Here is a 56487-nt window from a genome sequence, read left to right as displayed (position 1 = left end):
AACTTCCTGGAGCAGATCGTCGAGCGCTCGAAAGAGAAGAAGGCTGCAAAGGGCGCGCTGCCGGCTTTCTGCCGCAAGGAATCTTCGTCGCAGAGCTGACGTCGATCAGTCACGCTCATCGCACCCGAGGCTCGCACGCGAATGAGGCCGTGGCGCGATACACCGCGGTGTATCGCGCCAAGAGCTTAGACAAGCGGTCTGACGCCAAACGCTGGACGCCCAATCTGGAAACCGAAGCAGATCGGTCGCACTGGGGCGCTGATACACGAGCAACGCCAAAGCCGACCCTCATCCCGGTTCCGCGAAAGAACTGTCTGGCAGCTGTTTGGAAGCGAGCGCCCGAGCCCCGTGCCTCATGTCGGCGCATCGGCGGCTACCGATGAGCCAAAAGGACAGGCAGCTTTGAGCCAATCTGACCGGTCCGCATTCAAAGTCCTGGACAGACCCGGCAAGTTGGTCGCAGTTGCGGCACATGGATGGCCGAAAGCGTGTTGCCTGGAGTCTCAGACGGATCCGCAGAGCGCGGGCTGTCGCAGGAGGGTGTTGCTCACGATGCCGGGGTTGTCCCGAGCTATGTCAGCCGGGTCGAAACCGAGAACTACAAGACGACGGTCGGTATTCTGGACAAGGTGGCGGCCGCGTTCAGCCTTGACGTCAGCGAACTGCTTGCGCTTTCCCCGCCGGGCGCCGAGCCACCGGCACCGATGCGCCGGTCAAGAAGCCCTCGGGGCACCGAACGGGATAAGTGGCCTACTCGATTGTGCCGGGCGAGATGCCGGCTGCTGGGGCACGCTGGCAACGTGACCATCAGTACTCTTCCGACAGCATGACCGTCAGGACCCGAAGGGTCGCCTTGGGGTCGGACGGGTCGGCGCTGCCGGCCGGCGGTCATGCTCGGTTCGTAGTAGTCGATCTTCCAAAACACCCGACCCGCGCCATCCTGATCGAAGGTGCCAAAGTCATGCTCGCCATAGGGATCGTCGTCGTCGGTGAAGCGGTCGTAGGTGCGGACCTTGGTCGGCAGCGCTTCGACCACTTCGCTGGGCAAGTTACGGATTCCTTCGGTGAACATCACTCGGCCGGTGAGGAAGGTCGTGCGCAATAGGTCGTTCAGTTCGGCGATGGTGGAGCGCTCGGTCATCGCGCCGCTCCTTCCTTCACCGCCGGGGTCGCTGTTCGGCCCAGCGTGCCGCTTAAGGTCGAGCGCGCGACACCAAAGCTGCGGCACACGCTGGCTTTCGATGCGCCGGCCTCGAGGGCCGCGATCATCTGCTGCAGTTTCTCGTCATCGATGGCCCGCGGACGTCCGCCCCGTCGGCCCCGGCGCTTGGCGGCGGCAAGGCCGGCTATTACCCGCTCCCGCGTCAGTGCCCGTTCGAACTGCGCCAAGGCGCCGAAGATCGAAAACAGCAGCTCGCCGTGCGGCGTGGTGGTGGTGTCCATCTGTTCGGTGAGCGAGCGAAAGGCAATGCCGCGCTGCTTGAGGTCCTCGATAATGGTGAGGAGGTGCACCAGCGAGCGACCAAGCCGATCGAGCTTCCAGACGACGAGGCAATCGCCCGGCCGCAGGAAGGCCAGGCAGTGCTGCAAGCCGACGCGATCATCCTTGGCGCCCGATGCCTTGTCATGGTGGAGGTGCCGTTCATCGACGCCGGCGGCGACGAGGGCATCGCGCTGGAGGTCCACGGACTGCCGGTCGTCAGCCGTCGACACGCGCATGTATCCGATCAACATGCTCGATCCTGAGTTTGATGATGTGAGGGTGATGGGCCGTCTGCCGCGCAATCGCCTGCGGCGTCGCTGGCAGCGGAACGGGCGTCGGGTGCAATCGACGCCCGCCTAGTGGGCCGCAGTGGCGTCAGCGGCGCCGCCAGCGGCTCGGTCGCAGTTACGCGGCTGCGGCGCTGTTGCCGGTCGGCAGCAAGGCGAGTTGGTGCGCACGGCGCAGGAAGGGCGGCTCCTCGGGCCAGTCGCGCCACTTCAGCACGAACAGGCCGTCGTCCTTCACCTCGGCGATGAGGGCTTCGTACCAGCCATCCATCGGGGCGATCGTCGCCAGGACCAAACTGCCCAGCTTGATGTTGCCCCAGCTGGGCGGGAGCTGATAGCCGCTGAAATCATACAGCTTTGGCGCCGCCGCCTCGTGGGCTGCATCGGGGTCTTCGCCCGAGTCAACGTCGTCAGCGATACCGAGTGCCGCCAACAACTCGGCGTAGAGGCTGGTCTTGACGAACGGCGCGAACGCCTTGCCGCTGGGAAAGAGCCTGCCGACCGGCAGTTTCACGGCGAGCTCTCGGACGGCATCGGTCGTGATGGCCGAGATCTTCATCGACATGGCTTCGGCCGCAGCTGTGGCGTCTTCGACATCGGCACTGAGGAACGAGGCTGCGTGCGGCTTGCCACCGCCATCGCGGCCGAACAGCACGAGAGCGATTGTGTCTGGCGCTGGCGGCGCGACAGTTTCGTTGGTTAGCACTTTGAACTTGGGTTTGGGCATTCGCGGCTCCTGATATGAAGACGGGCCCCGAAGGGCCCGAGCGATACAGGTAAAGCCGCAGTCGCAGGGTTCACGCGGGCCAAAAACCGGCACCCGCCACCGCAACTCTACGAACAAATGTACAACAATCTTGAGTTGAAGTCAAAGACACAGCTATTTCTGATCTGTACTTCTACTGCAAATCGAGTCGACGCAACGCGTTGCTCGCTGCGCGCCCGTTCGATGAAACCTTGCTCCGACCGACGCCAGCAGCCGCGTCAGGCTCAGTTCGACCGAGGCGGACAATCGAGGGAAGCGATTGCCTCTGATACTGGCATCTCCAGCACGATGTTGCCGGCACCATCGTCGACCACGATCACAATCGACAGGGCAACACCTGCACTCTCACCTTCCACCAAGTCGACCGCCACGGCCGTTGCTGCCCGCCACGCCTGATCGGCATCCCGAAGTTCGAAGCCCTCACGGTCCGGGATGAGGTCGCCATCGACGCGGGCGTGGAAGAAATATCGCGGCATGCATGCGCTCCTTAGATTGAGCCACAGAACTGGTGCGGGAGGGCGCAATGGCAAGGTCGAAAGCCAACGCGGAAGTCTGCCAAGCCTCCAAGTTGGAGAGGTGAGTGGCCCTTCGGGGAATGCGGCGCCCAGACGCCGCGCGATGAAGTTAGCCGCATCGAAAGAGGTGGGCTTGCACCGGCCCAGCAAAGTGAGTCTTTGGCATATTGCCGGGGCGGCGTCCGCCCCGGCTCACTTCTGACATCGCGAGTTCGGTAGTCTCTGTCTTCGCTTATTGGCTATTTCGAATACCAATCGAACGCGGTTTCCTGAGTCGAAAAGATGATATCGGCGGGGCTCACTTGACCGCTTCTGAACGGGCTAGCGAGGATTGCTTCAACACTGCCGTCGCAGCCGAATGCGTAGTCGGCGAACTGGCCGGCGATCTTGGGGCATTTGCGCAACAACTCGGCCTTGTGGTTGTTCATGAGGTCCATGAAGACCTCCGTCTTGAATGGCTTCCCGGGCTTGAACACCACCACGGTAGCGGTCGGCTGCGGGGTCACGGCATCGACGAGTGCCGGGTAGCGCATGAAACCGAACGCAAGCAGATCCAGATCAGACATGTCCAGCTTGTGGCCGTGGCGCTCGAAGAAAGGCGGGATCTGCTCGACCCACTTTGCGAATGCGCATCGAAGCTGCTTTCGTACGCAGCCTTTGAGCGGGTCAAAGGGGCGAAAGGTCAGAGTGACCGGGTGTTGGTCACACAGGATATAGATGTTGGCAAACTGCATGAATACAGCGCCAAGGGCTTCGTCATTCGTCATTGTCATGTGCCTTGTTTTGAGGGCTGCACGCACAATTGGCCTGCGCGCAAGCGCGCTTCTTGGGCGCGCACAGCCGATACAGATCTACGTTTTGGAGTTTTAGTTTGTCCCTAAGCTTCTTCAGTCAGCAAAGGGAAGTCGCGCCTGTGCAAACGGGTTTGCACAAGGATATGGTTCACAGATTTCGATGATGGCACTCCCGGCTCGTGATGAAATCGAGCGAGGAGATGGCTCTCCTCGCTCGCCCCCGAGTGGTCGGAGGTAGCGGGAGAGCATTATGCTCAGCGACGGCTTGTAAAAGCCGCGCGTCCTCTTGCACCTCAGTGCGGCGCGGGACCTGTTGACTTAACGAAATCACGGAGATGCTTGCGCGTCAAGCCTAAATGTAGCGAATGTAAGTTTTCCATTTCCATGATTAAGCTGTTGGCGACTACAAGGCGTTTGCCATGTAATGAGGGCGCTACAGTATTGGTATTGTTGCAATTGCGCGGTGACTGAAAATCGCAGTGTCGGCGGTTCGACTCCGTCCCTGGCACCATTTTCTCGCTCGTGATCGCCCCGAGAAGCCCAAAACGCCAGAGAATCCAACGCCAAGTTCGCTTCGGAGCGGAGATCGGCGCTGTGGAGGTGCTGGCTGTTCTGGCAACCCGAATGGCTGATCCCGCCCGGTCGAACGAAAATGCGCCGCCCGCATCGGAAATCCCGGATAGTGAGACCTCCGGGAAACGGACCTGAGGAGCCGAGCGTAACGCGGCATCGTGTCTGGCGGATCGAAAGCCCTGCATAAATTGCAGGTTCGTTCCCATGTCCCAGGACACCGGGGCAATCGTATCGGGCCGGCACGCGGCTATACGGGAGAGGAAGCTCGATATGTGGCCGAACCGTCGCCTGCTTGACCTCCTCTCGATAGAACTGCCGATCATCCAGGCCCCCATGGCAGGCGCGACCACCCCGGCCATGGCGATTGCGGTCGCCAATGCCGGTGGGCTCGGCTCATTGCCCGCGGCAATGCTTGGTGCCGATCAGGCTCGTATCGAATTCGGCATTGTGCGGCAGCACACCTCGCGGCCGATCAATATGAACTTCTTCTGTCATGCGCCGCCGCTCGCCGACACGGACCGCTACGCCGCCTGGTCGTCGCGGCTGCGGCCGTATCAAGTCGAGTTCGGCCTTGATCCCGGGACGCCTGCCGCCACGTCGGCCGTAGCGCCGTTCGGCAACGAACAGTGCGATCTTGTGGTGGAACTCAAACCGGAGATCGTGAGCTTCCATTTCGGCCTGCCGCGCGAAGACCTGCTGGATCGGGTCAAGGCGACTGGCGCGAAGATACTGTCCTCGGCGACCACGGTGGACGAGGGCATCTGGCTGGAGGGCAAGGGTTGCGATGCGATCATCGCGCAGGGACTGGAGGCCGGCGGTCATCGCGGGATGTTCCTCACCGATGATATCGCGACGCAGATCGGGACGCTGGCTCTCGTGCCCCAACTGGTCGACGCGGTGCGCGTGCCGGTAATCGCCGCCGGTGGAATCGCCGATGGGCGCGGCATTGCCGCGGCGCTCGCGCTCGGTGCAGCAGCGGTGCAGATCGGAACGGCTTATCTGTTCTGTCCGGAGGCCAAGGTACTGCCGCTGCATCGGGAGGCACTGACGACGGCGGTGAACACTCCGACCGCGATCACCAATATCCTAACCGGCCGTCCCGCGCGCGCCATCGTCAACCGAGCCATCCGCGAACTCGGTCCGATGGCCGAGGGCGTGCCGGCATTCCCGCTCGCGGCGGGCGCACTCGCAGCGCTGCGATCTCGCGCGGAAGCGTCGGGATCGAGCGACTTCACGCCATTATGGTCGGGTCAGGGGGCTCCTCTCGGCCGAGCGCTCCCGGCCTCGGAATTGACCGCGCTGCTCGCGAGGGAAGCCCTGGAAAGGCTGGCGAGGATCCAGCACGACGGAGAATAGCGGCCAGCAGCCCCGCGCCGATGCGGCTTATGCGGACACGTCGCAACGCCCAGTCAGACGTAACGGAATTTCGATTTCCAGCCCATTCGATTGACGCGGCAATTTATCTGACTAAAGTCAGACATCATGTCGATCGATCCCATCTCCCGCGTCCGCCGCTTCAACCGCACCGTCACCTCGGAGGTTGGCGCCCTCGACACATCGTTTCTCGGGCGCGGTCGCCCGCTCGGCACCGCGCGCGTTCTCAACGCCATTGGGCACGGGCAGTCCGATGTCGCGGCGATCCGCGAGTATCTCGGTCTCGACTCCGGCCTGATGAGCCGCCTGCTGCGCGGTCTGGAAGACGAGGGCCTCATCGAGACCGTATCGCATCCCGAGGACGCACGTCGCCGCGTCGCTCGGCTGACCAGGGCCGGCCGCTTCGAATTCCAGGCGTATGAGGCGCTCTCCAACACTCAGGCCGAGGCTTTCCTGGCCCGCCATTCCCGTCCGGAAGAACTGCTGCGCGCCATGGATCTTGTCGCTTCCGCACTCGGACGCAGCCATATCGTGCTTGAGGAGACGGACCCGAGACGCGACGACGCCAGATACTGCCTCGGCGAATATTATGCCGAGCTCGCACGCCGCTTCGAGCAGGGCTTCGACGTATCGCTTTCCCGCGATCCGGAAGCCGTCGACATGATCCGTCCGCGCGGCGCGTTTCTCGTCGCCACGTCGGATGGCCTCCCGATCGGTTGCGTCGGGCTGAAGGGTACCGGGGGCGAGGTCGCGGAAATCAAGAGGCTTTGGGTCGCGCCGTCCGCGCGCGGCCTCGGGCTGGCCCGGCGTCTCATGAAAGCCGCCGAGGACATCGCCCGCGACTTGTCCATAACGCGCCTTCGCCTCGATACGAACAGTGCGCTGCCCGAGGCACAGCAGCTTTACCGCAGCACCGGCTGGAAGGAGATCGAGCGTTTCAACGACGATCCATATCCAGACACCTTCTTCGAGAAGCTCCTCTGAGCGACCGCCTCCAGCCCCGTCTCGCTTCTACGCGCTCGCAGTTGCGCGCGCGGGTCTGGCCGCGTCGAGATGATTGGAGTCTTCGCGCTCGGTCGAGCGCGCGTCGCCAGCTTCAAGTCCGGCAATGACGATGGCCCGGAAGAGCTGGCCGACCTGCTCTGCCGGCAGATTGGTCACGATGACGACCAGTTCCGAAACCCGATCGTCGCCCGGCCATTGGTCGATTTCGCTGACGCTCACGGTCGCGCCGACGCCATGAACGAGCACCGGCCTGCTTCGCCCGGCCACCCGCAGAATGCCCTTCAGCCGGAGCATGTCGGCCGGCCTGCTTGAATAGAGCAGGTCGAGCCATTGCCGGAACCGCGGCCACGACAGCGGCGCACCATGCCGGATCGACCACGATTGGACGTTCCGATGCACGCTACTGGCATCCGCCGGTCGGCGAAGCGAATGTTCGGTGCAGGGCACGCCGGGATCGTGGGTGCAGGCTTCGCCGCCATCGCAGCGGAAACTATCGGTGCGCCCGGCTCCCCGCAGTCGGGTTCCGCTGAAATCGAGGATAGCGGACGGATTGGCGGCTTCGTCATCGCCGGTCACGATCTCGGCGAGCGGATTGATCGCCCTTATGTCATCGACCAACTGATGGACCTGCCCCAGGTCGGCGACGTCGCATTTGGTGATGACGCAGAGGTCCGCCTGGGCAATCTGTGCCGTGACCTCGTCGGCTTCCGACAGCTGGGACGAGCCGAGGACGCCGTCGACGGTGACGATCACCTTGGCCAGATCGACGCGGCCGCGCAGGCCTCGCGCCGTCACCAGATCCTGGACGATCATGGTCGGATCGGCGAGCCCCGTCGTCTCGATCACGATGCGCGAGAATGGCGGAATCTCGCCATTGCGGACCCGCGTGAACAGGTCGCCGATCACGTCGATCAGGTCGCCCCGGACCGAGCAGCAAAGGCAGCCGTCTTCCATGAGCAGCACGTTCTCGATGGAAGACTGCACCAGCTTCTGATCGAGGCCGACCTCGCCGAACTCATTGATGATGAGGGCGGTGTCGCTCAGCCCAGGCGCGTTGATGATGCGCCTGAGCAAGGTCGTCTTGCCGCTGCCGAGGAAGCCGGTGAGCAGGTAGATCGGAATCGGCGCCGCGCCGCCGCCTGTCTCCTGCCGGCGCGTACCCATCCGCATGGTCAGGCGCTTTCCTCCGCGAGCTTATGCTTCTGCGTGCGCGCACCTGTCAGCACGGCGATCACCACGAACACGGCGAACAGGGCCAGCAGCCCCGCGCTGATCGGATGCTCGAGGAAGATCATCGGATCGCCCTTGGAGATGGTCAGCGAACGCCGGAAGTTCTCCTCGAAGATCGGGCCGAGAACCAGGCCCAGGACGAGGGGCGCCGGCGAGCAGTTGAACTGGCGCGCCACCATGCCGAACAGACCGAAGCCAGCCGCCATCAGCACGTCGAACGCGGAATTCCGCACGCTATAGACGCCGATGCAGCAGAACAGGATGATCCCCGGATACAGGAAGCGGTAAGGCGTGGTCAGCAGCTTGATCCACACGCCCACCATCGGCAGGTTGAAGATCAGCAGCATCAGATTTCCGATCCACATGCTGGCGACTACGCCCCAGAACAGGTCGGCGTGGTTGGCCATGAGCTGAGGGCCGGGCTGGATGCCCTGGATCATCAGCGCGCCCAGCATCATGGCCATTGCCGGCCCGGCGGGGATTCCCAGCCCGAGCATCGGAATAAAATGCGTCATGGCGGCCGCATTGTCGGCGGACTCGGGCGCGGCGACGCCTTCGATCGCCCCTTTGCCGAAGCGGGATTTGTCCTTTGCCACTTGCCGCTCGACGGCGTACGCGACGAAGGCGGAGACCAGCGGGCCGGTGCCCGGCAGAATCCCGAGCGCCGCCCCGATGCCGGTGCCCCGGAAGATCGCCGGGAAGGCCTGTTTCAGGTCCGACAGCCGTGGGAACAACTCCGAGAACTTGACCGACAGCGCTCCGCGCCGCTCCGGCGCATTGATGTGCTGGGTGACCTCAGCAAAGGCGAAGAGGCCGACAGCGACCACGACGAAGTCGACGCCTTCCGCGAGTTCCGGGAGGCCGAACGTGTAGCGCTCCAATCCCGTGCCGACGTCCGTTCCGACCGTGCCGAGCAGGAGCCCCAGCACCGCCATGCCGAAGGTGGACAGCGCCGATCCGTTCGACATCACCGACGCGGTCATCAAGGCGACGGCTACCAGCGCGGTGTATTCCGGCGCGCCAAACAGCAGGCCGGCTTCCGACAGCAGCGGCGAGAACAGCGTGATGACGATGATGCCCACGCATCCGGCGAAGAACGAGCCGATCGCCGACACGCAGAGCGCGATGCCGGCGCGTCCCTGCTTCGCCATCGGGTGGCCGTCCATGCACACCACTACCGAGCTCGGCTCGCCGGGCATGTTCAGCATGATCGCCGTGGTCGAGCCGGCGTGATGCGCGCCGTAATAGATGCCGGACAGCATGATGAGCGCGGAGACCGCCGGCACCTGGAATGTCAGCGGCAGCAGCATGGCGATGGTGGTGACCGGGCTGATGCCGGGCAACACGCCAACCATCGTGCCGATCGCCGAGCCGAGCAGGCAGTAGCCGAGGTTCTGCATGGTTAGCGCAATGCCGAAGCCGTGCGCGAGCTGTTGAAGAATGTCCATGAAACACTTCCCGAGCGAGGGTTAAATCTCGGGCCAGAGATTTAGGGGGAGACCCAGCATCTTCACGAAGATCAGGGCGGAGAAGATCACCAGAGCGACGGAAAGCAGCAGATATTCGATCGGCCGGGTGCGGATCTGCTTGTGACCGATGCAGGCGAGCAGCAACACGGAGGCGATGATCAGGCCGAGGCGCTCGACCGTCAGGCCGAAGACGAACACGCCGAGCGCGACCGAGAGCGCCGGGACAAGCGGCCACGACGCGACCTCGCGTCGCCCCGCCCGCATGATCGAGGTGACCACCGACAGCACGCCGATGATGCACAGCAGGGCGGAGAGCAGCACGGGGAAATAGCCCGGCCCCATATTGCCCACTGAACCCATGGGATAGCGCCGGGCGATGAGGACGCCGGCCACGCCTATGACAAGAAACACCAGGCCGGACAGGAAGAGCGGCTTGTCGTTGGCGCCCGTGACACCCCGGGACGAGCCCGTGGGACGTTCAAACCCTTCTTGCGGCATTGATGTCCTCCTTGGCGCGAGCGTGCGCCCGGAAACCAGTCCCGGGCGTCCGCCGGCGAGCGCTCACTGCGGCGCCACTTCGATGTTGTTGTCCTTGATGATCTTGGCCCACTTCGCCCGCTCGGAATCGACGAACTGGGAGAACTCCTCCGGCGACTTGCTCGGGGTCGCCTTGATGTACTGGTCGGCGAGCTTCTTCTGGGTGTCCGGATCCGCCATGATGGCAGCAACGGCGGTGTAGAGCTTGTTGACCCGGTCAGCCGGGGTCTTTTCCGGCACGAACATGCCGTGCCAGGCCGAGGTTCCGATGTCGCCGTAACCCAGTTCCTGCATCGTCGGCACGTCCGGCAACTCGGGCAGCCGTTCCGTCCAGGTCGTGGCGAGGCCTTTCAGCCGGCCGGACTTGATGAGCGGCAGTCCGCTCGCCTCATTGAGGAACTCGAGCTGTATCTCGTTGGCGAGCAACGCCGGCAGGATCTGGCCCGCGCCCTTGTAGGCAATATGGGTCGCCTCGAGGCCGTTCTTGGTCATGAAACGCAGCGCGTCGATCTGCGGATAGGTGCCGACGCCGCCCGAGCCGTACTTGACGTCCTTGAGCTCGCCCGACTTCATCTTGGCGATCAAGTCCTGGATCGAAGTGACCGGCAGGCCGCCATTCGCGGACAGGATGCCCGGCACCTGGATCAGGTTGCTGACACCCTTGAGCTTGATGTCCTTGGTCTTTTCCGGATCCGTTGCAAAGGTGATTGCATTGGTCGAGACGTTCCCGACCAGGATCGTGTAGCCGTCCGGATTGGCATTGTTGACGGTCTGGTTCGCCAGCGCGCCGGTGCCGCCCGGCTTGTTCTCCACGATCACCGGCTGGCCCCACGCGGTGTGGAGCCGGTCGGCCACTATTCTGGCGACCGTGTCCGTCGGCCCGCCGGGAGGCACAGGCACGATGATGCGAATGGTCTTCGACGGATAGTCTTCTGCATGGGCCATGCTCAGCGCCGGCGCGAGCGCGGCAAGGGTGAGCAAGGTCTTTGTAATATTGAACAGCTTCCGCCTCATCCTAGTCCTCCTGCGTCTGGCTTGCCGCCAGTCGTTTTTGAATAAGATACTGAAACCACGGTTTGATCGTCGCTTGCATCCAAGCGTTGATCCCTACCGCAGCGGTTCGATCCCCAATTCGCCGGCCAGCGCGTCGAGCCTCGCGATCAGCGGCACGGGCATCCTGATGCCGTCGCGTATGCGCTGTTCGCGGCGCTCGGTGCGCTGCTCGCCCGGCAGGCGGATGGCGTCGACGCCCGGCAGTCGCGCGCCGGACTTGAGGGCTTCCGCGTGCCTTTGCACTTCGCTCTCGAACTCGGCCCGCGGCCGGAATCGGGCAATGTCGAGGGCGAGAATGAACTGCCCGGTATTGGTCGGCTGGCTGCTCACGGCATTGAAGTCGACCACGTCCAGCCCCATCGCGGCGCCGTTCAGCGTGCCGCCGAGGAAGCCGAGCATGAGCGCAAGGCCGCTGCCCTTGTAGCCGCCGATCGGCAGCAGCAGGCCCTCGGCGCTCTGCGCCGGGTCGGTGAGCGATCCGCCGGTGCGGCGATCGATCATCCACCCTTCCGGCAAGGTCTTGCCATGCAGGGCGTACTTCTTGATCGTCCCGTAGGAGACGACCGTCGTCGCCATGTCCAGCATGAGCATGTTGTCGTCGCCCGCGGGCATGCCGATGGCGAGCGGATTGGTACCAAGGGCCGGCTCGGTGCCGCCCCAGATGGCCATGTGATTGGCGCTCGCAACGGCCGAGTAGATACCGACCATGCCATGCTCGACCGGGATGGCGGCCCAGATCGACGCCGATCCCGCATGATTGGAATTGCGGGTACCGACCCAGCCGATCCCCGACTCGCGCGCCAGCTCGACCGCGGTATCCGCGGCTTTCTTCATGACCAGATGGCCAAGGCCATTTCCGCCGTCGACGATCGCGGTCGAGGCTGCCGACCGGTGGACAGTCACCGTCGCGGCCGGGTCGATGCCGCCCTCGCGGATCATCTTCGCATATTGCGGCAGGCGGAAAATGCCGTGCGCATCGGCCCCCGTCAGGTCCGCTTCCACCAGCAGTTCGGCGACGATCCCTGCGTCCTCGCCGGGAACGCCGAGCGAGCGCAATGCGCGCTCGGAGAAGGTGATGAGCCGGGATACCGGGAGGACGGTATCCCCGGACACCGGGCGCGCGAGCTCGGCTGCGTTGCCAGCCATCACACCCTCTTCATATGTTCGGCCGCGATCGGGCACGTCTCGCCGCTCTCGACCAGCGTCCGCGTCGCGGCAATGTCCGCATAGATCCAGAAGATCTTCATTTCCTGGGTGTCGGATGCGTTGATGAACCGGTGCGGCAGGTTGGCCGGCAGCCAGGTCGTATCCATCGGCTTCAGGCGATGCTGCACGCCGTCGATCTCGGCAATCGCGTCGCCCTCCAGCACCATCACGCTTTCCTCGCAATTGTGGCTGTGCAGCGGGATCGCGGCCCCGGGGGCGATGATAGTGATCCCGTTGATCAGGCTTTTTGCCCCCAATGAGGGGACAACCAAGGGAATGGTCTTGGCGCCGCCGCCGCGATCGGCGGGGCGGATCTCATCCGGGCGCAGCACGACGCCGGTAATCTTGCTGTCAGCGCTCACGCTTCCTCCTGTCATCTCATGGTTGGCGGATCCGGCCTGCGACGCTCAGACCTGCGCCGGACCGACCCACACGGTCTTGATGTTGGTGAATTCCCGAATGCCGAAGACGCCCAGTTCGCGTCCGTAGCCGGACTTCTTGATGCCGCCGAACGGCAGACGGGCATCCGACGCGACGAGACCGTTGACGAACACCGCACCCGCTTCGATGTCCCGCGACAGTGCGTGGGCGCGCGAGATGTTCTGCGTCCACAGCGCGGCACCGAGGCCATATTCGGTATCGTTGGCCACCGCGACGGCTGCGTCAGCGTCGCGCACGCGGATGATCGGAGCGACCGGCCCGAAGATCTCCTCGCGGCAGGCGGTCATGTTGAGCTCGACATGATCGAGCACCGTCGGCGCATAGAAGGCGCCGGGGCCAGCGATGGCATCTCCGCCGATCGCGACCTTCGCGCCTTCCCGGATCGACTGCACGACCTGGCGATGCAGGTCATCGCGCAGATCGGCGCGCGCGATCGGGCCGACATTGGTGTCCCGGTCCATCGGGTCGCCGGTTCGCAACGCCCGCACGTGCTTGGAGAACAGCTCCGTGAAGGGATCGGCGACCGCTTCCTCCACGATGAAGCGCTTCGCCGCGATGCAGCTCTGGCCCGCATTCTGGAAGCGCGCGCGGGCGCCGAATTCCGCCGCCCGCGCGATGTCGGCATCGGCGAGCACGATGAACGGATCGGTGCCGCCCAGTTCCAGCACCTGCTTCTTGAGGTACTTTCCGGCTTGCGCCGCGACGAGCTGGCCGACCGGCGTCGAGCCGGTGAGGGTCACCGCGGCTATCCGGTCATCGGCGATGAGGCCGGCGACGGCGGATGACGGGATGAGCAGCGAACGCGACAGCCCCTGCGGGACGCCGGCCTTGGCGAGCACGTCCTCGATCGCCAGGGCGCAGCCCGGCACGTTGGCGGCATGCTTCAGGATGGCGCCATTGCCGGCAGCCATTGCCGGGGCGAGGAAGCGGAAGAACTGCCAGAACGGATAGTTCCACGGCATGATGGCGAGCACGACCCCCAAGGGATCGAACACCACGCGGCTCTCGGTGGCATTGCTGGCCACAATCTCGTCGGCGAGAAAGCGCGGGGCGTGCTCGGCATAGAAGTCGCAGGTCCAGGCGCTCTTCTCGATCTCCGCCTCGGCCTCGCGGATCGGCTTGCCCATCTCGCTGGTGATCAGGGTCGCATAGGCGTCCCGGTTCGCGCGCAGCGCCTGGGCGACCTTGCGAAGCTGGGCGCAGCGATCGGTGATGCTGCGCCGGCGCCACGCCTTCTGGGCGGCGACGGCCTCGCTCAGCGCCTGATCGATATCGGCCGCTGAGTGCGGCTCATATCGTGCGATCTCACTGCCGGTTGCAGGATTGATCGAGAAGAACATCGCTTTGCTCACTCATTATGGAATGTGCGTCGGCCAAATGGCTGCGGCCGGCGTGGACTAGGATTCGACCAGATCGAGATGCGGCCCGGCATCGCCGGCCTCGACCTCCAGGACCAGGCGGCGGGGATTGTCGAGGACGCGGTAGCGCCCGCCCATCACCAGCTCGAAGGTCCTTCGGTAGTGATTGACCAGCAGGTCGGCGGCACCATCCGCATCACGGGCGAGGCAGCGCTCCATGATGTCGCGGTGCGCCTTCACGAGATTGCGCTGTACCGGCACCGAGCCCTTGGCGGAAATGAGACGGCGGCGCGCACGATAGCGCGTGGTCTGCTCATAGAGCTTGTGACAGAAGCTCAGCAGCCACTCATTGTCGCAAGCCGCGATCAGGCTGAAATGGAATTCCTGGTGGGACGTCGACCATTCCGGGGTCAGCACGAACTTGCCGCCGACGGTCGCGACCTTCGCGAGCCGATGGAAGGCAAGCACGACGCTGTCTTCCCAGCGCTGATCGCCCTTGGCGATCGATAGCCGCAGCGCCGCCTCCTCGACCACGAGGCGCGCATCCGTGATCTTGAGGAACTCGGCCTCGTCGATATCGGCGACGAAGAAGCCCTTCTGCTCGCGCTTGACGGCGAGCCCGTTCGCGCAAAGCCGGTTGAGGGCATCCCGCAACGGACTAAGGCCAACAGAATATTTTTCGCTCAGCTCGGCCGGCAGCAGCTTCTGCCCCGGCGCCATTCGGCCATTGGTGATGTCGACATACAGCAGCCCATAAGCCAACTCGGCGATTGAGCCGGGCTTCTTGTCCTCGCTGCTGCTCCGTTGGCCCGATGCCATCGTGGAATCCCGTGTCGTCCGTCTCGAATGGCCTCGGCCGTGGATGTCGGGGAAACGTCGGACGCGTGCATCCGAGCACGCATCGTCGCCGCCCTCGTTCCGCGTGCGAGACGCCGTCCCCTCATTCCGGAGAAGGCCACAAGCCCCCGGGAGGGTCAAGAGATTTTATAAAATTCTTCCACGTGACCGATTTTTTGTATATTCGTCGCGACCACCGACACAACGAAATCATGCCTGGAGGCCAAGGATGGAAGGCGCGCTTTCCAAGAATATGAAGCTTCTTTCACATGACGTGCTTAGGGGCTTCGGCGGTATTGGCGAGGGCATGAGCATGCAGATCGCCGCCGACGGGCGGCGGATCATGTGGCTGGCCCATGAGGGCGCGCCGATGAACTTCAGCGGGGTGGATGTGAGCGATCCCCGCCGCCCCGCGGTGGTGGTCCAGACCACCCTTCCGCACAACAACATGCGGTCCAATTCGCTGGAGGTCTGCGGCAACATTCTCGCCGTGGCCTACCAGACCGCGAAGCACGGCATGCAGCCGGCGGGCGTCGAACTGTTCGACGTCTCGATCCCGGAGGAGCCGCGCTCGATCTCGTTCTTCGACATGTCGGGCCCGTATTCGCGCGGCGCCCACTGCCTCTGGTTTGTCGATGGGGAATTCATCCACTGCGCCGGCAGCGCCGCGGACTTCAAACCGCTCCATCCGCGTGACGACCAGTTCTACGTGATCATCGACGTGCGCGATCCCGCCCGTCCGCGCGAGGCCGGCCGCTGGTGGTATCCGGGCACGCGCGAGGGCGACGAGGCGCCGCCGCCGCCGCGCCTCAACCCGGTTCCGCTCGACGTGATCCGCGGCGGCGACGCGTTCCGCCTGCACAATGCGAACGTCTATCCGGAGCGGCCCGACCGGGCCTATATCGGCTACATCGACGGCGGTGCCTTCATCCTCGACATCTCGGACAAATCCTCGCCGAAGGTCGTCAGTGCGTGGAACCCGCACCCGCCCTATCCGGGCTTCACCCACACGGTGATGCCGCTGTTCGATCGCGGGCTGATCGTCGTCACCGACGAGTGCATCCAGGACGACGCCAAGGACTGGCCGAAGCTGACCTGGATGCTCGACGCCAGGCTCGAGACCAATCTCGTCCCGATCAGCACCTTTCCGATCCCTTCGGTGGAGGAATACGGCCATAAGGGCGGGCGCTTCGGCTCCCACAATATCCACGAGAACCGCCCCGGGCCGTCGTTCCGGAGTGAAGACGTCATCTTCGGGTGCTTCTTCAACGCGGGCATCCGCGTCTACGACATCAAGGACCCGTACCGCCCCGAGACGATCGCCTATTTCGTGCCGCCGGGCCCGGAGAACTCCCGTGTCCCGACCGCGCAGATGAACGACATCTATGTCGATGAGCGCGGCGTCATCTATGCCGGCGAGCGCTGGACCGGCGGGCTGTATTGCCTGGAAGCGGATATCTGAGAGCGTGAGGAGCGTGGCTTGACTGGATCGCGGAGGGGCGAGCGCCTCGCTCTTGTCTATGGGGCGATCCGCGACCCGGCGGCAGCAGCGCGCCATGCGCTCGCGGACCTTTACCGATCCGGCCTGACCCTTGGCCCGAGCGCCGCGAGCATCGAACCCGCTCAGCCAGCCTTGCGATTGAACTCGCAAGGCTGGCTGAGCCTGCAGCCGCAGCGCGCCGGCGAGCTTGCGACGCATGCGGATCGCATCCGGATGTGCAAGGCCGGCCTTGCCGGATCCGTCCCGCTGTTCGCCGGCCCGCTTCAGATCTTTCTCGATAGCTACTTCGATTTCCTGGAGCGGAGCATCGAATCCCGGCGCGAGGCGCTGGAGGCGAAGCTCACGACCGCAGGGCTGCCGGCGAGAGGCGGCATTCTCGATTATCGCGACTGGACGTACTCGGCTTTCCTGCCGCTTCCGAACGCCTACGTTCTCCTGGAGAGCGAGAAGACGGACGGCTCACAGTCCTTTGCTCGCGTCGACTGCGCGTTCTGGACCGGGAAAACCCTGCTGGCGGTCTTGTTCGAAACCCGCAGCATGCCGCTCCCGAGCGAGCAGCGGGCAATCGAGCAACTCGCGGCGATGGCACCGCTGGTCGAAATCCTCCACGTCCCCGCGGCGGCGCTGGACGATCCGAACGTGCTCGATGCACGGCTGGGACAGCAGCTATCCGCCTTCACGGATCAAGCCGCATTGCCGTATGGCGTCTTTCGCCTGCAGGAAGCCCGCATTTAAGGCGCGGGACTGGCCAAGATCCCCGGAGCTTTCGCTTTCGCGCCAGGGCGCCGCGCAAGTTGCGCTGCATGGCCGATCCTCCAGATGCGACCGCCGCGGGCAAGTGCTACTTTTTTATGACAGTCGCGGTCGCTATCGGTTCTCCTTGCAGTCATGGGGGCAAGCCCCGATTCCGGCTGAGCCCACAAAGTCGAGGTCAGGCAGTGCAAGGCAATGAGACTCGGGATCAAAGCGTGGCGGCCGCCACTGCTGGCGTGGACCGTGAAACCGAGCTGAAGCTCCTGACCGATCCTGCCACTCTGAAACAGCTGATGGCGAACCCTGTGATAGTGCGCAACGCGCGCTCGAAGCTCGTGGTTCGACGCCTTGAAGCCACCTACTACGACACCAGCGATTGTACGCTTGCCCGCCGCGGCGCATCGCTCCGGGTCCGCCGCTCGGGGAAGCGATTCATCCAGACGATGAAGCTGCCGGGTGAGCACAACCCCATGCAGCGCCGAGAAATAGAAGCGCCCGTGGCTGATATTCTCCCTCAACTCGGGAAGCTTCCATTGGGTGAGCTCGATCTTGGGGCTGAGAAACTGCAAAGCGTGTCGCCGGTCTTCTCCACCAAGATCCGTCGGCACCAACAGATGATCGGAATAGGTGACGCAGCGATCGAAGTCGCCTTTGACCAGGGAACCTTGATCGCCGGGGAGCTGGCCGATCCGGTCTGTGAACTTGAGCTGGAGCTCAAATCAGGAGACGCCGGGGCTCTTTATGAACTTGGGCTGTCTCTCCTGGAGCGCGCCCCGCTTCGTGTCGGATCGGAAAGCAAGGCCGAGCGCGGATACGGGCTGGCATCGGGAACGCGGCCAACGGCAAAGAAGGCCTCCGACAGCGGCATCGCCAGCGACGACATCGTGGACGAGGCCATCGCGAAGATCTTGACGGCTTGCCTGCAGCACCTGATGGCCAATCTGGCAGCCGCGGAAAAAGGCGATGGTCCGGACGGCATACATCAACTGCGCGTCGCGCTGCGGCGCCTCAGGTCAGCCGTCTCCGCCTTCAAGAGGGAGGTTCCGGCGTCTGCACTGGAGATGCTTGGCGCCGACGCCAAGAATCTCGCTGCGACGCTTGGGCCAGCTCGCAATTGGGATGTGTTCGCGACCAGCACGATTCCCGATATCGAAGCCGCCGGCCTCGAGAGCATCGATTTTACCGCGCTCAAGTCGGCGCTCGAACCTTCGCGCGCCAGCAGTTATGAGGCCGCCCGATCGCAGCTCGCCAATGTCGAGAGCACGCGATTTGTGCTTTCCCTTGGTCGGGCGATTGCGCGCCGCGCCTGGCGCAACGACGTAGATGTCGCTTCGCTGGCGGCCCTCACCCAGCCGTCACGAGACTTCGCCGATCGAGCTCTTACCCGCTTGCACAAGAAAGCCCTCAAGCAGGGACGCCATCTCCAGCACCTCGAGCCGGAGGCTCGGCACGAGCTGCGGATTACGTTGAAGAAGCTGCGTTACGATGCCGAGTTCTTCCGTCCGCTCTACTCCAACAAGAACGCTGACGACTTCCTCCGGCAATTGAGCAAGATGCAGGAGCTTCTCGGGGTCGACAATGATGTCAGCACCACTCAATCCCTGCTCAGGGAAATCGAAGGCAGGTCGTCGGAAATAGCTGTCCACAGAGCCATTGGTGCCATTACCGGTTGGCAGCGGCGCGATAGGGCGGAAGCGGCAAAACGTCTGAAGGGCACCTGGCGCAAGTTCCTCGGCGTGACGCCCTTCTGGCAGTGAAAGATCAAAGGCCGCGGCCCCTGGAATCCATCAGTTCGCAGGGACCGCAGGCTGCCGGCTCGAACGTCACGGTCCAAGCGTCAGAAGTGTGATGGCGGTCACAGCGTCGGTCCTGTGAATGAAGCAATCTTCACGGGTCAGGACACGCAACACGGGTCTCGGCAGGCGGCGCTCTCCGGTCAGCCGACCCCCGGAGGGCGCCGCCATTTCATAGCGGCGCAGATCGCATTCGAGGTCGGTAGCCAAGACCACATTGCGCGCGCTCAGCTGAAGCCGTAGAGGGCCGCCGGGTTGTCGGCGAGTACCTTCTTCACGGTGGCTTCGTCCGCCCATGTCGCCAGCAGCGAAAGCAGCGCCCCGTCGTCGAGCGGACGATATTCGATCACAGGGGTCTCATTGAGCCGCGCATTGGCGTGCTTGCCGGTATGCGGCCAGTCGGACCCCCACACGATGCGGTCGGGATTGGCGACGATCAGCGCCTTGGCAATCGGCGCGGCGTCCGGAAAGGACGGCTCGTCGGACGATACGCGATAGGCGCCGGACACCTTCACCCACGCACCATTCCCGACCAGCGACAGCAGGGCATTGAAGCCGGGCTGATCCGGCCCGAGCGGCCCTTTCGCCAGGCCCATGTGATCGATGACCAGCGGCAGCGCCATGGCGCGCAGCATGGGTGCGAGGTCGGCGATGGCGGCGAGCGACGCGAAGAGCTGGACATGCCAGCCGAGCGGCCCGACACGGTCGATCGTGGGCGCCAGCATCCGCTCGATCTCGGCCGCCGAGCTCACCCCGAACGTCTCCGCATTGACGCGCACGCCGCGCACGCCGGCTGCGTTCAGCGTCGCGAGTTCGGCGTCCGTGGTCGCATCATCGATGACGGCGACCCCGCGGGCCCGCGGTCCGGCAGCCTTCAGCGTGTCGAGCAGGCAGGAATTGTCGGTGCCGTAGGCGCTGGCCTGGACCAGCACCAGGCGCTGCAGGCCGACGACGGCTGTCATGCGGTCATAGTCGGCAAGGCTCGCCTCCCGCGGCGTGTAGCTGCGGGTGGGCGAGGGCGGATAGCGGTCGAGTGGGCCGAACACATGCATGTGGCAGTCGCAGGCGCCTGCCGGAACCTTGAACGTCGGAGCACTGTGCCTGCCGTCCATGCGTCTTCCTCCCAATATTTCTTGTTTCCGCGGCAGCTGTGCAGCCACGTTGCTCACAGCTTCGGTTTGATCTTCCTCACATTGCGCAGCACGCGCTCGATGTGCCGCCGCATCAGGTCGGCGGCCTCGACATTGCGGTTCTCGATCAGCAAATCGAGGATGCGGATGTGGTCGCGGACCTGGCCGTAATAGCGCTTGCGGTCTTCCATCGCCTGATAGGTGAACAGGCGGCGCATCCGGTTGATGCGGCGCAACACATCGAGAAAGAACGGGTTCTGCGAGGCCTCCGCGAGCGTCTCGTGAAAGCGCACGCCGCGCTCATAGAGCGCATCCGGGGAGATGGTCTCGATCTCGCCGGCAATCAGCTGGCGTTCGCGCTCGCGTTCCTTCTCGGCGAGGGCGCGGGGCAGATAGAAGGTCGGTTCGAGCAATGTCGCCGGCTCCAGCGCCAGGCGCACGCGATAGCTCTGTTCCAGGGCGAGCGGCGTCGTCAGTACGGGCGAAAAGCTCCAGCCATAGCCCGGGCGGCGCTCCACCCAGCCTTCCTGGGCCGCCCGGTCGAGCAGTTCGCTGACCTCGCCGCGGCTCAGATTGTAGCGCTGGCGCAGCGCCCGTTCGGAGACCTGGTCTTCCAGGTCACCGCGCAGCCGGTCCTTCGCCATCTGGAAATAGATGCCGCTGAGGCTGGCGGTTTCCGACAGGCCGACATCGGATGCTTGCGGCACCGCCGCCGCCGCGACGTAAAAGCCGCGGTTCGCCACGTGCGAGAGGATCTGCTTCTCCGTCAGCACCCGCAATGCCTGCGTGACCGGCGAGCGCGAGACATTGAAGCGATCGGCAAGCTCCTGCGCCGGCAGGTGGGCACCGTACTGCAGGCTGCTCTCGCGGATGTGCGCGAGGATCCGCGCCGCAAGCTCGTCCGTGATGTCCCGTCTCGGTCGGTCGATGGTCTTCTGCATCTTCGTCACGTCCGTCGAGAAACCCTGTTCCGCTTGCCTTTCGCGAAGGAAGCGCGCTGCCCCCTCATTGCCTCTCACTTCGCACGTCGTTTGGCAAACCGTTTGGTAACCCTCTTGCGCTCTCGGCCGAGATGCCATTTTATGCAGCAAAAGTGCAAAAGTGGAAAGGGCAGGATATGACGACACAAGGTGAAATCGTGATCGAGCCGATGATGCGCGAACTGAGCGAATACATCGCCGGCGCGCTGGCACGCCCCCTCCCGCCGGAGGTGGTGGAGAAGGCCGAGCACCACATTCTCGATACGCTCGCGGCGATCGCGGTCGGCACCCGGCTCAAGCCGGGCAAGGTCGGTCTGGAGGTCATGCGTTCGGAAGGCGGACGGCCGGACTGCACCGTGGGCTTCACCGATGCCCGCGCGCCAGTGGTCCATGCCTCGTTCGCCGTCGGCATGATCGCCGGCGCCGGCGAGACCGATGATTCGCACTATCTGGCGCGGATGCATCCGGGCTGCGCCATCGTGCCTCCGATCCTGGCCACCGCCGAACTGCTCGACCGCAGCGGCGAGGATTTCCTGCGGGCGGTCGTGCTCGGCTATGATATCGGCTGCCGGCTAACCATGGCGCTCGACGAGGCACTGCTCGATAACGCGTTCCACAGCCCGCACAGCATTGGCGGCCTGTTCGGCGGTACTGCCGGCTGCGCGGCGCTGCGCAGTTTCGATGCCCAGCATGTCCGCTATGCGCTGTCCTATGCGGTGCAGCAGACCGCGGGCGTCACCTGCTGGATGCGCGATCCCGAACATTGCGAGAAGGCGTTCGTGTTCGGCGGCAACCCGGCGCGCAATGCCGCCAATGCCGCGCTGCTGGTCGCCTGCGGCTTCACTGGCGGCAGCGATCCGTTCCATGGCCAGCACAATTTCTTCGACTGCATGTCGCCGAACCCGGATCGTGCCGAGATGGTACGCGGGCTCGGCCGCGACTACGAGATCATGCGGGCGATGATCAAGAAATGGACCGTCGGCTCGCCGATCCAGCCGGCGCTGGATTCGTCCCAGGCGCTGCTGAAGGAGTACCGCTTCGCCCCTGACGACATCGTCGCCATCGACGCGATCCTCCCCGACAAGGAGACCAAGATCATCAGCAACCGGCACATGCCGGAGATCTGTCTCCAGCACCTCGTCGCGCTGATGCTGGTGGATGGCGACGTCACGCTCGAATCCTCGCACGACTATGAGCGCATGAAGGATCCGCGCGTGCTCGCCGTCCGCGAGAAGATAACCCTCGTTCCCAATGCCGAGATGACCCGCACGCCGCCGCCGCGGCAGGCGCGGATCGAGATCCGGCTGAAGGACGGGCGGACGATCGCCCATCACACCCCGGCGACCCGCGGCACGCCGGACAATCCGATGGCGCGCGAGGAGGTGGAGACCAAGGCGATCCGCCTGATGACGCCGATCGTCGGCGAGGCCGTCACCGCGAAGGTGATCGACGCCATGCGCAATCTGCCGTCCATCCGCGTGCGGGATCTCACCGCGATCATGTCGGGATCCGACGCGCTGGTGAAGGCGGCCTGAGCCGCACCGGCCACCACCAGACGCCGGGAGGCTGACATGACCGATGTTTCCCGCGGCTTGACCGCGGCCGTGGCCGACTTCGCCGTCGGCACGACATTCGGGGACATTCCTGCCGAGGTGAACCACCTCGGCAGGAAGTCGATCCTCGATGCGCTCGGGCCGGCGATCGTCGGCGCGATCACGCCGACCTGCGAGGTGCTGCAAGGCTACCTCGCCGGCCTCGGCCTCCCGGCGCAGGGCGCGACGGTGATCGGAACGGCGCAGCGGCTTCCAGCCCGCTTCGCCGCTCTGGCCAACGGCACGGCGACCCATGCCGACGATTATGACGACACGATGCAGGCGGCCACCGGCAAGTTCCAGGGCATCCACCCGACCGCGCCGGTGCTCTCGGCCTTGCTGGCCAAGGCGGAGACTTCCGGCCGCATGCGCAGCGGCCGGGAGCTGCTGCATGCCTACCAGGTCGGCGTCGAGGTGGCGTGCAAGCTGTTCGACGCCACCGCTCCGGAACACATATTGAACGGCTTCCACTCCACCGGGACATGCGGCCTGCTCGGTGCCGCGGTCGCCGTTTCGGTGTTCGAAGGCGCTCCCGCGGCCACGATCGGTACCGCGCTCGGCATCGCGGCAAGCTCCGCCGCCGGCTTGCAGGAAAACTTCGGCACCATGACGAAGCCGTACCATGCGGGCCGCTCTGCCGAGGGCGGGATCGTCGCCTACGATCTCACGGCGGCCGGCTTCACCGCGTCGCCGATCATACTGGAAGCGAAGCGCGGCTTCTTCCAGGCCTATGGCGGGGGCTGGCAGCCGGAGCGGATCGTCGGCCGTCTTGGCGCTCCCTGGTCGTTCGTCGATCGCGGCATCTGGCTGAAGCCGTGGCCGACCGGGAGCCTCGGCCACCCGGCCATGACCGTTTTCCTCGATCTCGCCACCCGGTACGACATCGATCCCGCCAAGGTGCGCAGGATCATGGTGCGGACCAGCGAGAACATCCATCGCACGCTGCTGCATCATCGGCCGAAGACCGAGCTTGAGGGCAAGTTCAGCCTGGAGTTCTGCATCGCTGCGCTGCTGCAGGACCGGCGGCTGGGCCTGCGTGACTTCACCGATGAATATGTGGAAAGCGCCCCGATCCAGCGGCTCATCGAGCTGATCGACTACCAGACCTTCAGCGAGGCGGAGGCCCGTGCGGCGGGCTATTCGATCGTGACCACTTTCGGCGAGCTCGAACTCGACGACGGCACCGTAGTTTCGGACCGCCGCGACTATGGCAAGGGCAGCCAGTCCAACCCGATGAGCGACGATGAAGTCGTCGCGAAGTTCCTGGATTGCTGCGCCTATGCCGACTGGCCAACCGACAAGGCGCAGCGGATCGTGGACATCGTCTGGCGCCTGGACGATCTGCCGGACACCGCGGACCTCACCGCCTGCCTCGGTCGCTGAGAGCCGGAGGCGGAATCCCAAACCGGACCGTCATCCCGCTTATCCCGGTTCAAGCAGTCGGTTGGGCGGTCGGTGGCGCGAGGCGAAATACGCTTAGCCGCGCCGCGATTGCTCACGAAACTGTCGCGGCGTCACGCCTGAGATACGTCGGAAAGCGCGGCTGAAATGCGCAGGGTCGGCATAGCCTGAGGAAAAGGCGACGTCGATGATCCTGCAATCGGTGTCGCGCAGCAGCCGGCTCGCATTCTCGTACCTGACGGTGTCGAGTATGTCCGAATAGGACAGTCCGACATGGGCGAGCTTGCGTTGAAGCGTCCGCGTGCTGACGCCCGCGATCTCGGCGACGTCGGCAAGAGCCGTTGTTCCCTCATCCAGATAGGCCGGCAACATGAGCTTGAGCAGATCGACGATGTCGTAGGCGGAAGGACCGTCCTCATTGTCGCGCGGCGGCGCAAAAGAGGTGGTCGAACGGTTGGGGAGGCTAAGGAGCGCGATCGGCAGGCTGATCCAGGCGGCATGCTGGCCCGACAGAAACCGCACATTCGGCCAGCAGGACCGCGTGGCCGGGCTCGGCGCATAAGACGATTCGAAGGCGATCGCCGTGGGCATCCAGTCGGGCCCTGCGAATTGCCGGATAATGTAGATCGAGAAAATATTCTGGATCCATTGCGCGTATTTCAGATGCAGCAGTCCGCCCGTGCCGGCGAGCCGGCTGCAGACCCGCACATGATCGGCGGCGTGTTCGATCCACATGCTCAGAATCGTGTCTTCCCGCGACGCCCAATAGCAGGCGTGCCGGAGCGCGACGAGCAGCGTGGGTGAATGCGCGATCAGGGCCCGTGTCTTTTCCCTCATATGGGAGAAATGCAGCCGCTGGGCAGCGAGAAAGCCGAAATCCGCGATGCCCTGGGCTCTTTGCGCGGTTTCGACGAAGCGCAGCGCCGGCAGGAGCGGCAAATAGAGGTCGCTCTTTTCGGCCAGGGACGATGGCAGCCGGGATCGCTCCAGGAGCGTCTCCGTGGGGGCGCCGATATCGTCGAGGATGCTGACGAAGGGCAGCAGGAACTGGCCGCGCGTCAAAGGGATATCAGCCATCGGACCTCGCCGCGATCACCGCGTTGACGCTTTTCACAGAGCCGAATCTCGGAGGATTCGCGACCGGCGGGGGGAAACAGCTGCGCGTGATTGGCGCGAAATGGCAAGACGGGCAGGCGGGCCGTGCGCGAAATGCTCACAAAGACATTCGCCGGCCGATCGGGCTGCGATCGCGTACGGCAGCGAACCGGAACGCTCGCGCATGCCGGTGGGACCGGCAGGGCAGGGACGTTGAAAGCCGGCTACCGGGCGCTCCATGTCGATTATCGCAGGGCGGGTTCTCGTACGACGTGACCCGGCACGGGCCCGCCGTCGCGGCTCATATCGGTTCTGACCGGGGCCTTCATGAGTTTGGCCATGTTGAAAGGACTGGGAATGTCGAGGACCGGGACCACGCTGCGGGCCGCCCATGTTTCCCTGCTTGCGCTGCTCGCATTCTGCGGGCAGGCCGTGGCGCAGGCGGGCGAAGCCCAGCCCAATGTCACCGACCCGCATTTCAAGATCGCTCCGGGCTATCTGAAGCGGTCCGACCTGCCGAACAGTCTGGTCCTGCTCGGCCCGCCGCCCGAGGCGAATTCCGCCGCGCTGGCCCGGGACGAGGAAGCACGCAGGGCGACGATCCCATTACGAAACACCGAGCGCTGGAAGCTCGCCCGTACCGACGCCGATCTCGCCTTTCCGCAGGCCGCCGACAATTTCTCCTGCGCGATGGGTGTCCGGATCGACAGCGAGCAGACCCCGCGCCTCTACGCGATGATGCAGAAGATGCTGTCGGATTTCGGCCTCTCCACCTATGGCGTGAAGAACAGGTACAACCGGGTCCGCCCTTTCGTGGTTCACAACGAAGCGACCTGTCGGGCGGATCAGGAGGCGATCCTGCGCGAGGACGGCTCCTACCCGTCCGGGCACACGGCTGCGGGCTGGGGCTGGGCTCTCGTCTTCGCGCAGATCAATCCCGAGCGCGCGGATGCCCTGCTGAAGCGCGGCCTCGAATTCGGGCAGAGCCGCGTCATTTGCGACGCGCATTGGCAGAGCGACGTCGATGCCGGGCGGATCATGGGCGCGGCGACGGTCGCACGGCTGCAAACCGAACCGACTTTCCTCGCCGACCTCCAGGCCGCCAAAGCGGAAGTCGAAGACGCGAAGGCGAAGTCGGTGCCCTCGGTCGCCGAATGCGCCGCGGAGGCTGCTGCACTGTCCGCACGGTAACGGGCCCGGCACCGGGCATTCCTTGCTAGGCGGATCACAGCTGACGATCAGCCGAAGCACGGGCGCGGACCCATTCGATCTTGCCCCGATGAGCAAATGAATCAAAGACGCCAATGAGGTGCCGTTCAATGCGAATAATTTTGGTCTACAGCCTGAGTTTCCTGGTTCTCGCGCCTTGCGCGGCGTCCTCACAGCCGGCTCCTGTCAACGTCGACAACTTCAAGCGAGCCGAGACCGATTTCTATATGAGCAAAACGGTCGACGCAGGTGGCCTCGGCAAGTTCGTCCATAACCGGACGCCGACGCCGATCGACAAGCAGCCTGTGGTCCGGATGAACCGGGATACGCTCTATTCGCAGGCGCTCTTCGACCTCGACGCCGGCCCGGTGACCATAACCCTTCCCGATGCCGGCAAGCGCTTCATCTCGATGCAGATCATCAACGAAGACCATTACACCCCGATGGTGGTCTACAAGCCGGGCCGTACGACGCTCACCAGGGATAAGGTCGGCACTCGCTATGTGTTCGTTGCGGTCCGTATCCTTGTCGATCCCAACGACACCAGGGACCTCGCGCAGGTTCACGCTTTGCAAGATGCGCTGAAGGTGCAGCAGAAGTCGGTCGGCAAGTTCGAGGCCCCGAACTGGGACCTGGCTCAACAGAAGAAGATCCGTGACGCGCTCGAAGCGCTGTCCGCCGCATCGGGCAGCTTCACCAACGCTTTCGGTCCGAAGGGAAAGGTCGATCCGGTCATGCACCTGATCGGAACGGCAGCCGGCTGGGGCGGCAACCCCGACAAGGATGCCTCCTACCCGTCGGTGACCCCGGCCAAAAACGACGGCAAGACGGTCTACAAGCTCAGGGTCAAGGATGTCCCCGTCGACGCTTTCTGGTCCATCAGCGTTTACAACGACAAGGGCTTCTTCGAGAAGAACGACTACGACGCCTATTCGGTCAACAGCATTACCGGCAAGAAGAGCGCTGATGGTGCGATCGACATCCAGTTCGGCGGTTGCGACGGCAAGATCGCGAATTGCCTGCCGATTACGCAAGGGTGGAATTACACATTTCGGCTCTACCGTCCCCGAGCCGCGATCCTGAACGGCACCTGGAAGATGCCGGAAGCGCAGCCTGCATCGTAGAAGGTATCAGCCTCGTCCGTTTGGTCCGGCAAGCAGCGGTGACTCTCCACTCAAGGCGCCTGGTCAGACCTTCAGATCGCGACGGCGAGCAATTGTCGGTCTCCGGTGACACCCGCCTTGCGGCCGGGATCTCGATTCCGGACAGTGCATCAGAGGCCGAGATGGCCGGGACAAGCCCGGCCATGACGGTAAAAACGAGCCATTTCCGCTGCAGTCGCCTCACTCCGGCTTGATGCCGGCTTCCTTGATGATCTTGGTCCAGGAGGCGGTCTCGCGCGCGATCAGCTCGGCGAAGGCCTGCGGCGTGCCGCCGACGGGCTCAAGCCCGAGAAGCGCGAGGCCGTCCTTGACCTTCTGCTCCTGCAGCACCGCGACGGTTTCGTCATGGAGCTTGGTCAGGATCGGCTGCGGCGTCCCCGTAGGCGCGAGGAAGCCGTACCACGTGGTCACCTCGAACCCTTTCAGGCCGCTCTCATCCAGCGTCGGGACGTCCGGAAGCTGCGGCAGCCGCTCGAGCCCGGTCGTCGCCAGCGCCCTGAGCTTGCCGGCCTGGATCTGCGGGAGCGTGGCGGCGACGCTGCCGAACAGCACCTGGGCCTCGTTGCCGAGCACCGCCGTCGCCGCCGGGCCGCCACCCTTATAGGCGAGATGGGTGAGGTTCACCCCGGCAGTAGCCTTGAACAACTCGCCCGCGAGATGCAGCGGGCTGCCGGTTCCGCCGGAGGCGAAGTTGAGCTTGCCGGGATTGGCCTTGGCGTAGGCGATGAGTTCCGCCACCGATTTTACCGGAACGTCCGGGTGAACCACCAGTATATACTGCCCGTCGGCCAGCTCGGTGATCGGGACAAAGTCCTTCTGGACGTTGAAGGACAGGTTCGGATAGAGCCCCGGATTGACCGTCAGCGCGGTGCTGAAGCCCATGAGCAGCGTGTAGCCATTCGGCGCCGCCTTGGCGACGAGATCGGACGCGATGTTGCCGCCGGCGCCCGGGCGGTTGTCGATCAGGATCTGCTGCCCGAGGCGCTTGCCGAGGGCATCGCCGACGACCCGGGCAATGCCGTCGGTGCCGCCTCCGGGCGGGAACGGCAGCACCAGGCGGATCGGCTTGTCGGGATAGTTGGTCTGCGCCGCCGCGGGCAATGCCAGCGCGACGAGCAGGGCAATGGCGAGTGATTTCAGCTTGAGCATATGTTCCTCCCTTGTTTCTTTGCTGTTGGTTCAGGCGTCCATGGTCACGCGTCGCTCGCGATCGCTTCCTCCTTCTTGTGGCGGATCATCGGGATCAGCATCGAGCCCAGCAGCGCCGCCGAGATCAGGAGAACCGTCAGGCTCAGCGGCCGGGTCAGGAAGATCGTCGGATCGCCCTTGGAGAGCACCATCGAGCGGCGCAGATTCTCTTCCATCATCGGCCCGAGGATGAAGCCGAGCAGCAGCGGGGCCGGTTCGAAATCGAGCTTCACCAGGATGAGCCCGACCAGCCCGAAGACGGCGAGCAACAGGATCGAGACCGAGCTGTTGTTCAGCGTGTAGACGCCGATGCAGGAGAGGATGACGATGGCCGGATAGAGCAGCCGGTAGGGCACGGCGAGCATCTTCACCCAGATGCCGAGCAAGGGCAGGTTGAGGATCACCAGCATCAGATTGCCGATCCACATCGAGGCGACGAGGCCCCAGAACAGATCGGGGTGCGAGGTCATCACTTGTGGACCGGGAGAGATGCCGAACATGGTCAGCGCGCCGAGCATCAGCGCCATGGTGCCGTTGTGCGGGATGCCGAGCGTCAGCGTCGGGATGAAGGCGGTCTGGGCCGCGGCATTGTTGGCCGATTCCGGCCCTGCCACGCCTTCGATCGCGCCTTTCCCGAAGCGTTCGGGATGACGCGAGACCTTTTTCTCGAGCGCATAGGACAGGAACGAGCTGATGGTCGTTCCGGTGCCCGGCAGGATGCCGAGGACCGAGCCGAGCAGGGTGCCCCGCGCGATCGGTGCCGCGCTCGCCTTGAGGTCCGCCCGGCTCGGCATCAGGTTGCTGATCTTCGCGGAGAAGATCTCGCGCGTCTCCGGCCGCTGGATATTGGCGATGATGTCGGCGAGGCCGAACACCCCCATGGCGATGACCACGAAGTCCAGACCGTCGCTGAGTTCCGCTATGCCGAAGGTGAAGCGGTAGGTGCCGGAGGTGACGTCGGTGCCGGACAGACCGAGCAGCAGGCCGAGCACGATCATGCTGATCGATTTCAGGATCGAGCCGTGCGCCAGGACCGCCGCCGTCAGCAGGCCCAGCACCATGATCGAGAAATATTCCGGCGAGCCGAAGGTGAGCGCCCAGGCGCCGAGTGCGGGCGCGAAAGCCGCGACGACGAGGTTCGACGCCGTGCCGGCGATGAACGAGCCGATGGCGGCGATCGCCAGTGCCGGCCCGGCGCGGCCCTGGCGGGCCATCTGGTAGCCGTCGAGGCACGTCACCACGGAGGAGGACTCGCCGGGAAGATTGACGAGGATCGCCGTGGTCGAGCCGCCATACTGCGCGCCGTAATAGATGCCGGCGAGCATGATGAGCGAGGATGAGGGGTCGAGATTATAGGTGATCGGCAGCAGCACGCTGATCGTGACCAGAGGTCCGACGCCGGGCAGCACGCCGATGAAGGTGCCGAGCAGCACGCCGACGAAGCAATAGAGCAGCCGTTCGGGCGAGAGCGCGACTTCGAAGCCGAGGGCGAGGTTTGAAAAGATGTCCATCACTCGCTCCACGGCCAGAGGGAGAACGGCACGCCGAGCGCATAGGCGAACAGCACCACCACGCCGACCGTCAGTCCGACCGACAGCAGCAGCGATTCCTTTAAGCGGAACGGGGTGTGGGCGGCGCAGGCGACCATCACCAGGATGAAGGACGACAGCACCAGGCCGAGCGGCTCCAGCGTCTGCGAGAACAGGACGACGCCGCCGAGCACGACGATGATCGGGCGTAGCGCTCCGGCGCCCTCCAGCAACTCGCCGGTACGCGCCGCCTTGAGCGCGATGGCGAGGCCGAGGCCCATCAGCACGAAGGACAGGGTGGTGGGCAGGAAGCCCGGCCCCATCTGGCGCGGCGTGCCGAAGCTGTAGTCGCGCGCGATGAAGGCGGCGGCCGCGCCGATGGCGATCAGCAGGCACCCGCCGAGAAAGTCTTTGTTCCTGAGAATGCTGGTTGTCATTGTGGCGTTGTCCAGCGTTGAGGATTTGGCCGGCGCTCAGGCGTGAGACACTGCCAAACCGGATTGTCAGATACTCCGCATGTCAGTTCCGAGTGACCCACTCAGTTTCGTTTGCCCGCGAGGGCCGTCAGCTTGGCGTGCAATGCCGCGGGCAGTTCGATGCCGTCGCGGCTGCGTTGATGGAAGGCGCGATACTCGGTCTCGCCCGGCACCAGCACCGGCCGGGCCGGATCGGCCGGCGGCGTGGCGTGCAGTATCGCGGTGAAGTCCTCGACCAGCGGGCCGAGCCAATCCGGCCGTCCCAACCGGTTGGTGTCGAACAGGATGAAGATGTGGCCGAGATTCTGCGGCGCCTCGGGTGCGTCCGCCCATGAACTCACATGGTTCAGATAGGCCGCACCCGACATCAATCCCGCGAACAGATCGACCATCAAGGCGAGGCCATAGCCCTTGTAGCCGCCGATCGGTTGCAGGAAGCCATGGAGCGCGGCAGTCGGATCAGTGGTCGGGCGCCCATCGCGGTCGGTGGCCCAGCTTGGCGGAATGGCTTCGCCCTTGTCCGCCGCGAGACGGACCTTGGCCCGGGCGACCACGCTCATGGCCATGTCGAGGATCACGGGATCGCCGCCCGGATTGGGAACGCCGAGCCCCAGGGGGTTATTGCCGAGCTTCGCCTCCTTGCCGCCAGAGGGGGCAATCGTCGTCGTTGCATTGGTGGCGATGATGGTGGCGAAGCCTGCCGCGGCGGCGATGTGCGCGTAGGAGATGATCGGGCCGAAATGATTGCTGCCACGCACGAAGGCCGCGGCCAACCCGGTCTCGCGCGCCAGCTCCATGGTGGCGCGCAGCGCGCGCCGGCCGATCAGCGGCCCGATGCCGTTGTCGCCGTCGACGCGCAGCAGCGAGGGTGCGCTGCGTTCGACCGCGACGCTCGGGAGCGCCTTGATGCCGCCGATGCGCAGCCGCTCGCTATAGACCGGGATGCGGTCGACGCCGTGGGTCGAGACGCCGAACAGATCGGCCAGCACCAGTATCTCCGCCGCGTCGATCGCATCCGGCTCCGGCATGCCTTGCGCTGCGAGGGCGCGTACGGCGAGGGCTGCCAGTTCGTCCCTTGAAAGCCGGACCGGGGCGACAGCAGCGGGTGCCTGGTTTTGCGCGACATCCATCGTCAATGCCCAATCCTGTCTATGACAGCGTCGGTGAACGCCCGCGTGCCCAGGTTCCCACCGAGATCACGCGTGCGCCCGGCGGGCGTGGCGACGACCTCGTCGAGCGCGGCCTCTATGGCGGCGGCGGCCTTGACCGGCGCATTCTCCTGCCGGCGCGCGCCGATCCAGGCCAGCAGCATCGCGGCCGAGCCGATCAGCGAGGAAGGATTGGCGATATCGCGGCCGGCAATATCCGGCGCCGAGCCGTGCTGCGCCTGCGCCACCGCATGGTCTTTGCCGGCATTGAGCGAGGCGGCGAGCCCGAGGCTGCCGGAAAGCTCGGACGCCTGGTCCGACAGGATGTCGCCGAACATGTTGGTGGTAACGATGACGTCGAAGCGGCTGGCATCGCGCACCAGCAGCGCCGCCATGGCGTCGACGATCTTCTCCTCATATTCGATGTCGGGATTTCGCGCGGCGACGGCGCGTGCGCACTCCAGGAACAACCCGTCGGATACCCGCAGCACATTGGCCTTGTGCACGCAGGTGATCTTGCGCCGTTGCTGGGCGCGGGCCAGCGCGAAGGCCGATTCCACGATCCGCGTCGAGCCCTCGCGCGTGATCTTGCGGATCGACAAAGCGAGGTCCGGCGTCGGCATGAATTCGCCCGGCCCGACGAACATCGAACGGTCGGAATAGAAGCCCTCGGTGTTCTCGCGGACGATCACCAGATCGAGCGGCTTGCCGCAGGGCGCCGCGAACCCCGGACGCGTGCGGGCCGGTCGGATATTGGCATAGAGGTCGAGCCCCATGCGCAGCGCGCCGGACGGGTTGAGCCCGCCCTCCGCGACGGGCGGATAATCATTGTGCTGGATCGGCCCGAGGATGGTGCCGTCGACCGATTTCGCCGCCGCCAGGGTCTCAGACGGAAAGGTGGTGCCGCTCGCTTTCAGCGCGGTGAAACCGATCGGCAGCGACTGGACCGACAGATCAAGACCGAACACCGAATCCGCACGCCGCATGACCCGCATCGTGGCTTCGACGATTTCCGGACCGATGCCGTCGCCTTCGAGCACCAGAAGTTTCACGCACGCCTCCCTTGTAGTCTTGTTTGCAGATTAGAAACACAAAATGCAATTGTCACGCAAGTCACATTTTCAGCGCCAGCGGCGCCGCTGCCGACAGCGCGGACTGGGCATTGTTGGGGAGGGTGGGGAGGGCAGCGTGGCGCCGGCGGGGCGGGTCAACAACGACGGAATTCCGCCGGTGCCCGCTATTTCCTCAAAGTCTGACTCGTAATTGCCGGAGAGCGGCTGAACTCCCTCTCCCCGCCGGGGAGAGGGTTGGGGTGAGGGGTCTTCGCAGTGTCCCAAGGGTGCACCCCCTCACCGACCCGCTGCGCGGGCCACCTCTCCCCGACCGGGAGAGGGAATTACGAGCCAGAACACTCTGGTCGGCTTTCAGCCTTCCCGGTTCACGCCTAAGCTTCCCGCCATGGCCACGACATTTCTCACCATCGGACCCGAGGCGGCGACGACGGTCCTGCTGGCGCACGGCGCTGGCGCGCCGATGGATTCGGCGGCGATGTCCGCCAGCGCGCAGGCCCTGGCGGAGGCGGGCCTGCGCGTTGTCCGCTTCGAGTTCGACTATATGGCCGCTCGCCGGACCTCGGACACACGAAGGCCTCCGCCGCGCGCGGAGACGCTCGTGCCGGAGTATCTCGCGGCGATCGACGCCCTGGGTTCGCGAGCGCCGCTCATCATCGGTGGCAAGTCGATGGGCGGGCGCGTCGCCAGCATGATCGCCGATGAGCTTTACGCCTCCGGCCGCATCGCCGGCCTGTTGTGCCTCGGCTATCCGTTCCATCCCATCGGCAAACCAGGTCAATTGCGCACCGCGCATCTCCAGGGGATGAAGACGCCAACGCTCATCGTGCAGGGCACCCGGGACCTGTTCGGAACGCGGGAGGAGGTCGCGACCTACGTCCTCTCGAAGAGCATCGAGATCCTCTGGATCGAGGATGGCGATCATGATCTCAGGTCGCGAAAGAGCGTGACCGGCCTGTCGCCGGCCGAGAACCTGCGCATCGTCGGCGCACAGGTCGCGTCCTGGTGCGCGCGGATCGCGCGCTAGAGCATTTCCCTATCCGATGGAATCATCTGATCGAAGAGGAATTGCTCCGGCTTATTGAATCTAGAGCTCTTATCGTTCGGATGTTTCCATCCGAACGATAAGAGCTCTAGTGCATGTTGCCTGGCTGAAGAGCGTTCCGGCCGGAACGCTCGCCGTATGCTCAGGCGGCTTTCGAGGGATAATAAACGTAGCCGTCGAATAGCCGGCGCGCCGTGCGGTAAATCGCGCCGTGGACAGCCCGCAGCGCGCCGTCGCTGGTGGTCTCAACCTCAGCGTCGACCAGCACAATCCCGGACGGATGCGCGATGCGCAGCGCGTCCGCGCCGGTCGAGCGGGCGACCTGGTTCGGAATCGAGCCGGGAACGCGCGCCGCGACCGCAAGGCAGGTCGCGCCGGTGACGGGAACCGCCCGGTGCGGCTGCCCGACGGAGATCATCCGGATCACAATGTCCATGTCGGCAGGCTCCAGCACCTGGCCGGAGAGCGTGGGCACGCTGCCTGGCGCCGTCACCATCGCGATCTTTGGAATGCTCGGGATCGCCGCCGCCGCCGCGAGATCCGGCGCCATGCCCATGGCGACCGAGGCGGCGCAGCGGATCTTCTCCATCAGCGCCAGGAAGTCCGGGTCGGCATCGAGTGCGTCGGGGAGTTCGCTGCCGGTCTTGCCGACGGCTTGCGCCGCGACGAACACACACGGGTTGGCGGCGTCGACCAGCGAGGCCTCGATCATGCCGACGCCCGGGATCTCCAGCCGGTCGATGCTATGGCCGGTGGGCAGCAGGCTCCTGGTCTTGGTGCCGCCGGGATCGGTGAATTCAAGGCGTATCGGCGCGGCTGTTCCGGCGACGCCGTCGATCCGCAGATCACCTTCCGTCACCGCCTGGCCGTCGCGAACCTTGAAGCGGGAAACGATGATCTTGGAGGTGTTGGTATTGTGGATGCGGACCACCGCGTCCTCTCCGGCCGGCAGCGGTACCAGCCCCTCGTCGACCGCGAACGGCCCGATCGCCGAGCTCATGTTCCCGCAATTGCCGCTGTAGTCGACCGTCGCTTCCTTGATGGAAATCTGCGCGAACGTGTAGTCGACATCGGCGTCCGGCCGGCTGGACGGGCCGATGATGCAGATCTTCGACAGCGAGGAGACGCCGCCGCCCATGCCGTTGAGCTGGCGCCCGCTCGGGTCGGGCGAGCCCATGGCGGCGAGGAAGATCGGCGCCCAGTCTTCGCGGCGCGCCGGCAGGTCTTCGGCCCGGAACATGATTGCCTTGGAGGTGCCGCCGCGCATGAACGCGGCCCTCAGACGGTGCTGTGCCATGATATCTTCCAGTTCTTCCGCATCTCGGCGTCGTATCGGTGTCGGCGTGGCATTGTCGAACGAACAGGATTCGGGGCTGAAACGACTCTCCGGCTAGAAGAGCCAGAGACTCTCCTCCTTCAGCCGGATGTGATGCTGGCCGGGTGGCACCGCGTCGCCGGAATAGCAGCGCACCTTGATGCCGTCCGCCTCGAACAGGCACTCCCAGCGCTCGCCGAGATAGACGCAGGTGGCGAGCTGCATCGGGATGCTGTTGGCGCATGCCGCGGGGCCGACCTCGACGCGCTCGACGCGGATCAGCGCGTCGCAGGTATCGCCCGGCTTCACCTTGCTCCGGACCATGGCGCGCATCGGCGACGAGCCGATCGTCACCTGGGCTGCCGCGCCCTCGCACTTCGTCACCACGGCGCGAAGCCGGTTGTTGGCACCCATGAACTCCGCGGCGGCCAGCGTCTCCGGCGTGCCATAGAGTTCCTGCGGCGTGCCGCGCTGCTCCACGTGGCCGCTCGACAGCAGGATGATGTGGTCGGCGAGAGCCATGGCCTCGACCTGGTCGTGCGTGACCAGCACCGCGGTGATGCCGAGATCGTCGATCAGGCGGCGCATCCAGATGCGGGCCTCCTCGCGCAGCTTGGCGTCGAGGTTCGACAGCGGCTCGTCCAGCAGGATCACCGGCGGCTGGTGCACCACGGCCCGGGCGATGGCGACGCGCTGCTGCTGGCCGCCGGAAAGCTGATGCGGATAGCGCTCGGCGAGGCCACCGAGCCCGAGGCTCTCCAGCACGAAGCTCACCCGGCGACGCGTCTCCTCGGCGGGTGTCCGCTTCAGTTCGAGCGGGAAGGCGACATTGCTGTAGACGCTCTTGTGCGGCCACAGGGCATAGGACTGGAAGACCAGGCCGAGATTGCGCTTCTCCGGCGCCAGCTCGGTGTTGGTGGCGGAATCGAACAGCACCTGGTTGCCGACCACGATGCGGCCATTGGAGGGCAGTTCGAGCCCGGCAATGGTACGCAGCAGCGTGGTCTTTCCGCAGCCTGATGCGCCGAGCAGCGCCAGCACCTTGCCGGAGGTCAGCTCGAACGAGATGCCCTTCAGGACTTCGACGACGCCGTATTTGAGATGCAGATCCTGGACGACGAGATTACTCACGGATCTTCACTCCGAACTTCAGAGCCAGGCCGAGGCCGGTCGCGATGAACACTATGTTGAGCACCGATATCGCGGTGACGAGGTCGGTTGCGCCGGTCGCCCACAGCGAGACCATCTGGGCGCCGATGACTTCGGTGCCTTGGCCCATCAGATAGATGCCGGTCGAGTATTCGCGCACGAAGGTGAGGAAGATCAGCACCCACGCCGCGATCAGTCCGTGCCGGATCAGCGGGATTCGGATCTCCCGGCTGACCCGCCAGTTCGACGCGCCCGAGACCGATCCGGCCTCCTCGAGTTCGCGGCCGATCTGCACCAGCGCGCTGTTGATGAGGCGCTGGCCGAACGCGACCCAGACGATGGTGTAGGCGAGCCAGACGCTGAACAGCGTGTTGCGCAGCGGCGTGATCGGCTTGAAGAACAGGAACAGCCAGAGAAAGGCCAGGCCCGCCACCAGCCCGGGCATGGCACGCGGCAGCAGCACGATATAGTCGGCATAGCGCGCCCAGACCGAGTTCCAGCGATGGGTCGCCAGCGAGAGCGCCGCATAGACGCAGACCGAGGCCGCGCCGCCGACGGTGGCGATCAGCAGGGTGTTGAAGATGCCGCTGCGGATCGAGTCGTTCTGGAACGCCTCCCGATAGTGATCCAGCGTGAGCATCGAGAAGATGTTGACGCCTTCGCCCCAGCTCAGCACGAAGGACCGGATGGTGATGCCCACCAGCGGCAGCACGATCGCGACGCTCAGCCAGAACACCACGCCGGCCAGCGCCGGCCATTTCCAGGGGCCGAGCGGTAATGGACGTTGCTTCGCCGCCTTGCCGCGCACCAGCACATAGCGCTCGACATTGCGCAGCATGTAGCGCTGCAGGAACACCAGCGGGAATGTCACCACGGCCAGCGCGACGACGACCACCGCCATCAGCTGGAACGAGGGCACGCCCATGCGGCTGGTCAATTTGAACAGATAGGTGGTCAGCACCAGCAGCCCGTGGGGATCGCCGAGGATGAGCGGCAACGCGAACATCTCGAAGCCGAGGAAGAACACCAGCACACTGGACGAGACCACCGCCGGCCAGATCAGCGGCAGGCTGACTTTCACCGCCACATGCCAGGGGCCGGCACCGGACGCGCGTGCTGCATCCTCGACATCCGAGCCGAGGTTGCGCAGCGCGGCCGAGCAGTAAAGATAGACGTGCGGCGCGTGGCTGAAGCCGGCGATGACGGCGATGCCGCCGACCGTATAGATGCTCCACGGCGCCGCGCTGAGGCCGAACAGGTCGCGCACCGCGATCGAGACGATGCCGACCGGCCCGATGGTCACGATGTAGCCGAGCGACAGGATCAGCGGCGAGATGAAGATCGGCGCCAGGATCAGCGGCTCGAACAGGCTCCGTCCCGGCAGGTCGGTGCGGTTGACGAGAAACGCGCAGGTGGTGCCGATCGCGACCGAGACGATGGTCATCATCGCCGCGATCATGATCGTGTTGGCGGCCGACCACCAGAATTCCGGGTCGGTCAGCACGAAGCCGTAAGCCTCCAGGCTCGGCTGCGCATCGCGCATGAAGAACGGAGCGTCGAGAAAGCTCTGCTTCAGTACGATCGCCAGCGGTGCGATGATCACCGCCGACATGGAGATGACGACGGCGTAGCGCCACCAGGAGGAAGTACGAACCATCACTTGGTCTCGATGCTCTTCTTCCAGGTCGCGAGGAATTCGAGGCGCTTCTTCTTGTCGAGATATTCGACGGCGCTGGCATCGAGGGTCAGCGGACGCAGCTTCTCGCCATACTTGGCGATGAGTGCGTTGGCGCTGAACTCGCCCTGCACGTCGGGGCGGATACTGAACAGCGATTTCGCGATCAGTGTCTGTCCGCGCGACGACAGTACGTAGTCGAGGAAGACCTTGGCGGCGTTCGGGTGGGCGGCGTCCTTCCAGATGAAGGCGACGCGCGGATTCACCAGGATGTAGTCTTCCGGATAGACGATGCCGACCGCCGGGTCGGTCTTGGACCGGCTGTGCGGGTAGTTGGCCATGACGTCATAGCCGAAGCTCGCCTCGCCCGAGGTGAGGCGCTCCAATATGGTGCCCGAACTGGTGTAGAGCTTCACGTCGGTCTTGCCGAGGCTCTGCGCCAGGGCCCAGAAGTCCTTGTCGTACTTCAGGTCACGGGTCACGAAAAGCAGCGCGGAGCCGATGCGCTCGGGATCCTGGGTGATGACCTTGCCCTTGAGCAGGTCGATGGTTGCCTGGTCCATGGAGGCGATCGCCGCATGGCTCTTCGGTACCTGCTCTTCCTTCAGGAGGCGCTTGTTGTAGATAAAGACGATCGGCTCGTAAGTTATGCCATAGGCCTGGTCGCGGAAGATCGACCACGCCGGCAGCTTATCCGCTTCGGGCGAGCGGTAGGTCATGGCATAGCCGTCGATCGCCAGCTTGATCTGCAGGTCCATCGCCGGGCTCATCAGGAAGTCCGCGGACTGCGTGCCGGCGGCCGCTTCCGACAGGAAGCGGTTATAGACTTCCGAGCTTCCCATGTCGTTGTATTTGACCTGGATCTTGGGATAGGCCGCCATGAAGTCCTTGAGCAGCGGCGCCACCGCGGATTCGTCGGTCGCGGCATAGATGACGAGGGTGCCCTCTGCCTCCGCCGCCTTGATGGTGTCGGCATAATTCGCGGGGTAGCCGGCCGGCACCTCCGCCGCGCCGGCGGGCGATCCGCCCAGCGCGCTCAGCAGAGCCATAAATCCAGACGCAACAAGACCTTGAAGCTTCATCAGGCGTCCTCCTCGGTGGAGCTGCTTCGGCAGCCTCTTCCTCTTGTGCCGTTGGGCACTATTGCACATGTAGATCAAAAGATGCAAAATCGCAACCGCTCAGAGAGCGCCTGCCCGGTACCGAAACGGCCTTGTGAAGATCGCGGGCGGGGCGCACATGAACATCTCGAAAAGGGGGAACGATGCCTGAGACGCTGCTGCTGGCCGCAGGATTTGCCGAGGATTTCAAGCGCGAGCTCGCCAGGACTTACCGGCTGCTCGACCAGCCCTGGCACCAGCTCTCCACTGAGGAACGCGCGCAGGTGCGCGCCTTTGTAACGTTCGGCCATTCGAAGGCCGATCTCAGCCTCATGGAAGCGCTGCCGAACCTCGGGCTGATCTGCTGCTATGGCAGCGGCTATGATGGGGTGGATGTCGGCGCCGCCGCCGCTCGGGGCATCGTCGTCGCCTACAGTCCCGGCGCCAATGCAGCGAGCGTCGCGGACTTCGCCATGGGCCTCATCATTGCCGGTGTGCGCCAGATACTTGTCGCCGACCGGTTCGTGCGCGAAGGGCGCTGGAAAGCCGGGAAGTTGGCGCCGGTCCGTGGCTTGAGCGAGCGCAAGCTCGGCATTTACGGCCTCGGCAATATCGGCGCCGGGATTGCCGCGCGCGCCGCGCCCTTCGAGATGGAGATCGGCTATCACGGCCGCCAGCGGCGCGAGGGCGTCGCTCACGCCTATCACGCCGACCTCGTATCGCTGGCCGCCTGGGCCGACGTGCTGGTGGTCAGTGTCCGTGCCGATGACGGCAATCGCCACAGCGTCGATGCCGGCGTCCTCGCGGCGCTCGGCCCGGAAGGCTATCTGGTCAATGTGGCACGCGGCTCCGTGGTCGACCAGGCGGCACTGATCGCGGCGCTGAAGCAGGGCACCATCGCCGGCGCCGGCCTGGACGTTTTCGAGGGTGAACCCGACGTCCCGGAAGAGCTGATCGCGATGCAACAGGTCATCCTGGCTCCGCATATCGGTGCCGGCTCGCTCTCCGCGCATCGGGCGCGGCAGACACTGGTGCTGGCCAATCTCGAGGCGTTCTTCACCGGCAAGACTTTACGCGACGTCGCCTGAGATGTTTCTACTCGGCGCCGTCGCCGCAACAACGCTGTGCGATGCATTGATTCTCGCCTGATGCTTGCTATGTCGAGGTCATCGATGTCGCAGAGGTCGGTGCGGTCAGTCGGGAGCGAACATGGGCGTTGAGGAACGCAAACGGCCTTTGCGCCATGAGGGGACCAGCGGGCTTGCCGTGCTGATCTCGGACTATATTCAGGCGCGGGGCCTGGCGGCGGGCACGCATCTGTCCGCGCAGGAACTCGCGGAAGAGTTCAACGCCTCGCGCACGCCGGTCAGCCGCGCCTTGCGGCTGCTCCACTCGCAGGGTGCCGTGATCCATCACGAGAACCGCGGCTATTTCGTTGCCGACGTCCCCGCGACGGCGCGCAAGCTCACTCAGGGCGAGCCCGCATTCGACGAGATCAGCGCGACCTACATGGCGATCGCCAAGGACCGCCTCGCCGCCCGCATACCGGCCTCGGTGACCGAGACTTACCTGAAATCGCGCTACAATCTGAGCAAGTCGCAGCTCAATGTCCTGCTGAGCCGCATCGCCAGCGAAGGCTGGATCGAACGGCGCACCGGCTATGGCTGGCAGTTCAAGGAGATCATGGTCACTCCGGAGGCGCTGGCGCAGACGCTGCGCCTGCGCCAGGCCGTGGAGCCGGCCAGCCTGCTGGAGCCTGGCTATCGGCTTGACCGCGTGGTGGCGGCACAGTGCCGCGAAGTCGAGCTGGAGATGCTCAAGGGCGGCATCGAGACGATGTCCGCGGAAGCGCTGTTCGCGCGCGGCGTGCGATTCCACGAGTGCCTGGTCAGCGGTGGCCAGAACCCGTTCTTCCTCGAGACCATCCGCCGGGTGAACCGCATCCGTCGTCTGCTCACGGAGACCGCGACCCGGGATCGGCGCCGCTTCCGCCAGCATTGCCTGGAGCACCTCGAACTGCTCGACCTTCTGGAGCAGGAGCGCAACGAGGAGGCTTCCATCGTGCTCCGGCATCATCTGGAGAATGTCGAGAAGAGCTACGACCAGATCCGCGATATACTTGTCGTGCCCACCTGACGTTACGCCGCGCTTTCCATCAGCCACTGTTCGGCGTCGAGCGCCGCCATGCATCCGGTGCCGGCAGCCGTGACGGCCTGGCGGTAGCGTTCGTCCATCACGTCGCCGGCAGCGAAGACGCCGGGAACGCTGGTGCGCGTCGTGCCGGCCTGGGTCCGGATGTAGCCGGTTGGCGACAGGTCGAGCTTGCCGGCGAACAGGTTCGTCGCCGGCGTATGCCCGATCGTGACGAAGATGCCGTCGACGGCAAGCCGCCGCGTCTCGCCGGTGCCGACGTCCGCCAGCCGTGCGGCGCGCACCGACTTGGCAACCGGATCGCCCTCGATGCCGACGAGGGCGGTGTTCCAGAGAATTTCGACCTTCGGATTGGCGAACAGGCGGGCCTGCAGCACCTTGTCGGCGCGAAGGCTGTCGCGGCGATGCGCAAGTATCACCTTGGCCGCGATGTTGGTCATGTACAGCGCTTCCTCGACGGCGGTATTGCCGCCGCCCACCATCAGCACCGTCTGGTCGCGATAGAAGAAGCCGTCGCAGGTGGCGCAGGAGGAGACGCCGAAACCGCGATATTCGGTCTCGTCCGGCAAGCCGAGCCATTTCGCCTGCGCCCCGGTGCAGATGATGACGGCATCGGCCGAATAGGCGCCCTGCACGCCGTGCAGCCGAAACGGCCGCTCGCCGATCTCGACCGCGGTGATCTCGTCATTGACCAGGCGGGCACCGACGTGGAGCGCCTGCGCCTTCATCTGCTCCATCAGCCAGGGGCCCTGGATGACGTCGGCGAAGCCTGGGAAGTTCTCGACGTCCGTCGTCGTCGATAGCTGGCCACCGCCCTGCGAGCCTTCGATGAGGATCGGATTCAACATGGCCCGGGCCGCATAGATCGCGGCCGTATAGCCCGCTGGTCCCGAGCCGATGATCGCGACGCGCGCGTGCTGCTCCATTGTCGCTCGCCTTTCGGCCTATTCCCAGATCCCTACGGGCATGGGCAGGCCCGTATAGGTATCGGGCGGGACCACCGAGGAGCCGCCTGTCAGGTTCGAAACCACGAGATCGAGCTGGCGGGTATGCTGGCCGGAATGCCAGGTTCCGCGTTCCAGCACCTGCATCGCCGGCTGCTCGCCATAATAGGTCTCGACCGTCGAGGCGAACCACGCCTCATCCACGCTGGCTTGCCAGTCCTTCATCCGCTTCAGGATGCCGTCGGCATAAGCGCGGAGCTGTTCGCCGGTCTGGATATGGTCGTACTTCGCGTTGCTGATGTCGCGCGTGTCCTTCAGGCCATTCTCGACCGATTCCAGCACGCTCTCCGGTATCTGGAAGATGTGGTAGGCGAGTTCCCGGGTGGTGCGGGGACGCTCCGGGATCGGGCGGTATTCGAGCTTGTCTTCCGGAACGCTGGTGATGAGCTCGCGCGCGCTGGTCAGGAACTGCAGCCACTTCTCGAACAGCACGCGCGGGGGAAGACGCTCGGTGCCGCGCTTCTTGCCGACGAAGGCGGCGACGTCGTTGAGCGACTGGCCGTAAGTCATGCGGTCGCCCTGCAGCAACACGGGGACGGAGCGGATGCCGCGGCGCAGCAGCTCGTCCATAGACCCCTTCTTCTCCAGGATATTGACCGAGATGAAGTCGACGCCGCTCGCGGTCAGAAACTCCTTCAGCTTGACGCAGCTCGAACATCCCGGCTGCCAGTAAAGCCGCAGGGTCGCCGCGTCCGAAGCGTTGGAAGAAGATGCCGTGGTGTCGGTCGTCATGGCTCTGTCCTGTCGCATGTGCGCTCGGGCGGGCCGCTTCGAACGCGCCGGCCCGGTTGAAGATCGTCTGCGGGTCGCGCGGTCCGCTGCGCCGACGTGCATACGCGAGGCTGCTTCAAGCCTCGCGGTTCATGGCTGACTGTCTAGCATATTGCCCATTTCGCTCACAATAGGCAATTTTGTTTCGATCGGAGTCGAAATTCCTGACCCTCGACGAGACATTCCGCTTTTGTCCATGTCAGCGCTATCATAGGCGCCGGATTCGGTTCAGGACGTGGTGATGCGGACACGGAGAAAGGGCGGTCGCCCGACCATTGCGGATGTCGCGGCACGCGCCGGGGTGAGCACGATCACCGTGTCGCGGGCGCTGCGCGATCCGGCGCGGGTGTCGCAGGAACTGCGCGACCAGATCGACGAGGCGGTGCGGGCGCTCGACTATGTGCCGGACCAGCACGCGCGGGCGCTGGCGTCGGCGCGCACCAATGTCATCGGCGTCATCATCCCCTCGCTCACCAACAACGTGTTCGCCGATGTGCTGCGCGGCATCTATGACAGCATTGCCCAGAGCCCCTACCAGGTGCAGCTCGGCAATAGCCGCTATTCGCCGATCGAGGAGGAGCGCCTGCTCGGCATCTTCCTCAGCCAGCGCCCGGCGGCGCTGATCGTCTCGGGCGTCGACCAGACCGAGCGGGGGCGCGCGCTGCTCAAGTCCGCCGGCTGCCCGATCGTGCAGATCATGGATCTGAGCAACGACCCGGTCGACATGATGGTCGGCTTCTCCCACAAGGCCGGGGGGCATCTCATCACCAGCCATCTGGTCGCTGCAGGCTATCGGCGCATCGGTTTCCTCGGCGCGCGGATGGACCCGCGCACGCAGCGCCGCCTGGAGGGCTATCGCGCCGCTTTGATCGATGCCGATCTTTATGATCCCCGCCGCATCACCACGACGCCGGCCTCTTCCAGCGTGTCGCTCGGCCGCGACCTGCTGCGCGACCTGCTGGCGCGCATGCCCGATACCGACGCCGTGTTCTGCAACAATGACGACCTCGCGCTTGGCGCCTTGTTCGAATGCCAGCGGGCGGCGCTTGCGATTCCCGCGAGCATCGGCATTGCCGGCTTCAATGATCTGGAGATGATGGAAGCCGCGTACCCGTCGCTGACCAGCATCCGCACCCCGCGCTACGAGATCGGCCAGCGTGCGGTGCAGATGGCGCGGGCCGCGCTCAGCGGCCAGCAGCCGGAGCAGACGCGGATCGATGTCGGCTTCGAATTGAAAATCCGCACCAGCACCATGCGGAACGCCTGAGCGGGCGCCGGAGCCCTAACACCCGCTTTACACCACGAAATGACAGCGCTATCATTTTTGAAGAGTTGATGATGAGCAGAGCCAATCTGCCGCTGCGGGCTATATGGCCTTGGGAGGAGATATATGTCTGATAGCGCTACCTATGGCGTGAGCGCGGCGCCGTGACTTCCGCTTCAGTGCCGCCGATCATCGTCGTCATGGGCGTTGCCGGCAGCGGCAAGTCCAGCATAGGCGCGGCGCTCGCCGCGCGCCATGGCTGGGCGTTTCTCGAAGGCGACGACCTGCACCCGCCGGCGAATGTTGCGCGCATGGCGCACGGCCTGCCGCTCACCGACGCGGATCGCCAGGAATGGCTGGCGGCCATTGCCCGCCACATCGCCGAGGCGGATCGCGCCGGCACCGGCCTCGTCGTTGCCTGCTCGGCCTTGAAGCGCCGCTATCGGGACCAGTTGTCGGCCGCGAGTGAGCGCCTGCTGTACCTCTTCCTTGCCGGCGACAAGGCGCTCATCACCGCGCGCATGGCGCACCGGGAAGGGCACTTCATGCCCCTGAGCCTGATCGACAGCCAGTTCGAAGCGCTGGAGCCGCCGCAGCCTGATGAGCGCGCGCTGACGCTCCCGATCACGCTCGAGCCGGGGGAACTGCTGGAGGAGATCGACCGGCGGCTCGCAAGTTTATGGCTCCACGGCCTTCGGCAAGGAGAGGCGGCGCAATGAAGCGCGTCATCGACCATATCCAGACCGTCATCGAATGGGCCATCGGCCTGTTGCTGGCCCTCATGGTGGTGCTGGTGTTCAGCAACGCCGCGGGTCGGTATCTCCTGAATGCCGGCATCGCCGCATCCGAGGAACTGGCGCGCCTCGCCTTCGTCTGGTTGATCTTCCTCGGCGCCATCCTCGCGGTCCGCGAGCGAACCCATGTCGGCGTCGACATGATGTTGAAGCTGCTGCCGCGCGGCGCCCAGCGGCTCTGCCTCGCCGGCTGCAACCTGCTGATCCTCTATGCGCTCTGGCTGTTCGCTGAAGGCAGCTGGCAGCAGGTGCTGGTTGGTCTCAACAGCGAGCTGCCCGTCACCGGCATCTCGCTTGCGGTGTTCGCTGCCGCCGGTCTTGCCTCCTCGCTCGCCATGGCGGTGCTGTTCCTTACCGACCTGGTGCGCCTCGCCCTCGGCCGCATGGCGGATGACGAACTGGTCCAGGTGAAGGAGACCGCCGACGAGGAGATGGTCGACTATGAGCGGCCATTGAGCCTGAACGCCGAGCCGGCAAATGCGGGGAAGGCCCCATGACCATCGCCATATTCCTCGGCGTGCTGCTCGGACTGATGGCCTTCGGCATGCCGATCGCCTTCGCGCTGATGCTGACCGGCGTCGCGCTGATGATCCAGCTCGATTTCTTCGACGCCCAGCTGCTGGCGCAGAACATGCTCGGCGGCGCCGACAATTTCCCGCTGATGGCGGTGCCGTTCTTTCTGCTGGCCGGCGAACTGATGAATGCCGGCGGCCTGTCGCGCCGCATCGTCAATCTCGCTGTGGCCCTGTTCGGCCACATCAAGGGCGGGCTCGGCTATGTCGCGATCGGCACCGCGGTGGTGCTCGCCAGCCTCTCCGGCTCGGCGATCGCCGACACTGCGGCGGTGGCCGCGCTGCTGATCCCGATGATGCGCTCCAATGGTTACGACCTGGAGCGCTCCTCGGGACTGATCGCCTCCGCCGGCATCATCGCCCCGGTGGTGCCGCCCAGCATGGCCTTCATCATCTATGGCGTCGCCACCAACATCTCCATCACCAAGCTGTTCATGGCGGGCATCGTCCCGGGCCTGCTGATGGGCCTGACGCTGGTGGTGCTGTGGTCTTGGATGGCGCGCGGCGACGACGTGCCGGTGCAGCCGCGCCGCACCTGGGCGGAACGCTTCAGGACATTGGTCGACGGCATCTGGGCGCTGGTGATGCCGATCGTCATCATCGGGGGTATGCGGGCCGGCATCTTCACGCCGACCGAGGCCGCGGTGGTCGCCGCCGTCTATGCGCTGCTGATCAGCCTGTTCGTCTATCGCGAGCTCAGTCTCAAGGATCTGCCGCGACTGTTCATCAGCGCGGCCAAGACCACGGCGGTGGTGATGTTCCTGGTCGCGGCGGCGATGGTCACCGCCTACATGATCACGCTCGCCGAACTGCCGGGTCAGGTCATCGCCTTGCTCGAGCCGATGCTCGACCATCCGAAATGGCTGATGGCGGCCATCGTGGTGCTGCTGACATTGGTCGGCACGGCGATGGACCTCACCCCGACGATCCTGATCCTCGGTCCGGTGCTGGTGCCGCTCATCACCCGCGCCGGCATCGACCCGGTCTATTTCGGCGTGATGTTCGTCATGGTCGGCGCCGTCGGCCTGCTCACCCCGCCGGTCGGCACGGTGCTGAACGTCGTGTGCGGCGTCGGCCGGGTGAGCATGGAAGGCATCATTCGCGGTGTCTGGCCCTATGTCGTCGCCTACACCGCGCTGATCGGACTGTTCGTCGCCTTCCCCGAAATCATCACCGTGCCGGCAGGCTGGCTGCACTGACCAACAGCGGCAGCGACAGCCTTTCCACATCGCAGGAGGAAACCCGCATGAACAAGCTACTCATCTCCGCCGCGGCCCTGATCGTGACGCTCAGTGCCGGCGCGTCCTATGCCCAGAACGTGCAGCCACGGCTGATCCGGTTCGGCTACGGCCTCAACGAGGACAGCAACCAGGGCCGTGCCGTGCGGTTCTTCGCCGAGGAGGTGAAGAAGCGCAGCGGCGACAAGCTGAAGGTGCGCAGCTTCGGCGCCGCCACGCTCGGCCCGGACGTGCAGATGCAGAACGCGCTGATCGGCGGCGCCCAGGAGATGATGGTCGGCTCCACCGCGACCCTGGTCGGCACGGTGAAGGAATTCGCCATCTGGGACGTACCGTTCCTGTTCGCCAATGAGAAGGAAGCCGACGCCGTGCTGGACGGTCCGGTCGGCCAGAAGCTGCTCGACAGCCTGCAGGCCAAGGGGCTGGTTGGCCTGGTCTATTGGGAGAACGGCTTCCGCAACCTCACCAACAGCCGCCACAGAATCGAAAAGGCCGAGGACATCCAGGGCATCAAGCTGCGGGTGATGCAGAACCCGGTCTTCCTCGACACCTTCAAGGCGGTGGGCGCCAATGCGGTGCCGATGGCCTTCGCCGAACTGTTCACCGCGCTGGAGACCAAGGCGGTCGACGGCCAGGAGAATCCCTACACCACCATCGTCTCCTCGAAGTTCTACGAGGTGCAGAAGTATCTGACCGTGACGAACCACGTGTACAGCCCGTGGGTGGTGCTCGCCAGCAAGAGCTGGTGGGACAAGCTTTCCGAAGACGAGCGCAAGATCCTGCTCGACGCCGCGGTCGCCTCGCGCGAGTTCGAGCGCACCGACACCCGCAAGGATGCGCAGAAGGCGCTCGAGCAGCTCAAGACCTCGGGCATGGAGATCTCGGTGATGCCGGAGAGCGAAGTCGCCAAGCTGCGCGAGAAGGCGGCACCGGTCGCCAAGACCGTGATCGACAATGTCGGCCAGCCGCTGTGGAACGACGTGCAGGCCGACATCAAGAAGGCCCGCGGCACCAACTGAGCGGTGGTCGGGGCCTGGCCGTTTCCCCAAACTTTCCTCTCCCCGTTGGGGAGAGGTGGCCCGCGAAGCGGGTCGGTGAGGGGAGACACGGCTTGGGAGCAAAGAAGAACCCTCACCCCAACCCTCTCCCGACGGGGAGAGGGGGCTTGGCCTTCTCTGAGCAATTACGAGCCCGAGGTCGTAACCACCCAACGGCCTGACGGCGTGCGCTCCACCGCGAGCGGCACGCCGTAGAGCCGGCTCAGCCTTTCCTCGGTGAGCATTGCCACGGCATCGCCAGTAGCAAAGGGTTGGCCCGGCTCAAGCAATGCCACGCGGTCGGCAAGGGCGAAGGCCTGTTCCGGCTCGTGGGTCGAGAGCAGCACGGCGAGCCCTTCAGCCGCCAGCGCCTCGACCGTGTCGAGCACCAGCACGCGATTGCCGAGATCGAGGCTGGCGGTTGGCTCGTCCATCACGATGATGCCGGCCTGCTGCGCCAGCGCCCGCGCGATCAAAGCGAGCTGGCGCTGGCCGCCGGAGATGCGGTTGGCGTCGCGCTCGGCAAGCTCCGCGATGCCGAGCCGCTCCAATGCAGTCATGGCGATGACGGAGTCGGCCTTGGTCGGCGCGGTGAAGGCGCCGAGATGGGCGGTGCGGCCCATTACCACCAGGTCCAGCACCGTATAGGCGAAGGCGCCATTGTAGCTCTGCGGCACATAGGCGACGCGGCGGGCGACGGCGTCGCGCGCCAACCCGGCCATGTCGTCTTCCCCCAGCACCACTCGGCCGCCGAGCGGCGGCAGCAGGCCGAGCAGCGTCTTGAACAGCGTGGTCTTGCCGACGCCGTTCGGCCCGAGCAGGCAGGTGACGGCGCCCGCCGGCAGAGCGAGGTCGATGCCGGCGGCGACCACGCGCCCGCCATAGCCGATCGCCAGCCCCTCGGCGCGCAACACGCTCATGGGAGAGCGCTCCGGCGGCCGCGCGCCAGCAGCCAGACGAAGAGCGGGCCGCCGATCACGGCGGTCAGCACGCCGAGCGGGATCTCGATGCGCGCGCCGGAGCGCGCCAGCGTGTCGACCGCCACCATGAAGGCGGCCCCGATGAGGATCGAGGCCGGCAGCATGCGGTCGAATCGCGGGCCGACCAGCAGCCGCGCCATGTGCGGCACCATCAGCCCGACCCACCCGATCACGCCGGAGATCGCCACCACGCTGGCGGTGATCAGCGTCGCCGCGAGGATGACGATGGCGCGCAGCCGGCTCACCTCGACGCCGAGAGCGCGGGCTTCGTCATCGCCGAGCGAGAGCACCCCGATGCGCCAGCGCAGCAGCAGCAACGGCGCGATGCCGATGACGACCACCGGAAGCGTCGCCGCGACATCGCCCGGCTTTACCCCGGCCAGGCTGCCGAGCAGCCAGAAGGTGATGGCGGGAAGCTGCTCGTAAGGATCGGCCAGCACCTTCACCAGCGAGATCGCCGCGCCGGCCAGCGCGCCGACCACGATGCCGGCGAGCACCAGCACCAGAATATCGCCGCCGCCACGCAGCGCTTTGGCCAGCGCGGCGACGATGAACACGGTGGCAAGCCCGCCGCCGAAGCCGAGGAACTGGATCGCCGCCACTGGCAGGCCGAGCAATATGCCGACCACCGCGCCGAGCCCGGCGCCAGTGGAGACGCCGAGAATGTCCGGCGAGACCAGCGGGTTGCGGAACAGGCTCTGATAGGCGGCGCCGGCGGCGGCGAGCGCGGCCCCCACCAGCGCCGCCGCCAGCACCCGCGGCAGGCGGATCTGGAACAGCACGGTGTCGATCGGCGCCGGGTTCGCCGCGCCGACAAGGCGCCGCGCCAATGCGGCGACGACATCCTGCGGCGGGATGCGGTAGGGGCCGATGCCGGAGGCGATGATGGCGACACCGAGCAGCACCGCCACCAGAATCGGGAGCACGGCCGGAAGCGCCGCGGCGTTGCGCATCTATCCGGCGCCGTCGAGCAGCCGGGCGAGCGCGCTGTCGTCGAGATCCACCTGGTAGAACAGCTTGTAGAAGTCGCGCACCTGCGCCTTGAGGTCGCCCGGCGCCTTGTCCGGATAGAGCGTGTGCAGCAGCCAGGTCAGCCCGATCAGCCGGTTCACCGAAGGCGGCGAATCGATGAAGCCGAAGGGCAGGCCGGGGGCGAGGAAGACGCGCTTGTTCGTCACCGCCGGTACCGGCGCCCAGGCCGGCTTGCCGGCAACCCCCTCGAAGAACGAACGGTCCAGCGTAATGACGGTATCCGGCGCAAAGGCGATCACCTGCTCGGCCGAGACATTCACCAGCCCGCCCTTCTCGCGCAGTCCTTCGACCACGTTCACGGCGCCGACGCGCTCGATGATCTCGGTATTGATCGAGCCGCGCGAGCCGCTCTCCAGCCCTTCCGGCCCACGCGCCAGATAGACTCGCGGCCGCTTGTCGGTCGGCACCGCGGCGACCACCGTGTCGACCTGCTTGAAGATCGCTTCCGCTGCGCCCGCCAGCACCTCGCCGCGATCCTTCACGCCGAGCACGTCCGCGAGCAGCCTTAGCGCGCTGGCGGTGTTCTCGAAGCGGCCGTCGATCAGCAGATAGGGAATGCCGGTCTGCGCCTGCACCCGGTCGGCGAGCGAGCGATAGGTATCGTTGATCGTGCCGAAATCGATGATGATGTCGGGCTTGGCCGCGACCAGCCGTTCCAGATTGAGCGTGTCGCCGCGCCCGGTAAGGCGGCCGAGTTCCGGCAGATCGCGCACCGCGGGCTGGAGATAGGGCTTCTCCGCCTCGCGCGGGGCGCGCACCCACCCCGTCATCTTCTCCGGCGCCACGACATAGAGCAGCGTCGAGGCCGGCGGGCCGGCGGCGAAGACGCGGGCGATGGTGTCCGGCACCTCGACGGTGCGGCCGGCGGAATCGGTCACCGTGCGGGCAAAGGCCGGCACGGCGAGCAAGGCGAGGGCGGCCAGCGTGACGCCAGCCATGAACAGGCGCCGCGACACCGTCATGCTCATTCCCCTACCTCGAAATCGCCGGGCTGCGGCGGGGCCAGCGGCGTGAACAGGCTGCGGTCGGGCTTGATGTCGATCAGCGGCGTGCCGTCTAGGCAATCGAGCCCGCGCACCAGCAGCGTGCTGCCCTCGATACCGATGAGGTCGACGATAGAGGTGCCGATCGGGTTGGGCCGCACCGGCGAGCGCAGCGCGAAGGTGCCGCGGGTCTCGCCATCATTGCGCGGGCTTTGCAGCACGAGGTCGCGGCGCGAGCGGTGCAGCCAATACAGCACCTCTAGCGCCGCGTAGTCCTCGATGCCGCTCAGCGCTGCGCGCCAGGGATCAAAGACCTCGATCCGGCACAGCGGACCGTCGCGCCGGCCCTGGCGCGGGCAGTCGAGCCGCGAGGCCCAGGGCGTCGAGATCCGGCCGACGAAGATGAGCCCGGCATCGGTGGCCTCCGGCCATTCGATGGCCCGCTCGGCGGCGCGGATCTCGTCTTCCCGGACCATCCGGGTCAGCCGACGGCGACCATGACGTCGGAAGCCTTGATAACCGCATAGGCCGCCTTGCCCTTGGCAAGGCCGAGTTCGTCCACCGCCTCATTGGTGATGGAGGAGGTGACGATGACGCCGCCGCCAATATCGATCTTCACGTGGGAGGTGGTGGCGCCCTTGGTCACTTCGACGACGGTGCCCTTGAGCTGGTTGCGCGCGCTGAGCTTCATGATGGTTCTTCCTCCGATTGTGGTCCGGCCTTGGTCCCAGCTATATACAGTGCTGACTAGCAGATGTACCAGCGGCCGGTTTCACGGACGCGTCAGGAGCCCGGCCGCGTGACCCATCGCATCCTCGCCTTGCAAGGTGCGCCGAGCGCTGTGATCCAGGACGCGTTGTCGGCGTTCGCGCGCCGCCGTGCGCTGGAGGGGCTGCGGGTGGCGGGCGTGGTCGAGGAACGCATCGGGCCGGAGGGGCCGGGCTGCACCGGCCAGGCGCTGCGCGACCTGGCTACGGGGCGCATCCATGGCATCGCGCAGGACCTCGGCCCGTGCGCCATTGCCTGCCATCTCGATTCCTCCGGGGTTGCCGACGCGTGCCACGACGTGCTGGCCGCCATCGCTGTCGGCTGCGACATCGTGGTGCTGAGCAAGTTCGGCAAGCTGGAGGCGGATCGCGGTGGCCTGCTGGAGGCCTTCGGTGCCGCCATCGCCAATGACGTGCCGGTGCTCACCGCCGTTGCGCCGGCCTTCAATGAGCGCTGGAACGCCTTCTCCGCGCCGTTCGCGACCTTCGGCCTGCCGGAAGTTGGCGCGCTGGAGCGCTGGTGGCGGGAGGCCAATGCCACCTCCCGGGCAGCGGACATCGAGCGGATGGTTGCGATCGCGAGTTGACGTGGGCGTCGGCGCGAAGGATTTTGGCGCCCTGGAATTCCTCCAGATCCAATTCGCTGCAACGCGCACTTCGTGATGGCATCGCTCAGCATCCGCATCGACCTCGACCCGCAGGGCCGCATCGGGCCGGGCAAGATCGCCCTGTTGGAGGCGATCGCCCGTACCGGCTCGATCTCGGCGGCTGGCCGCGCCATGGAGATGTCTTATCGGCGGGCGTGGGATCTGGTCGACGAACTCGGCCAGATCTTCGGCCAACCGGTCGTCCACTCCCAGACCGGCGGCAAGCATGGCGGCGGGGCGCGGCTGACGACGTTCGGCGAGGAACTGGTCGCGCGCTATCGCGCCATCGAGAGCCTCACCGCCAAGGCGGCGAAGGCGCATCTCGATTTCCTGCAGAACGAAATCAGGGCAGCGAGCGCCGAGAAGGTCGGCTGAATGTTCCCGAAGAACTACCCTTTCCGCCCTCATCCCCGGGCTTGACCCGGGGATCCAGACTTCGACCGGGGTGCATGCGGATGGGCTGGATCCCCGGATCAAGTCCGGGGATGAGGATCTACAGGAAATTTCGGGTAGCCCAGGGAAGTCCCATGCCGTGCGGCTCGGCATTGATCGTTATGCGTTCTCGGATATAACGTTGCGATCCTCTTTTGCCTGAGAGATCGCGCCATGACCGAACGCCGCTCCGTCGTCGCCATCCGCCATGTGGCGTTCGAGGATCTCGGCCTCATCGCCGGCCTGCTTGATCCGGATGCGTTCGACGTCGCCTATTGCGAGGCTGCGACCGACGACCTTTCGCACCGCTCGATCCGCGCCGCCGATCTCGTCATCGTGCTTGGCGGGCCGATCGGCGTCGGTGATGCGCGGCTTTACGGCTTCCTTTCCGAGGAGATCGCGCTGATCGAGAGCCGGCTGACCCGTGGCAAGCCGACGCTCGGCATCTGCCTCGGCGCGCAACTGATGGCCGCGGCGCTGGGCGAGCGGGTCCATGCCGGCCGGGTGAAGGAGATCGGCTGGGGCTCGGTATCGCTGACGCCGGACGGCATGCGCTCGGCTCTGGCGCCGCTTGGCGGCTTCGATGCGCAGGTGCTGCACTGGCATGGCGACACCTTCGACCTGCCGCGCAGTGCCCGCCGTCTCGCCTTCAACGCCAATTACGACAACCAGGCCTTCGCGCTCGGGCGCAATGCGCTGGCGCTGCAATTCCATCTGGAGGCCGACGCCCGCCAGCTCGAGGAATGGTATGTCGGTCACACCGTCGAGTTGACGGCGGCCGGCATCGATATCAACCGGTTGCGCGAGGCGAGCCGTACCAATTCGGCACAGGCGCAGCATCTGGCGCGTGCGGTGTTCGGCGAATGGCTGGCTGGGCTGTTCCCGGAGGAGATGATGCGCGGTGCGGGCGAGCACGCCCGCAGCGCATGATCGGCAACGCGCGGCAGCGTGGTCGTCAGATGGTCGAGGCAGTGCATGGGCAGGCTTACCGAGCCCGGCGCGCCATCGGGCATCACGAAGCTGACGCGGAAGCGGTCGGCCTTGGCATCGAGGTCGAGAGCCGGCATGTCCCCGTTCACGCTGTGTGTTTCCGCCATCTCGTCACCGCCGCGCTGGATGAATCCGCCCATCGATATATTCGATTGGATATAGCGGTGGGGGTCAAGCGACGCGCGGTGTGATTCTGAGAGTCCGACCGAAAACTCGGTGGCGATACCAGAACCACCTCATCCTGAGGTGCTCGGGCAAGGCCCGAGCCTCGAAGGATGCTCGGTGCCGGTCACGGGCGCTCTGTTTCAGCATCCTTCGAGGCCGCCTGCGGCGGCACCTCAGGATGAGGTCGTCTATTTTGTGTAAGGCTCTGAGGTAGCGCGAAGCGGCCTCTAAGGATGCCCGAAAAATACCGATTTCCACGGCCAATCGGCCGTTCGGGCGGACCATGCGGACGGCCGGCCCGGGAAATCGCGTCGTTTGATCGCGCCTTTATGATTGGCCTCTTCCCGTCGACGCCACGTTCGTTATATCCTACCAGATACATCGAAGAGGCGCTCGCTGGTGTCCGGTCCCTCCATCCTTCATCGTCCGCACGTGCATGCCCACGGCCTCCGGCCGTTCGGGGCGCCGTCGACGTTCGAGGCCAAGGGCAGCGTCGTCTATGGCAGGGGGCGCCACCACATCTGGGATCTGGCGCCGACGCTGCACTGCTCGCTCATCGGCACCTGCCTGACCACCGGCGAATTGCGCCAGCTGTTCGCCAAGCTCGACTTTGCCGACGCCCGCACCGCCACCGACCACACGCTGCATGCCCGCGCCGTCGCTGCCGCCGGCAAGAGCGATGTTGCCGGCAAGCTCTTGAACAAGATGCTCGACAAGCGCCACGAGGCGCCGATCAAGCGCTTCGCCAGGGCCACCACGGTCGAGGAGGTGCGCGCGCTGTGGCTGGAGGCGCTGGAGAGCGGCGACATTCCCGGCGCCTATTGGGCGGTGTTCACCCATCCGGCCACCGATCGCCCGCTGCTGAACGAGGTGTTCGGCGAGGTGCACATGCTCTCGCACCTCGTCGGCATGTCGAACCGCGCCGATATTGCGCGCCTGCGCCTGCTGGAACGCGAGCTTGGTGCGCGTGACGAGAAGATCGCGCGGCAGGAAGCCCGGCTCCAGCAGCAGGCGCTCGACAAGGCGGCACAGGCCGCGCGGATCGAGCAATTGGAAGCCGAGCTGCGGCGCTCCACAGGACGGGTGATCGCGGCGCCCATCGCGCCTGCGGATGACGGCGAAGCCCTCAGGGATCGCCTCGCCGATGAGCAGGAGCGCTCGCGTACCCTCGCCGCGCGCTGTGACGAACTTGCCCGCACGCTGCAGGAGAGCGAAGCGAAGGTGGCGACGCTCGGCTCCGTCGCCGCTGCACTCGCGCAGGAGAACGCCGCGTTGGAGGCCGCCGCCGCGCTGCTGTCGCCCGAACCCGAAGAGGTCGCCGCGCCCGATCTGACCGGCCAGACGCTGCTCTATGTCGGCGGCCGGCCGAAGCTGATCGAGCAGCTTCGCCTCTTCACCGCGCGTTGCGGGGGCGAACTCATCGATCATGATGGCGGCATCGAGGACAAGGCCGGCCTGCTGCCCGGCCTGATCAGCCAGGCCGACATCGTCTATTTCCCGGTCGATTGCATCAGCCACCGCGCCGCCGAGCAGGTGAAGCGGGTCTGCCGCCAGCTCGGCAAGCCGTTCCTGCCCTTGCGCAGTGCAAGCCTCGCCAGCTTCATCGCGGCGGTCGGCAGCGGCAATGCCGCCCCGGCATTGGTCGGCGATACCGTCTGACCGGCGCTGGCCGATCTGCCCAGCAGATTTTCCCCAGCGCAGATTTTCCCCAGCGCAGAATCCTGCTGACCCAATAGTTCGAACCCATACCGGTGCAGTATGGCCCGATGGTGAAACAGCATTTGCGCCGTTAGTCGGCCCATGGTCCGCTTCCCTCCAAATAGAGAAGCAGACCTCGGGACGGAGACGATATGAGGCGCATGGATGTTGCGGTCGCAGGCACCGGACGGTGCAGCGGCATTCCAACCGAAACACTGGCGGTAAGCCTGCAAGACGATCGCCTCGTCTTTTCGCCGGAAGCGGCCACGCTGGGTCACCAGATGGAGGTCTGCTGATGCGTCGCAACACCCCCAAGGGCATCGGCCTTGCCATCATCGGCGCCGGGCGCGTCGGCCTGTTCCGCGGCGCGGTGGCGGCCCGCCATCCGGCGGTGGAATGGATCGGCCTCGCCGAGATCAATCCGGACCGCGGTGCCAAGGTCGGCGCGGAGATCGGCGCCGACTTCGTCACCACCGACCATCGCGAATTGCTGAAGCGCCCGGAAGTCACCGCGGTGATCGTCGCCACCGACGAGCATCTGCATGTCGATCCGGTCATGGCGGCGCTGGAGCGCAAGCTGCCGCTCCTGATCGAGAAACCGCTGGCGACCCATCTCGATGCTTCCGCCCGCGTCTTGAAGGAGATCCGCGCCTCCGGCGTCGATGCCGTGGTCGGCTACACCCAGCGCTTCCGCCGTCGCTGGCTGGCGGCGAAGGAAAAGG

55 protein-coding genes and 2 pseudogenes (2 of these 57 cut by a window edge) are annotated in these 56487 nt (G+C 65.4%); 24 read left to right on the top strand and 33 right to left on the bottom strand.

Translation table 11 applies throughout. From position 1 onward, the window contains the following. Positions 1–99: the 3' end of a peptidoglycan-binding protein gene (locus tag G3545_RS13735; protein WP_170013475.1), read on the top strand. It extends 996 nt beyond the left edge of the window; 99 of the gene's 1095 nt are visible here — the last part of the coding sequence; its start codon lies off the left edge, out of view; the stop codon is at positions 97–99. A gap of 708 nt (positions 100–807) precedes the next feature. On the opposite strand, the pseudogene G3545_RS29890 reads toward G3545_RS13735, so the two are convergent. The 6 genes and pseudogenes from G3545_RS29890 to G3545_RS13705 all read right to left on the bottom strand — a co-directional run. Continuing rightward, positions 808–850, bottom strand: a pseudogene (locus tag G3545_RS29890) (hypothetical protein); the annotation flags it as partial. 96 nt (positions 851–946) lie between these two features. Then, a pseudogene (locus G3545_RS29885) lies at positions 947–1072 on the bottom strand (DUF3768 domain-containing protein); the annotation flags it as partial. 65 nt (positions 1073–1137) lie between these two features. Beyond that, complete coding sequence (locus tag G3545_RS13720; RefSeq protein WP_170013471.1) at positions 1138–1734, bottom strand: recombinase family protein; 597 nt, start codon at positions 1732–1734, stop codon at positions 1138–1140. Positions 1735–1888: 154 nt separating this feature from the next. Continuing rightward, positions 1889–2497, bottom strand: coding sequence for a hypothetical protein (locus tag G3545_RS13715; protein ID WP_170013469.1), 609 nt, complete (start codon positions 2495–2497; stop codon positions 1889–1891). A gap of 263 nt (positions 2498–2760) precedes the next feature. Further along, a complete protein-coding gene (locus G3545_RS13710) occupies positions 2761–3012 on the bottom strand; it encodes a hypothetical protein (protein ID WP_170013467.1) in 252 nt (83 codons plus the stop codon). A gap of 278 nt (positions 3013–3290) precedes the next feature. Then, complete coding sequence (locus G3545_RS13705; RefSeq protein WP_170013465.1) at positions 3291–3818, bottom strand: hypothetical protein; 528 nt, start codon at positions 3816–3818, stop codon at positions 3291–3293. Between the two features lie 870 nt (positions 3819–4688). Between G3545_RS13705 and G3545_RS13700 the strand changes: the two genes are divergently transcribed. Both G3545_RS13700 and G3545_RS13695 read left to right on the top strand, forming a co-directional pair. Next, positions 4689–5774, top strand: a complete 1086-nt coding sequence (locus tag G3545_RS13700) for a nitronate monooxygenase (protein ID WP_170018072.1) — start codon at positions 4689–4691, stop codon at positions 5772–5774. 126 nt (positions 5775–5900) lie between these two features. After that, entirely contained in the window at positions 5901–6776 is an 876-nt protein-coding gene (locus G3545_RS13695; RefSeq protein WP_170013463.1) for a helix-turn-helix domain-containing GNAT family N-acetyltransferase, read from the top strand. 27 nt (positions 6777–6803) lie between these two features. Here G3545_RS13695 and G3545_RS13690 read toward each other — a convergent pair whose 3' ends face one another. The 8 genes from G3545_RS13690 to G3545_RS13655 form a co-directional block, all read right to left on the bottom strand. Then, complete coding sequence (locus G3545_RS13690; protein WP_170013461.1) at positions 6804–7967, bottom strand: GTP-binding protein; 1164 nt, start codon at positions 7965–7967, stop codon at positions 6804–6806. Between the two features lie 2 nt (positions 7968–7969). Further along, positions 7970–9475: a tripartite tricarboxylate transporter permease gene (locus G3545_RS13685; protein ID WP_170013459.1), complete on the bottom strand. Its 1506-nt coding sequence runs from the start codon at positions 9473–9475 to the stop codon at positions 7970–7972. A 21-nt stretch (positions 9476–9496) separates the two neighbouring features. Beyond that, positions 9497–9994 (bottom strand): tripartite tricarboxylate transporter TctB family protein, encoded by a 498-nt coding sequence (locus G3545_RS13680; RefSeq protein ID WP_170013457.1) that lies wholly within the window; start codon positions 9992–9994, stop codon positions 9497–9499. A 63-nt stretch (positions 9995–10057) separates the two neighbouring features. Continuing rightward, positions 10058–11047 (bottom strand): tripartite tricarboxylate transporter substrate binding protein, encoded by a 990-nt coding sequence (locus G3545_RS13675; RefSeq protein ID WP_170013455.1) that lies wholly within the window; start codon positions 11045–11047, stop codon positions 10058–10060. 93 nt (positions 11048–11140) lie between these two features. After that, positions 11141–12268 carry an Ldh family oxidoreductase gene (locus G3545_RS13670; RefSeq protein WP_246702824.1) on the bottom strand — a complete coding sequence of 376 codons (1128 nt, stop codon included), beginning with the start codon at positions 12266–12268 and terminating at the stop codon, positions 11141–11143. Beyond that, a complete protein-coding gene (locus G3545_RS13665; protein WP_246702823.1) occupies positions 12232–12654 on the bottom strand; it encodes a cupin domain-containing protein in 423 nt (140 codons plus the stop codon). The genes G3545_RS13670 and G3545_RS13665 overlap by 37 nt, the downstream gene beginning before the upstream one ends. Before the next feature lie 45 nt (positions 12655–12699). After that, positions 12700–14073 carry an NAD-dependent succinate-semialdehyde dehydrogenase gene (locus tag G3545_RS13660; RefSeq protein WP_170013451.1) on the bottom strand — a complete coding sequence of 458 codons (1374 nt, stop codon included), beginning with the start codon at positions 14071–14073 and terminating at the stop codon, positions 12700–12702. 57 nt (positions 14074–14130) lie between these two features. After that, positions 14131–14910 carry a GntR family transcriptional regulator gene (locus G3545_RS13655; RefSeq protein ID WP_170013449.1) on the bottom strand — a complete coding sequence of 260 codons (780 nt, stop codon included), beginning with the start codon at positions 14908–14910 and terminating at the stop codon, positions 14131–14133. 325 nt (positions 14911–15235) lie between these two features. On the opposite strand from G3545_RS13655, the gene G3545_RS13650 reads away from it, so the two are divergent. The 3 genes from G3545_RS13650 (at position 15236) to G3545_RS13640 (ending at position 18939) form a co-directional block, all read left to right on the top strand. Next, positions 15236–16390, top strand: a complete 1155-nt coding sequence (locus G3545_RS13650) for a hypothetical protein (RefSeq protein ID WP_246702822.1) — start codon at positions 15236–15238, stop codon at positions 16388–16390. Positions 16391–16408: 18 nt separating this feature from the next. Continuing rightward, positions 16409–17164 carry a hypothetical protein gene (locus tag G3545_RS13645; RefSeq protein ID WP_170013445.1) on the top strand — a complete coding sequence of 252 codons (756 nt, stop codon included), beginning with the start codon at positions 16409–16411 and terminating at the stop codon, positions 17162–17164. A gap of 233 nt (positions 17165–17397) precedes the next feature. Beyond that, positions 17398–18939, top strand: coding sequence for a CYTH and CHAD domain-containing protein (locus G3545_RS13640; RefSeq protein WP_246702821.1), 1542 nt, complete (start codon positions 17398–17400; stop codon positions 18937–18939). A 263-nt stretch (positions 18940–19202) separates the two neighbouring features. On the opposite strand, the gene G3545_RS13635 is transcribed toward G3545_RS13640, so the two are convergent. Both G3545_RS13635 and G3545_RS13630 read right to left on the bottom strand, forming a co-directional pair. Beyond that, positions 19203–20087 (bottom strand): amidohydrolase family protein, encoded by an 885-nt coding sequence (locus tag G3545_RS13635; RefSeq protein WP_170013443.1) that lies wholly within the window; start codon positions 20085–20087, stop codon positions 19203–19205. Positions 20088–20140: 53 nt separating this feature from the next. Then, positions 20141–21046 (bottom strand): GntR family transcriptional regulator, encoded by a 906-nt coding sequence (locus tag G3545_RS13630; RefSeq protein WP_170013441.1) that lies wholly within the window; start codon positions 21044–21046, stop codon positions 20141–20143. Between the two features lie 176 nt (positions 21047–21222). On the opposite strand from G3545_RS13630, the gene G3545_RS13625 reads away from it, so the two are divergent. Then, entirely contained in the window at positions 21223–22620 is a 1398-nt protein-coding gene (locus G3545_RS13625; protein WP_170013439.1) for an MmgE/PrpD family protein, read from the top strand. 36 nt (positions 22621–22656) lie between these two features. Further along, positions 22657–24060: an MmgE/PrpD family protein gene (locus G3545_RS13620; RefSeq protein ID WP_170013437.1), complete on the top strand. Its 1404-nt coding sequence runs from the start codon at positions 22657–22659 to the stop codon at positions 24058–24060. A gap of 93 nt (positions 24061–24153) precedes the next feature. On the opposite strand, the gene G3545_RS13615 is transcribed toward G3545_RS13620, so the two are convergent. Further along, entirely contained in the window at positions 24154–25155 is a 1002-nt protein-coding gene (locus G3545_RS13615; RefSeq protein WP_170013435.1) for an AraC family transcriptional regulator, read from the bottom strand. Between the two features lie 357 nt (positions 25156–25512). Here G3545_RS13615 and G3545_RS13610 point away from each other — a divergent pair, with 357 nt between their 5' ends. Both G3545_RS13610 and G3545_RS13605 read left to right on the top strand, forming a co-directional pair. Then, on the top strand, positions 25513–26364 hold the full coding sequence (locus G3545_RS13610; RefSeq protein ID WP_246702889.1) for a phosphatase PAP2 family protein: 852 nt from the start codon (positions 25513–25515) through the stop codon (positions 26362–26364). Positions 26365–26492: 128 nt separating this feature from the next. Further along, the gene (locus G3545_RS13605) at positions 26493–27506 is read left to right on the top strand and encodes a DUF1254 domain-containing protein (RefSeq protein ID WP_170013433.1); all 1014 of its coding nucleotides are present in this window, start codon (positions 26493–26495) and stop codon (positions 27504–27506) included. Between the two features lie 219 nt (positions 27507–27725). Here G3545_RS13605 and G3545_RS13600 read toward each other — a convergent pair whose 3' ends face one another. The 5 genes from G3545_RS13600 to G3545_RS13580 all read right to left on the bottom strand — a co-directional run bounded on the left by G3545_RS13600 (position 27726) and on the right by G3545_RS13580 (position 32938). Continuing rightward, positions 27726–28694 carry a tripartite tricarboxylate transporter substrate binding protein gene (locus G3545_RS13600; protein ID WP_170013431.1) on the bottom strand — a complete coding sequence of 323 codons (969 nt, stop codon included), beginning with the start codon at positions 28692–28694 and terminating at the stop codon, positions 27726–27728. Positions 28695–28738: 44 nt separating this feature from the next. Beyond that, positions 28739–30244, bottom strand: a complete 1506-nt coding sequence (locus G3545_RS13595; protein WP_170013428.1) for a tripartite tricarboxylate transporter permease — start codon at positions 30242–30244, stop codon at positions 28739–28741. Then, positions 30244–30699, bottom strand: a complete 456-nt coding sequence (locus G3545_RS13590) for a tripartite tricarboxylate transporter TctB family protein (RefSeq protein ID WP_170013425.1) — start codon at positions 30697–30699, stop codon at positions 30244–30246. The genes G3545_RS13595 and G3545_RS13590 overlap by 1 nt, the downstream gene beginning before the upstream one ends. A gap of 101 nt (positions 30700–30800) precedes the next feature. Next, positions 30801–31868 (bottom strand): Ldh family oxidoreductase, encoded by a 1068-nt coding sequence (locus G3545_RS13585; RefSeq protein WP_170018068.1) that lies wholly within the window; start codon positions 31866–31868, stop codon positions 30801–30803. Between the two features lie 2 nt (positions 31869–31870). After that, complete coding sequence (locus G3545_RS13580; protein WP_170013422.1) at positions 31871–32938, bottom strand: isocitrate/isopropylmalate dehydrogenase family protein; 1068 nt, start codon at positions 32936–32938, stop codon at positions 31871–31873. 406 nt (positions 32939–33344) lie between these two features. Between G3545_RS13580 and G3545_RS13575 the strand changes: the two genes are divergently transcribed. Further along, the gene (locus tag G3545_RS13575) at positions 33345–33983 is read left to right on the top strand and encodes an alpha/beta family hydrolase (RefSeq protein WP_170013419.1); all 639 of its coding nucleotides are present in this window, start codon (positions 33345–33347) and stop codon (positions 33981–33983) included. Between the two features lie 160 nt (positions 33984–34143). On the opposite strand, the gene G3545_RS13570 is transcribed toward G3545_RS13575, so the two are convergent. The 4 genes from G3545_RS13570 to G3545_RS13555 all read right to left on the bottom strand — a co-directional run bounded on the left by G3545_RS13570 (position 34144) and on the right by G3545_RS13555 (position 39189). Continuing rightward, positions 34144–35298: a PrpF domain-containing protein gene (locus G3545_RS13570; RefSeq protein ID WP_170013416.1), complete on the bottom strand. Its 1155-nt coding sequence runs from the start codon at positions 35296–35298 to the stop codon at positions 34144–34146. A gap of 93 nt (positions 35299–35391) precedes the next feature. Then, complete coding sequence (locus tag G3545_RS13565; RefSeq protein ID WP_170013414.1) at positions 35392–36447, bottom strand: ABC transporter ATP-binding protein; 1056 nt, start codon at positions 36445–36447, stop codon at positions 35392–35394. Next, positions 36440–38122, bottom strand: coding sequence for an iron ABC transporter permease (locus G3545_RS13560; protein ID WP_170013412.1), 1683 nt, complete (start codon positions 38120–38122; stop codon positions 36440–36442). Before G3545_RS13560 ends, G3545_RS13565 begins: the two co-directional genes overlap by 8 nt. Beyond that, entirely contained in the window at positions 38122–39189 is a 1068-nt protein-coding gene (locus G3545_RS13555) for an ABC transporter substrate-binding protein (RefSeq protein WP_170013410.1), read from the bottom strand. Before G3545_RS13555 ends, G3545_RS13560 begins: the two co-directional genes overlap by 1 nt. Positions 39190–39404: 215 nt before the next feature. Between G3545_RS13555 and G3545_RS13550 the strand changes: the two genes are divergently transcribed. After that, on the top strand, positions 39405–40328 hold the full coding sequence (locus G3545_RS13550) for a 2-hydroxyacid dehydrogenase (RefSeq protein ID WP_170013408.1): 924 nt from the start codon (positions 39405–39407) through the stop codon (positions 40326–40328). Between the two features lie 121 nt (positions 40329–40449). Then, positions 40450–41376: a GntR family transcriptional regulator gene (locus G3545_RS13545; protein ID WP_170013406.1), complete on the top strand. Its 927-nt coding sequence runs from the start codon at positions 40450–40452 to the stop codon at positions 41374–41376. 2 nt (positions 41377–41378) lie between these two features. Here G3545_RS13545 and trxB read toward each other — a convergent pair whose 3' ends face one another. Both trxB and G3545_RS13535 read right to left on the bottom strand, forming a co-directional pair. Beyond that, positions 41379–42317 carry a thioredoxin-disulfide reductase gene (gene trxB / locus G3545_RS13540; RefSeq protein WP_170013404.1) on the bottom strand — a complete coding sequence of 313 codons (939 nt, stop codon included), beginning with the start codon at positions 42315–42317 and terminating at the stop codon, positions 41379–41381. An 18-nt stretch (positions 42318–42335) separates the two neighbouring features. Beyond that, a complete protein-coding gene (locus tag G3545_RS13535; protein ID WP_170013402.1) occupies positions 42336–43127 on the bottom strand; it encodes a DinB family protein in 792 nt (263 codons plus the stop codon). A gap of 280 nt (positions 43128–43407) precedes the next feature. Between G3545_RS13535 and G3545_RS13530 the strand changes: the two genes are divergently transcribed. From G3545_RS13530 to G3545_RS13510, 5 genes are all read left to right on the top strand, one after another. Further along, on the top strand, positions 43408–44433 hold the full coding sequence (locus G3545_RS13530) for a LacI family DNA-binding transcriptional regulator (RefSeq protein WP_170013400.1): 1026 nt from the start codon (positions 43408–43410) through the stop codon (positions 44431–44433). A gap of 161 nt (positions 44434–44594) precedes the next feature. Continuing rightward, positions 44595–45149: a gluconokinase gene (locus G3545_RS13525; RefSeq protein WP_246702820.1), complete on the top strand. Its 555-nt coding sequence runs from the start codon at positions 44595–44597 to the stop codon at positions 45147–45149. Then, complete coding sequence (locus tag G3545_RS13520) at positions 45146–45721, top strand: TRAP transporter small permease (RefSeq protein ID WP_206151425.1); 576 nt, start codon at positions 45146–45148, stop codon at positions 45719–45721. The genes G3545_RS13525 and G3545_RS13520 overlap by 4 nt, the downstream gene beginning before the upstream one ends. Then, positions 45718–46995: a TRAP transporter large permease subunit gene (locus G3545_RS13515; protein WP_170013398.1), complete on the top strand. Its 1278-nt coding sequence runs from the start codon at positions 45718–45720 to the stop codon at positions 46993–46995. Before G3545_RS13520 ends, G3545_RS13515 begins: the two co-directional genes overlap by 4 nt. Before the next feature lie 47 nt (positions 46996–47042). Beyond that, complete coding sequence (locus tag G3545_RS13510; protein WP_170013396.1) at positions 47043–48053, top strand: TRAP transporter substrate-binding protein; 1011 nt, start codon at positions 47043–47045, stop codon at positions 48051–48053. 164 nt (positions 48054–48217) lie between these two features. Here the strand turns inward: G3545_RS13510 and G3545_RS13505 are convergent, their stop codons facing one another. Genes G3545_RS13505 through G3545_RS13485 form a run of 5 tightly spaced genes read right to left on the bottom strand, consistent with a single transcriptional unit; the run spans position 48218 to position 51757 of the window. Further along, positions 48218–48991, bottom strand: coding sequence for an ABC transporter ATP-binding protein (locus tag G3545_RS13505; protein WP_170013394.1), 774 nt, complete (start codon positions 48989–48991; stop codon positions 48218–48220). Beyond that, positions 48988–50004 (bottom strand): iron ABC transporter permease, encoded by a 1017-nt coding sequence (locus tag G3545_RS13500; protein WP_170013392.1) that lies wholly within the window; start codon positions 50002–50004, stop codon positions 48988–48990. Before G3545_RS13500 ends, G3545_RS13505 begins: the two co-directional genes overlap by 4 nt. Next, entirely contained in the window at positions 50005–51051 is a 1047-nt protein-coding gene (locus G3545_RS13495; RefSeq protein ID WP_170013390.1) for an iron ABC transporter substrate-binding protein, read from the bottom strand. After that, positions 51048–51542 carry a tRNA (N6-threonylcarbamoyladenosine(37)-N6)-methyltransferase TrmO gene (gene tsaA, locus G3545_RS13490; protein WP_170013388.1) on the bottom strand — a complete coding sequence of 165 codons (495 nt, stop codon included), beginning with the start codon at positions 51540–51542 and terminating at the stop codon, positions 51048–51050. The genes G3545_RS13495 and tsaA overlap by 4 nt, the downstream gene beginning before the upstream one ends. Before the next feature lie 5 nt (positions 51543–51547). After that, positions 51548–51757 carry a molybdopterin-binding protein gene (locus tag G3545_RS13485; protein ID WP_170013386.1) on the bottom strand — a complete coding sequence of 70 codons (210 nt, stop codon included), beginning with the start codon at positions 51755–51757 and terminating at the stop codon, positions 51548–51550. Between the two features lie 108 nt (positions 51758–51865). Here G3545_RS13485 and G3545_RS13480 point away from each other — a divergent pair, with 108 nt between their 5' ends. The 6 genes from G3545_RS13480 to G3545_RS13455 form a co-directional block, all read left to right on the top strand. Further along, a complete protein-coding gene (locus G3545_RS13480) occupies positions 51866–52420 on the top strand; it encodes a DUF2478 domain-containing protein (RefSeq protein ID WP_246702819.1) in 555 nt (184 codons plus the stop codon). 75 nt (positions 52421–52495) lie between these two features. Continuing rightward, positions 52496–52855 (top strand): winged helix-turn-helix domain-containing protein, encoded by a 360-nt coding sequence (locus G3545_RS13475; protein WP_170013382.1) that lies wholly within the window; start codon positions 52496–52498, stop codon positions 52853–52855. 231 nt (positions 52856–53086) lie between these two features. Beyond that, positions 53087–53842 (top strand): glutamine amidotransferase, encoded by a 756-nt coding sequence (locus tag G3545_RS13470; protein ID WP_170013380.1) that lies wholly within the window; start codon positions 53087–53089, stop codon positions 53840–53842. Beyond that, positions 53839–54093 carry a hypothetical protein gene (locus G3545_RS13465; RefSeq protein ID WP_170013378.1) on the top strand — a complete coding sequence of 85 codons (255 nt, stop codon included), beginning with the start codon at positions 53839–53841 and terminating at the stop codon, positions 54091–54093. Before G3545_RS13470 ends, G3545_RS13465 begins: the two co-directional genes overlap by 4 nt. Before the next feature lie 373 nt (positions 54094–54466). Further along, entirely contained in the window at positions 54467–55726 is a 1260-nt protein-coding gene (locus tag G3545_RS13460; RefSeq protein ID WP_170013376.1) for a DUF2325 domain-containing protein, read from the top strand. Positions 55727–56060: 334 nt separating this feature from the next. Then, on the top strand, positions 56061–56487 hold the start of the coding sequence (locus G3545_RS13455) for a Gfo/Idh/MocA family oxidoreductase (protein WP_170013374.1). 710 nt of this gene lie beyond the right edge of the window; only the first 427 of its 1137 coding nucleotides appear in the window; its start codon is at positions 56061–56063; its stop codon lies off the right edge, out of view.

It is taken from the genome of Starkeya sp. ORNL1 (genome assembly GCF_012971745.1).
GTDB lineage: Bacteria > Pseudomonadota > Alphaproteobacteria > Rhizobiales > Xanthobacteraceae > Ancylobacter.
Note: the sequence above shows the minus strand (reverse complement) of the source record. Positions and strands in the feature narration are given on the sequence as shown.

Bases quoted from the DNA above. Each gene is read 5' to 3' on its own strand.
- G3545_RS13555 (WP_170013410.1), bottom strand. From the start codon at position 39,189: ATGGCTCTGCTGAGCGCGCTGGGCGGATCGCCCGCCGGCGCGGCGGAG.
- G3545_RS13705 (WP_170013465.1), bottom strand. From the start codon at position 3,818: ATGACGAATGACGAAGCCCTTGGCGCTGTATTCATGCAGTTTGCCAAC.
- G3545_RS13680 (WP_170013457.1), bottom strand. From the start codon at position 9,994: ATGCCGCAAGAAGGGTTTGAACGTCCCACGGGCTCGTCCCGGGGTGTC.
- G3545_RS13650 (WP_246702822.1), top strand. From the start codon at position 15,236: ATGAGCATGCAGATCGCCGCCGACGGGCGGCGGATCATGTGGCTGGCC.
- G3545_RS13675 (WP_170013455.1), bottom strand. From the start codon at position 11,047: ATGAGGCGGAAGCTGTTCAATATTACAAAGACCTTGCTCACCCTTGCC.
- G3545_RS13465 (WP_170013378.1), top strand. From the start codon at position 53,839: ATGATCGGCAACGCGCGGCAGCGTGGTCGTCAGATGGTCGAGGCAGTG.
- G3545_RS13605 (WP_170013433.1), top strand. From the start codon at position 26,493: ATGCGAATAATTTTGGTCTACAGCCTGAGTTTCCTGGTTCTCGCGCCT.
- G3545_RS13685 (WP_170013459.1), bottom strand. From the start codon at position 9,475: ATGGACATTCTTCAACAGCTCGCGCACGGCTTCGGCATTGCGCTAACC.
- G3545_RS13535 (WP_170013402.1), bottom strand. From the start codon at position 43,127: ATGACGACCGACACCACGGCATCTTCTTCCAACGCTTCGGACGCGGCG.
- G3545_RS13690 (WP_170013461.1), bottom strand. From the start codon at position 7,967: ATGCGGATGGGTACGCGCCGGCAGGAGACAGGCGGCGGCGCGGCGCCG.
- G3545_RS13520 (WP_206151425.1), top strand. From the start codon at position 45,146: ATGAAGCGCGTCATCGACCATATCCAGACCGTCATCGAATGGGCCATC.
- tsaA (WP_170013388.1), bottom strand. From the start codon at position 51,542: ATGGTCCGGGAAGACGAGATCCGCGCCGCCGAGCGGGCCATCGAATGG.
- G3545_RS13700 (WP_170018072.1), top strand. From the start codon at position 4,689: ATGTGGCCGAACCGTCGCCTGCTTGACCTCCTCTCGATAGAACTGCCG.
- G3545_RS13660 (WP_170013451.1), bottom strand. From the start codon at position 14,073: ATGTTCTTCTCGATCAATCCTGCAACCGGCAGTGAGATCGCACGATAT.
- G3545_RS13560 (WP_170013412.1), bottom strand. From the start codon at position 38,122: ATGGTTCGTACTTCCTCCTGGTGGCGCTACGCCGTCGTCATCTCCATG.
- G3545_RS13600 (WP_170013431.1), bottom strand. From the start codon at position 28,694: ATGCTCAAGCTGAAATCACTCGCCATTGCCCTGCTCGTCGCGCTGGCA.
- G3545_RS13575 (WP_170013419.1), top strand. From the start codon at position 33,345: ATGGCCACGACATTTCTCACCATCGGACCCGAGGCGGCGACGACGGTC.
- G3545_RS13695 (WP_170013463.1), top strand. From the start codon at position 5,901: ATGTCGATCGATCCCATCTCCCGCGTCCGCCGCTTCAACCGCACCGTC.
- G3545_RS13470 (WP_170013380.1), top strand. From the start codon at position 53,087: ATGACCGAACGCCGCTCCGTCGTCGCCATCCGCCATGTGGCGTTCGAG.
- G3545_RS13505 (WP_170013394.1), bottom strand. From the start codon at position 48,991: ATGAGCGTGTTGCGCGCCGAGGGGCTGGCGATCGGCTATGGCGGGCGC.
- G3545_RS13495 (WP_170013390.1), bottom strand. From the start codon at position 51,051: ATGAGCATGACGGTGTCGCGGCGCCTGTTCATGGCTGGCGTCACGCTG.
- G3545_RS13655 (WP_170013449.1), bottom strand. From the start codon at position 14,910: ATGGCATCGGGCCAACGGAGCAGCAGCGAGGACAAGAAGCCCGGCTCA.
- G3545_RS13710 (WP_170013467.1), bottom strand. From the start codon at position 3,012: ATGCCGCGATATTTCTTCCACGCCCGCGTCGATGGCGACCTCATCCCG.
- G3545_RS13550 (WP_170013408.1), top strand. From the start codon at position 39,405: ATGCCTGAGACGCTGCTGCTGGCCGCAGGATTTGCCGAGGATTTCAAG.
- G3545_RS13585 (WP_170018068.1), bottom strand. From the start codon at position 31,868: ATGGATGTCGCGCAAAACCAGGCACCCGCTGCTGTCGCCCCGGTCCGG.
- G3545_RS13570 (WP_170013416.1), bottom strand. From the start codon at position 35,298: ATGGCACAGCACCGTCTGAGGGCCGCGTTCATGCGCGGCGGCACCTCC.
- G3545_RS13615 (WP_170013435.1), bottom strand. From the start codon at position 25,155: ATGGCTGATATCCCTTTGACGCGCGGCCAGTTCCTGCTGCCCTTCGTC.
- G3545_RS13715 (WP_170013469.1), bottom strand. From the start codon at position 2,497: ATGCCCAAACCCAAGTTCAAAGTGCTAACCAACGAAACTGTCGCGCCG.
- G3545_RS13545 (WP_170013406.1), top strand. From the start codon at position 40,450: ATGGGCGTTGAGGAACGCAAACGGCCTTTGCGCCATGAGGGGACCAGC.
- G3545_RS13635 (WP_170013443.1), bottom strand. From the start codon at position 20,087: ATGGACGGCAGGCACAGTGCTCCGACGTTCAAGGTTCCGGCAGGCGCC.
- G3545_RS13620 (WP_170013437.1), top strand. From the start codon at position 22,657: ATGACCGATGTTTCCCGCGGCTTGACCGCGGCCGTGGCCGACTTCGCC.
- G3545_RS13630 (WP_170013441.1), bottom strand. From the start codon at position 21,046: ATGCAGAAGACCATCGACCGACCGAGACGGGACATCACGGACGAGCTT.
- G3545_RS13530 (WP_170013400.1), top strand. From the start codon at position 43,408: ATGCGGACACGGAGAAAGGGCGGTCGCCCGACCATTGCGGATGTCGCG.
- trxB (WP_170013404.1), bottom strand. From the start codon at position 42,317: ATGGAGCAGCACGCGCGCGTCGCGATCATCGGCTCGGGACCAGCGGGC.
- G3545_RS13475 (WP_170013382.1), top strand. From the start codon at position 52,496: ATGGCATCGCTCAGCATCCGCATCGACCTCGACCCGCAGGGCCGCATC.
- G3545_RS13590 (WP_170013425.1), bottom strand. From the start codon at position 30,699: ATGACAACCAGCATTCTCAGGAACAAAGACTTTCTCGGCGGGTGCCTG.
- G3545_RS13595 (WP_170013428.1), bottom strand. From the start codon at position 30,244: ATGGACATCTTTTCAAACCTCGCCCTCGGCTTCGAAGTCGCGCTCTCG.
- G3545_RS13720 (WP_170013471.1), bottom strand. From the start codon at position 1,734: ATGTTGATCGGATACATGCGCGTGTCGACGGCTGACGACCGGCAGTCC.
- G3545_RS13625 (WP_170013439.1), top strand. From the start codon at position 21,223: ATGACGACACAAGGTGAAATCGTGATCGAGCCGATGATGCGCGAACTG.
- G3545_RS13510 (WP_170013396.1), top strand. From the start codon at position 47,043: ATGAACAAGCTACTCATCTCCGCCGCGGCCCTGATCGTGACGCTCAGT.
- G3545_RS13500 (WP_170013392.1), bottom strand. From the start codon at position 50,004: ATGCGCAACGCCGCGGCGCTTCCGGCCGTGCTCCCGATTCTGGTGGCG.
- G3545_RS13485 (WP_170013386.1), bottom strand. From the start codon at position 51,757: ATGAAGCTCAGCGCGCGCAACCAGCTCAAGGGCACCGTCGTCGAAGTG.
- G3545_RS13610 (WP_246702889.1), top strand. From the start codon at position 25,513: ATGTTGAAAGGACTGGGAATGTCGAGGACCGGGACCACGCTGCGGGCC.
- G3545_RS13515 (WP_170013398.1), top strand. From the start codon at position 45,718: ATGACCATCGCCATATTCCTCGGCGTGCTGCTCGGACTGATGGCCTTC.